The 57,671-nt window shown below is 66.3% G+C and carries 49 protein-coding genes (2 of these 49 running past the window's edge); 21 read left to right on the forward strand and 28 right to left on the reverse strand.

Going from position 1 to position 57,671, the window contains the following annotated elements:
* Positions 1–614, forward strand: partial view of a LysR substrate-binding domain-containing protein gene (locus tag AC1RLU_RS06990; RefSeq protein ID WP_061963444.1) — the 3' portion only. Its footprint begins 265 nt before the window's first position; 614 of the gene's 879 nt are visible here — the last part of the coding sequence; its start codon lies beyond the left edge, outside the window; its stop codon occupies positions 612–614.
* A 64-nt stretch (positions 615–678) separates the two neighbouring features.
* Here the strand turns inward: AC1RLU_RS06990 and AC1RLU_RS06995 are convergent, their stop codons facing one another.
* From AC1RLU_RS06995 to AC1RLU_RS07010, 4 genes are read right to left on the reverse strand one after another with little or no spacing between them, the layout of a single operon-like run.
* On the reverse strand, positions 679–1,326 hold the full coding sequence (locus AC1RLU_RS06995; RefSeq protein ID WP_492794656.1) for a sarcosine oxidase subunit gamma: 648 nt from the start codon (positions 1,324–1,326) through the stop codon (positions 679–681).
* Positions 1,319–4,303, reverse strand: coding sequence for a sarcosine oxidase subunit alpha family protein (locus tag AC1RLU_RS07000; RefSeq protein ID WP_492794658.1), 2,985 nt, complete (start codon positions 4,301–4,303; stop codon positions 1,319–1,321). The genes AC1RLU_RS06995 and AC1RLU_RS07000 overlap by 8 nt, the downstream gene beginning before the upstream one ends.
* On the reverse strand, positions 4,300–4,575 hold the full coding sequence (locus tag AC1RLU_RS07005) for a sarcosine oxidase subunit delta (protein ID WP_492794660.1): 276 nt from the start codon (positions 4,573–4,575) through the stop codon (positions 4,300–4,302). The genes AC1RLU_RS07000 and AC1RLU_RS07005 overlap by 4 nt, the downstream gene beginning before the upstream one ends.
* A 24-nt stretch (positions 4,576–4,599) precedes the next feature.
* Positions 4,600–5,850 carry a sarcosine oxidase subunit beta family protein gene (locus tag AC1RLU_RS07010; protein WP_492794661.1) on the reverse strand — a complete coding sequence of 417 codons (1,251 nt, stop codon included), beginning with the start codon at positions 5,848–5,850 and terminating at the stop codon, positions 4,600–4,602.
* A gap of 70 nt (positions 5,851–5,920) precedes the next feature.
* On the opposite strand from AC1RLU_RS07010, the gene AC1RLU_RS07015 reads away from it, so the two are divergent.
* The 7 genes from AC1RLU_RS07015 (at position 5,921) to AC1RLU_RS07045 (ending at position 13,171) form a co-directional block, all read left to right on the forward strand.
* The gene (locus tag AC1RLU_RS07015; protein WP_244492673.1) at positions 5,921–6,907 is read left to right on the forward strand and encodes a GlxA family transcriptional regulator; all 987 of its coding nucleotides are present in this window, start codon (positions 5,921–5,923) and stop codon (positions 6,905–6,907) included.
* 89 nt (positions 6,908–6,996) lie between these two features.
* A complete protein-coding gene (locus AC1RLU_RS07020) occupies positions 6,997–7,815 on the forward strand; it encodes a transporter substrate-binding domain-containing protein (protein ID WP_113585835.1) in 819 nt (272 codons plus the stop codon).
* A gap of 146 nt (positions 7,816–7,961) precedes the next feature.
* A complete protein-coding gene (locus AC1RLU_RS07025) occupies positions 7,962–8,702 on the forward strand; it encodes an amino acid ABC transporter permease (protein WP_061963457.1) in 741 nt (246 codons plus the stop codon).
* The gene (locus AC1RLU_RS07030; protein WP_492794664.1) at positions 8,699–9,550 is read left to right on the forward strand and encodes an amino acid ABC transporter permease; all 852 of its coding nucleotides are present in this window, start codon (positions 8,699–8,701) and stop codon (positions 9,548–9,550) included. The genes AC1RLU_RS07025 and AC1RLU_RS07030 overlap by 4 nt, the downstream gene beginning before the upstream one ends.
* Positions 9,547–10,305, forward strand: coding sequence for an amino acid ABC transporter ATP-binding protein (locus AC1RLU_RS07035; protein WP_492794666.1), 759 nt, complete (start codon positions 9,547–9,549; stop codon positions 10,303–10,305). Before AC1RLU_RS07030 ends, AC1RLU_RS07035 begins: the two co-directional genes overlap by 4 nt.
* 80 nt (positions 10,306–10,385) lie before the next feature.
* The gene (locus AC1RLU_RS07040; RefSeq protein ID WP_492794667.1) at positions 10,386–11,996 is read left to right on the forward strand and encodes an FAD-dependent oxidoreductase; all 1,611 of its coding nucleotides are present in this window, start codon (positions 10,386–10,388) and stop codon (positions 11,994–11,996) included.
* A gap of 8 nt (positions 11,997–12,004) precedes the next feature.
* Positions 12,005–13,171: an NAD(P)/FAD-dependent oxidoreductase gene (locus AC1RLU_RS07045; protein ID WP_492794669.1), complete on the forward strand. Its 1,167-nt coding sequence runs from the start codon at positions 12,005–12,007 to the stop codon at positions 13,169–13,171.
* A 21-nt stretch (positions 13,172–13,192) separates the two neighbouring features.
* Here AC1RLU_RS07045 and AC1RLU_RS07050 read toward each other — a convergent pair whose 3' ends face one another.
* The 4 genes from AC1RLU_RS07050 to AC1RLU_RS07065 are packed head-to-tail and all read right to left on the reverse strand — an operon-like array spanning position 13,193 to position 17,637.
* Positions 13,193–14,356, reverse strand: a complete 1,164-nt coding sequence (locus tag AC1RLU_RS07050; protein ID WP_492794671.1) for a serine hydrolase domain-containing protein — start codon at positions 14,354–14,356, stop codon at positions 13,193–13,195.
* On the reverse strand, positions 14,353–15,933 hold the full coding sequence (locus tag AC1RLU_RS07055) for an ABC transporter substrate-binding protein (protein ID WP_492794672.1): 1,581 nt from the start codon (positions 15,931–15,933) through the stop codon (positions 14,353–14,355). Before AC1RLU_RS07055 ends, AC1RLU_RS07050 begins: the two co-directional genes overlap by 4 nt.
* Before the next feature lie 29 nt (positions 15,934–15,962).
* Positions 15,963–16,298, reverse strand: coding sequence for an AtuA-related protein (locus AC1RLU_RS07060; protein ID WP_492794674.1), 336 nt, complete (start codon positions 16,296–16,298; stop codon positions 15,963–15,965).
* 4 nt (positions 16,299–16,302) lie between these two features.
* A complete protein-coding gene (locus AC1RLU_RS07065; protein ID WP_492794676.1) occupies positions 16,303–17,637 on the reverse strand; it encodes an acyclic terpene utilization AtuA family protein in 1,335 nt (444 codons plus the stop codon).
* A 71-nt stretch (positions 17,638–17,708) separates the two neighbouring features.
* Between AC1RLU_RS07065 and AC1RLU_RS07070 the strand changes: the two genes are divergently transcribed.
* On the forward strand, positions 17,709–18,599 hold the full coding sequence (locus tag AC1RLU_RS07070) for a LysR family transcriptional regulator (protein ID WP_492794678.1): 891 nt from the start codon (positions 17,709–17,711) through the stop codon (positions 18,597–18,599).
* A gap of 126 nt (positions 18,600–18,725) precedes the next feature.
* Here AC1RLU_RS07070 and AC1RLU_RS07075 read toward each other — a convergent pair whose 3' ends face one another.
* The 7 genes from AC1RLU_RS07075 to AC1RLU_RS07105 are packed head-to-tail and all read right to left on the reverse strand — an operon-like array spanning position 18,726 to position 27,391.
* Complete coding sequence (locus AC1RLU_RS07075; protein WP_492794680.1) at positions 18,726–19,862, reverse strand: M24 family metallopeptidase; 1,137 nt, start codon at positions 19,860–19,862, stop codon at positions 18,726–18,728.
* Complete coding sequence (locus tag AC1RLU_RS07080; protein ID WP_061963480.1) at positions 19,859–21,079, reverse strand: M20 family metallopeptidase; 1,221 nt, start codon at positions 21,077–21,079, stop codon at positions 19,859–19,861. Before AC1RLU_RS07080 ends, AC1RLU_RS07075 begins: the two co-directional genes overlap by 4 nt.
* A 17-nt stretch (positions 21,080–21,096) precedes the next feature.
* Positions 21,097–22,716 carry a dipeptide ABC transporter ATP-binding protein gene (locus AC1RLU_RS07085; RefSeq protein WP_492794682.1) on the reverse strand — a complete coding sequence of 540 codons (1,620 nt, stop codon included), beginning with the start codon at positions 22,714–22,716 and terminating at the stop codon, positions 21,097–21,099.
* A gap of 3 nt (positions 22,717–22,719) precedes the next feature.
* On the reverse strand, positions 22,720–23,544 hold the full coding sequence (locus AC1RLU_RS07090) for an ABC transporter permease (RefSeq protein WP_091855338.1): 825 nt from the start codon (positions 23,542–23,544) through the stop codon (positions 22,720–22,722).
* Positions 23,537–24,484, reverse strand: a complete 948-nt coding sequence (locus AC1RLU_RS07095; protein ID WP_492794684.1) for an ABC transporter permease — start codon at positions 24,482–24,484, stop codon at positions 23,537–23,539. The genes AC1RLU_RS07090 and AC1RLU_RS07095 overlap by 8 nt, the downstream gene beginning before the upstream one ends.
* Before the next feature lie 19 nt (positions 24,485–24,503).
* A complete protein-coding gene (locus tag AC1RLU_RS07100; RefSeq protein WP_142115401.1) occupies positions 24,504–26,057 on the reverse strand; it encodes an ABC transporter substrate-binding protein in 1,554 nt (517 codons plus the stop codon).
* 11 nt (positions 26,058–26,068) lie between these two features.
* Positions 26,069–27,391 carry a M20 family metallopeptidase gene (locus tag AC1RLU_RS07105; protein WP_492794687.1) on the reverse strand — a complete coding sequence of 441 codons (1,323 nt, stop codon included), beginning with the start codon at positions 27,389–27,391 and terminating at the stop codon, positions 26,069–26,071.
* A gap of 135 nt (positions 27,392–27,526) precedes the next feature.
* Here AC1RLU_RS07105 and AC1RLU_RS07110 point away from each other — a divergent pair, with 135 nt between their 5' ends.
* Complete coding sequence (locus AC1RLU_RS07110; protein ID WP_492794689.1) at positions 27,527–28,339, forward strand: GntR family transcriptional regulator; 813 nt, start codon at positions 27,527–27,529, stop codon at positions 28,337–28,339.
* 51 nt (positions 28,340–28,390) lie between these two features.
* On the opposite strand, the gene AC1RLU_RS07115 is transcribed toward AC1RLU_RS07110, so the two are convergent.
* The 7 genes from AC1RLU_RS07115 to dapA all read right to left on the reverse strand — a co-directional run bounded on the left by AC1RLU_RS07115 (position 28,391) and on the right by dapA (position 34,907).
* The gene (locus tag AC1RLU_RS07115; protein WP_492795234.1) at positions 28,391–28,759 is read right to left on the reverse strand and encodes a GNAT family N-acetyltransferase; all 369 of its coding nucleotides are present in this window, start codon (positions 28,757–28,759) and stop codon (positions 28,391–28,393) included.
* 74 nt (positions 28,760–28,833) lie between these two features.
* A complete protein-coding gene (locus AC1RLU_RS07120) occupies positions 28,834–30,003 on the reverse strand; it encodes an alpha-hydroxy acid oxidase (protein WP_492794690.1) in 1,170 nt (389 codons plus the stop codon).
* A 53-nt stretch (positions 30,004–30,056) separates the two neighbouring features.
* Positions 30,057–30,818 carry an amino acid ABC transporter ATP-binding protein gene (locus AC1RLU_RS07125; protein ID WP_492794691.1) on the reverse strand — a complete coding sequence of 254 codons (762 nt, stop codon included), beginning with the start codon at positions 30,816–30,818 and terminating at the stop codon, positions 30,057–30,059.
* A 10-nt stretch (positions 30,819–30,828) separates the two neighbouring features.
* On the reverse strand, positions 30,829–31,494 hold the full coding sequence (locus AC1RLU_RS07130; protein WP_454032689.1) for an amino acid ABC transporter permease: 666 nt from the start codon (positions 31,492–31,494) through the stop codon (positions 30,829–30,831).
* A gap of 102 nt (positions 31,495–31,596) precedes the next feature.
* Positions 31,597–32,445, reverse strand: coding sequence for a transporter substrate-binding domain-containing protein (locus tag AC1RLU_RS07135; protein ID WP_492794693.1), 849 nt, complete (start codon positions 32,443–32,445; stop codon positions 31,597–31,599).
* A gap of 126 nt (positions 32,446–32,571) precedes the next feature.
* Positions 32,572–33,996: an FAD-binding oxidoreductase gene (locus tag AC1RLU_RS07140; RefSeq protein WP_492794694.1), complete on the reverse strand. Its 1,425-nt coding sequence runs from the start codon at positions 33,994–33,996 to the stop codon at positions 32,572–32,574.
* An 11-nt stretch (positions 33,997–34,007) separates the two neighbouring features.
* On the reverse strand, positions 34,008–34,907 hold the full coding sequence (gene dapA, locus AC1RLU_RS07145; RefSeq protein WP_492794696.1) for a 4-hydroxy-tetrahydrodipicolinate synthase: 900 nt from the start codon (positions 34,905–34,907) through the stop codon (positions 34,008–34,010).
* 237 nt (positions 34,908–35,144) lie between these two features.
* On the opposite strand from dapA, the gene AC1RLU_RS07150 reads away from it, so the two are divergent.
* From AC1RLU_RS07150 to AC1RLU_RS07185, 8 genes are all read left to right on the forward strand, one after another.
* On the forward strand, positions 35,145–35,786 hold the full coding sequence (locus tag AC1RLU_RS07150; RefSeq protein WP_492794697.1) for a helix-turn-helix domain-containing protein: 642 nt from the start codon (positions 35,145–35,147) through the stop codon (positions 35,784–35,786).
* A gap of 148 nt (positions 35,787–35,934) precedes the next feature.
* Complete coding sequence (locus AC1RLU_RS07155) at positions 35,935–37,095, forward strand: ABC transporter ATP-binding protein (protein WP_492794698.1); 1,161 nt, start codon at positions 35,935–35,937, stop codon at positions 37,093–37,095.
* The gene (locus AC1RLU_RS07160; protein ID WP_492794700.1) at positions 37,092–37,967 is read left to right on the forward strand and encodes an ABC transporter permease; all 876 of its coding nucleotides are present in this window, start codon (positions 37,092–37,094) and stop codon (positions 37,965–37,967) included. Before AC1RLU_RS07155 ends, AC1RLU_RS07160 begins: the two co-directional genes overlap by 4 nt.
* The gene (locus AC1RLU_RS07165; RefSeq protein WP_492794702.1) at positions 37,964–38,788 is read left to right on the forward strand and encodes an ABC transporter permease; all 825 of its coding nucleotides are present in this window, start codon (positions 37,964–37,966) and stop codon (positions 38,786–38,788) included. Before AC1RLU_RS07160 ends, AC1RLU_RS07165 begins: the two co-directional genes overlap by 4 nt.
* A 44-nt stretch (positions 38,789–38,832) precedes the next feature.
* Positions 38,833–39,870: an extracellular solute-binding protein gene (locus AC1RLU_RS07170; protein WP_492794704.1), complete on the forward strand. Its 1,038-nt coding sequence runs from the start codon at positions 38,833–38,835 to the stop codon at positions 39,868–39,870.
* Between the two features lie 95 nt (positions 39,871–39,965).
* A complete protein-coding gene (locus AC1RLU_RS07175; protein ID WP_492794705.1) occupies positions 39,966–42,014 on the forward strand; it encodes a hydantoinase/oxoprolinase family protein in 2,049 nt (682 codons plus the stop codon).
* Positions 42,011–43,996, forward strand: a complete 1,986-nt coding sequence (locus tag AC1RLU_RS07180; RefSeq protein ID WP_492794707.1) for a hydantoinase B/oxoprolinase family protein — start codon at positions 42,011–42,013, stop codon at positions 43,994–43,996. Before AC1RLU_RS07175 ends, AC1RLU_RS07180 begins: the two co-directional genes overlap by 4 nt.
* A gap of 78 nt (positions 43,997–44,074) precedes the next feature.
* Positions 44,075–44,503 carry a hypothetical protein gene (locus AC1RLU_RS07185; protein WP_492794709.1) on the forward strand — a complete coding sequence of 143 codons (429 nt, stop codon included), beginning with the start codon at positions 44,075–44,077 and terminating at the stop codon, positions 44,501–44,503.
* A 273-nt stretch (positions 44,504–44,776) separates the two neighbouring features.
* Here the strand turns inward: AC1RLU_RS07185 and AC1RLU_RS07190 are convergent, their stop codons facing one another.
* The 6 genes from AC1RLU_RS07190 to AC1RLU_RS07215 form a co-directional block, all read right to left on the reverse strand.
* Entirely contained in the window at positions 44,777–46,087 is a 1,311-nt protein-coding gene (locus tag AC1RLU_RS07190; protein ID WP_244492676.1) for an HlyD family type I secretion periplasmic adaptor subunit, read from the reverse strand.
* A gap of 14 nt (positions 46,088–46,101) precedes the next feature.
* Complete coding sequence (locus tag AC1RLU_RS07195) at positions 46,102–47,853, reverse strand: type I secretion system permease/ATPase (RefSeq protein WP_492794711.1); 1,752 nt, start codon at positions 47,851–47,853, stop codon at positions 46,102–46,104.
* A 397-nt stretch (positions 47,854–48,250) separates the two neighbouring features.
* Positions 48,251–50,071, reverse strand: a complete 1,821-nt coding sequence (locus AC1RLU_RS07200) for a calcium-binding protein (protein WP_492794713.1) — start codon at positions 50,069–50,071, stop codon at positions 48,251–48,253.
* Between the two features lie 486 nt (positions 50,072–50,557).
* Positions 50,558–51,619, reverse strand: a complete 1,062-nt coding sequence (locus AC1RLU_RS07205) for an AraC family transcriptional regulator (RefSeq protein ID WP_492794714.1) — start codon at positions 51,617–51,619, stop codon at positions 50,558–50,560.
* Between the two features lie 286 nt (positions 51,620–51,905).
* Complete coding sequence (locus AC1RLU_RS07210; protein WP_492794716.1) at positions 51,906–52,733, reverse strand: YdcF family protein; 828 nt, start codon at positions 52,731–52,733, stop codon at positions 51,906–51,908.
* A 48-nt stretch (positions 52,734–52,781) separates the two neighbouring features.
* A complete protein-coding gene (locus tag AC1RLU_RS07215; RefSeq protein ID WP_492794718.1) occupies positions 52,782–54,917 on the reverse strand; it encodes a GumC family protein in 2,136 nt (711 codons plus the stop codon).
* A gap of 252 nt (positions 54,918–55,169) precedes the next feature.
* Here AC1RLU_RS07215 and AC1RLU_RS07220 point away from each other — a divergent pair, with 252 nt between their 5' ends.
* The 3 genes from AC1RLU_RS07220 to AC1RLU_RS07230 all read left to right on the forward strand — a co-directional run.
* On the forward strand, positions 55,170–55,886 hold the full coding sequence (locus tag AC1RLU_RS07220) for a nucleotidyltransferase family protein (protein ID WP_061963551.1): 717 nt from the start codon (positions 55,170–55,172) through the stop codon (positions 55,884–55,886).
* Between the two features lie 65 nt (positions 55,887–55,951).
* Complete coding sequence (locus AC1RLU_RS07225) at positions 55,952–57,127, forward strand: DegT/DnrJ/EryC1/StrS family aminotransferase (protein WP_492794720.1); 1,176 nt, start codon at positions 55,952–55,954, stop codon at positions 57,125–57,127.
* Between the two features lie 13 nt (positions 57,128–57,140).
* Positions 57,141–57,671 carry the 5' portion of a sugar transferase gene (locus tag AC1RLU_RS07230; protein WP_492794721.1) on the forward strand. The gene runs 159 nt beyond the window's last position, so only the first 531 of its 690 coding nucleotides appear in the window; the start codon lies at positions 57,141–57,143; its stop codon lies off the right edge, out of view.

Below are 57,671 nucleotides of genomic sequence, written 5' to 3' on the forward strand. Positions count from 1 at the left end.
CATTACAGCGCGGCCATCTGCGGATCGCGGCCGACAGCGCCACCCATGTGATGCCGGCGCTGGCGCGGATGCGCGAACGCTATCCGGGCCTGACCTTCTCCCTCAGCATCGGCAACTCCTCCGAAGTCGTTGACCGGATCATGGATTTCGCCGCCGACGTCGCGATCACCGCGCGCGCCAATTCCGACCCGCGCATTCACAGCGTCAGGCTGCGCTCGGACGATCTGGTCGCCTTCGTCTCCGACCAGCACGAGCTGGCGCGGCACGACCAGATCCCGATCGAGGCTTTCGCCGGCCAGGATATCGTGCTGCGCGAGCGCGGCTCGATCACGCGGGAGGTCTTCGAGAGCCGGCTTTCGCTCGCCGGCATCAAGCCTGCGAACCTGCTGGAGGTGCAATCGCGCGAGGCCGTGCGCGAGGCCGTCGCCTTCGGCTTCGGGATCGGGGTGGTGTTCGCGGCGGAGTTCAAGCCGGAGGCCGGCCTGAAGCGGATCATCATCACCGGGGCCGATTTCGATGTCGGCGAATACATTGTCTGCCGGGCCGAGCGCCAGCGCCTGCCGCTGGTGCGCAGCTTCTTCGAGACGGTTCAGGACGTGATCGGTTCGCGCTGAGAAAGCCTGCGCACGCGCTTGTCCGGAAGCCCGTCGGCGGAGAGCCCTTTGCGGGTTTCAGCCCCTATCGCGGCCTTGCGGCCGGAGCTGCCGTTACCGCGCAACCAAACTCGGCCGCCGATGCGGTGAACCAGGCCCAGAAGCTTCCCGCCATGCTGCGCGGGACCAGGATCTCGAACACGGCACCATCCGGCCCGTCGGCGAGCCGCCAGATCTGCACGCCGACATGGGCGATGCTGGTCAAGGCGACATCGCCCACCGCGAAGGCCGCAGGGTGGAGATCGAGCATCACGCCCTTCGCCAGCACATCGCGGACACACGGCCCCGAGAGCCTGACGGCGGCGCGCGCATCGCTCTGGTCGCTGACGGCGGCATGGGGGGCGAGTTCGGCAAGGAGCCCGGCAAAGCCGTCGCGCGAGGCGGCGCGCAGCAGCCATTGGTCCGGACCAGCCCAGATCGCATCATGAGCTTGGCCCGAGGCGACCCTCGGCGCCTGCGGCAGCGGGATGCCGAGCCGTGCCGCGACGATCCGCGACAGGGCCGGCGCCGCGCCCGGCGCGGCGAGCAGGGTCGCCAGCCCGAAGCCGTCGAGCAGCGCCACGAGGACGCCGGCCCCTCCCGTTGCACCGAAGGAGCCGGGCTGCGCGATGCCGGCCCAGGCACCGCGCGGCGCCCAGGAAACCGCTGTCGACACGGTCGCGATCTCAGCCATGGAGGCGGGCTCCTTCCGGATCGACGAAGACGGGCGAACAGATCTCGACGACGATGTCGCCGTTGCGGACGGGGTCGTAGGCGCGCACGCGCTCGCCGATGCGGGCTGCGCCTCCCTTGATCAGGCCGAGCCCCATCCAGTGGTTCAGATGCGGGGAATAGGCGACGGAGGTCATGTAACCCTCGTCGTTCTCCATGATGTCCGCCTTGCCGATGCCGATGAAATGGGCGCCGGCGCGCAGGCGCTGCGTCGGATCGACCGGCCTGAAGCCGACGAAGGACGGCCTGTCCTTTTCGACGAGAGCCGGGCGGCCCGCCATCAGCCGGCCGAGATAGTCCTTTTTCGCCGACATCATCTTGCCGAGGCCGAGATCGCGCGCCGTGGTCTGGCCGTTGAGTTCGTTGCCGGCGACATGGCCCTTCTCGATGCGCATCACGCCGAGCGCCTCGGTGCCGTAGGGCGTGATGCCGAAGCGCTCGCCCGCCCGCATCAGGGCCCGCATCATCGCGTCACCATGGTCGGCGGCAACGGCGAGCTCATAGGCCAGTTCTCCCGAGAAGGAGATCCGGAAGAGCCGGGCCGGGATGCCGCCACCGACGGTGACCGCGCGCGCCGCCAGATAGGGAAAGGCCTCGTTCGAAATGTCATGCGCGGGATCGACCACGCCACGCAGGGTCTCGCGCGCCTTCGGCCCGGCGACAGCGACCTGCGCCCATTGCTCGGAGACCGAGACCATGCGGATGTCGAGCTCCGGCCAGAGCACCTGATGGCAGAATTCCAGATGCTGCATCACCTTGCCGGCATTGGCCGTCGTGGTCGTCATCAGGAAATGGCTGTCGCCGAGGCGGGAGGTCGTGCCGTCATCCATGACGAAGCCGTCCTCGCGCAGCATCAGGCCGTAGCGCGCCTTGCCGACCGGCAGCGCCTTCCAGCCGTTGATGTAGACGCGCTCCAGGAATTCGGCGGCGTCCGCACCCTGGATGTCGATCTTGCCGAGGGTGGAGACATCGCAGAGGCCGACACCGGCCCGCACGGCCTGGACTTCGCGGTTGACGGTGGTCAGCCAGTCGTTCTCGCCGGGCTTCGGGTAGTATTGCGCCCGCAGCCACTGGCCGGCCTCGACGAAGACGGCGCCCTGCTCCTTCGACCAGTTATGGGTCGGCGCCAACCGTACCGGCCGGAATTCCTTGCCACGGTGATGGCCGGCAAGGGCGCCGATCGCCACCGGCGTATAGGGCGGCCGGAAGGTCGTGGTTCCCGTCTGCGGGATCGTCTTACCCGTCTGCTCGGCCATGATGGCGAGGCCGGAGAGGTTCGAGGTCTTGCCCTGATCGGTCGCCATGCCGAGGGTGGTATAGCGCTTGAGATGCTCGACCGGCCGGAAGCCCTCGCGCGCCGCGAGCTCGACATCCTTGTCGGTGACGTCGTTCTGGTAGTCGACGAAGGCCTTGCCTTTCGCGCCCTTCACCCGCCAGACCGGCTGCAGAGCCGTCGCCTCGGGATCGGTCATCGGCACCGGCCCTGCAGCGGCCGGCTTCAGCCCTGCCTCGGCGGCGGCTTCGCGGCCAAGCCGGGCACCATCCTCCAGCGCCTGCGCCAGGGTGAAATGCCCGGCCGCGCTGCCGGCGACCGCGAGCCCCGCCGGCAGGGTTCCCGGCACGAAGCATTGCAGAGCCTCGTCCCAAACCGCCTTGCCGTTCTGATGCGAAGTCAGGTGCAGCGTCGGGTTCCAGCCGTTCGAGACGGCGAGCAGGTCGCAAGCGAGCGCCGTCGTCGCGCCGGAGGCATCGCGAATGGTGACGCCGTAGAGCTGACGGCCGCCCCGCGTGCCTTCGATCACGCCGCCGGCAAACAGCCGCGCGCCCAGCTTGTCGGCGAGCGCCTTTCGTGCCGGATCGGCTTCACCGCGCGCATCGACGATCGCTGCGACCTTGCCGCCGGCAGCTGCGATGTCACGCGCCGTCGTCCAGCCATCGTCGCCGGCCGTGAACAGTACCGTCTCGCGCCCCGGCAGAACGCCATAGCGATTGACGTAAGTACGCGCCGCGCCGGCCAGCATGACGCCCGGCACATCGTTTCCGGGGAAGACGATCGGCCGCTCCAAGGCGCCCGCTGCGAGGATCGCCCGCCTGGCATGGATGCGCCAGCCGCGCTGACGCGGCTGATGGGGCGCCGGCTCGGGCAGATGATCACCGACGCGCTCGACGGCGCCATAGATGCCGTGATCGTAGAGGCCGAAGACGGTGGTGCGCGGCATGATCCGCACCTCCGGCAGGCTTTCGAGCTCGGCCAGTGTCGCGGCCAGCCATTCGGCGGCCGGCTTGCCATCGATCTCGCGCTTCTCCACCAACAGGCTCCCGCCGAGGCGGAAATCTTCGTCGCAGAGGATGACGCGGGCGCCGCTGCGCCCCGCCGCCAGCGCGGCCGCGAGGCCCGCAGGGCCGCCGCCGATCACGAGCAGGTCACAGAAGGCGAAGGCCTTCTCGTAATGGTCCGGGTCTTCGGCGCCAGCAGCGCGGCCGAGGCCGGCGGCACGGCGGATCAGCGGCTCGTAGAGCTTCTCCCAGAAGGCCGCCGGCCACATGAAGGTCTTGTAGTAGAAGCCCGCGACGAGCGCCGGCGAGACCAACCCGTTGAGCGAGAGCAGATCGAAGGCCAGCGAAGGCCAGCGGTTCTGACTGGCGGCATCGAGCCCGTCGAACAGCTCGGTGACGGTAGCGCGGGTGTTCGGTTCGCGGCGCGCGCCGGAGCGCAGCTCCACCAGCGCGTTCGGCTCCTCCGGTCCGGCCGAGAGCACGCCGCGCGGGCGATGGTATTTGAAGGAGCGCCCAACAAGGCGCACGCCGTTGGCGAGCAAGGCCGAAGCGAGCGTATCGCCGGCAAAGCCCCGATAGGGCTTGCCGTCGAAGCTGAAATTCAACGCCCGATCGCGGTCGACCAGGCCGCCAGAGACGAGCCGGAAGGACTGCCCGCTCATGCCGCCGCTCCGGTCTTGCTCGACTTCGCGGCCTCGACCGCAGCGATCGCATGGGTGCGGGTATCGCGGGTCACGACCAGCCAGGCGTGGCAGCCGGCGCCGTGATACCAGAGCTCGCGATGCGTGCCGGCAGGGTTTTCGCGCTGGTAGACATAATCGGTCATCGCGGCTTCGGTCGCCGCCATGCCGTCGGGCCGCTTGAGATCGGCCGCGCCGAGATAGGTGAATTCCTGGGCGTCGCGCGCGCCGCAATGGGGACAGGTGATGCGCATGGCAAGGTCCTCGGCAGCGCGCGGTCAGTGCAGGTTCGGCTGGGCGCCGGCGCCCTTTTCGTCGATCAGTCGCCCGGTGGCGAAGCGATCGAGCCGATAGGCGGCTGCAACAGGGTGCGGTTTCCCCGTCGCGATCAGATGGGCGAAGCAGAAGCCCGAGGCCGGCGTCGCCTTGAAGCCGCCATAGCACCAGCCGGAATTGAGGTAGAGCCCATCCACCGGCGTCGTGTCGATGATCGGCGAGCCGTCCATCGACATGTCCATGACGCCGCCCCAGTGGCGCAGCATGCGAACCCGGCCGAGGCCCGGCCACAGCGCCATGGCCGATTCCATCACGTCCTCGATCACCGGCAGGTTGCCGCGCTGGGCGTAGGAATTGTAGCCGTCGATATCGCCGCCGAAGACCAGCCCGCCCTTGTCGGACTGGCTGATGTAGAAATGCCCGGCGCCGAAGGTGACGACGGTGTCGATCAGGGGCTTCAATCCCTCCGACACGAAGGCCTGAAGTACGTGAGTCTCGATCGGCAGGCGCAGGCCGGCCATCGCCGCCACCCGCCCCGAGTTGCCGGCGACCGCCATGGCGATTTTCTTCGCCCGGATCGGCCCGCGCGAGGTTTCGACGCCGACCGCCCGTCCACCGACCATGGTGATGCCGGTGACCTCGCAGTTCTGGAGCATGTCGACGCCGCGACTGTCGGCGGCGCGCGCATAGCCCCAGGCCACCGCATCGTGCCGGGCCGAGCCGCCGCGGCGCTGCAATAGCCCGCCCTGCACAGGGAAACGGGCATTGTCGTAATCGAGATAGGGCAGCATCGCCCTCACCTGCTCCTGGCCGAGCAGTTCTGAATCGACGCCAGCAAGCCGCATCGCGTTGCCGCGGCGGGCGAAGGCGTCCCGCTGGGCGTCCGAGTGATAGAGATTGATCACGCCGCGCTGGCTGACCATGGCGTTGTAGTTCAGGTCCTGCTCCAGCCCTTCCCAGAGCTTCATCGACAATTCGTAGAACGGCGTGTTGCCGGGCAGGAGATAGTTCGAGCGGATGATCGTGGTGTTGCGGCCCACATTGCCGGAGCCGAGATAGCCCTTCTCCAGCACCGCGACATTGGTGATGTCGTGCCGGCTGGCGAGGTAATGCGCCGTGGCGAGCCCATGTCCGCCGCCGCCGATGATGATGACGTCGTATTCAGCTTTGGGCTCAGGGTCGCGCCAGGCCGGCGTCCAACCCTTGTGGCCCCGGAAAGCCTGGGCGAGCAGCGAGAAGGCGGAATAGCGCATCGGATGATCCGGTCGATCTTGTCATCGAGAGATTGACCGACATAAGTTCGACGACATGCTTGATAGCGACATGCGATTGTCTGGAAGCGACGACGGCACACCGACCCATGTCGGCTTCCTGCTGATCCCGGATTTCGCGCTGCTGCCCTATGCCTCGTCGATCGAGCCGCTGCGGGCCGCCAACCGGTTGTCGGGGCGCCCGCTCTATCGCTGGAGCCATATCTCGATCGACGGAGCGCCCGCCCCCGCATCGAACGGCGTCGCCATCGCGGCGGATGCTCCCGTCGGGGCCGAGCTCCGGCTCGATTACCTGTTCGTCTGCGCCGGGGGAAACCCCGCGCTCTTCCACCACCAGCCGACCTTTTCCTGGCTGCGGCAGCTGGCAAGGCGGGGCGTCCGGATCGGCGGCGTCTCGGGCGGCCCTTATCTGCTGGCGCGGGCCAACCTGTTGAGCGGCTACCGGTTCACGATCCATTGGGAGCATGCGGCCGCTTTCCTGGAAGAGTACCCTCGCCTCGACCTGCGCCGCTCGCTCTACGAGATCGATCGCGACCGGCTGACATGCAGCGGCGGTACGGCCCCGCTCGACATGCTGCACGCCGTGATCGCCCGCGAGCATGGCAGCGACCTCGCGCTCGCCGTCAGCGAGTGGTTCCTGCAGACCCAGGTCCGGGAGGGCGCAGGGCCCCAGCGCATGCCGCTGCGCGAACGGCTGGGCATCGCGCATGCGCCTCTGCTGCGGGTCATCGCCCGCATGGAACAGACGCTGGAGGACCCGGAGCCGCGCGAAGCCCTCGCCCGCCTGGCCAATGTCTCGCTGCGCCAGCTCGAACGCCTGTTCCGCCAGCATCTCGGCCGGTCGCTGGGCGAGCACTACCTGGCCCTGCGCCTCGACCGGGCGCGCGACCTGCTGCGGCAGACCAGCCTGTCGATCCTGGAAATCGCCCTCGCCTGCGGCTTCGCCAGCGCCAGCCATTTCTCCCGCAGCTATAGCGGGCGCTTCGGCCATCCTCCCCGATCGGAGCGGCTGCCCCACCACCCCATCGCTCGGCGCTAAACGTCAAGAATGCGTCGCATGGGGTCAATTCTGCGTACCGATCCACCTGAAGTCTAAGGCTTCAAATAAAACACAGGGGATCGCGACCGATGAACAAGCTCACCGCTCTCGCGCTGGCGGTCGCCGCCACGCTCGCCGCCGCACCTGCCATGGCGCAGGACACCCTCGCCAAGATCAAGGAGAAGGGCGTCCTCACCGTCGGCGTGAAGAACGACTACAAGCCCTGGGGCTTCCTCGATCCGTCAGGCAAGATCGTCGGCCTCGAGATCGATCTCGCGCAGGAGGTTGCCGCCAAGCTCGGCGTCAAGCTGGAGATGGTGCCGGTCATCGCCGCCAATCGCATCGAGTTCCTGCGCCAGGGCCGCATCGACATGATCGCCGCAACGCTCGGCGACACGGCCGAGCGACGCAAGCAGATCGGCATGATCGAGCCGAACTACTATGCCGGCGCCACCAACGTGCTCGCGCCCAAGAGCGCCGGCCTCAAGAAATGGGAAGACCTGAAGGGCCGCAAGGTCTGCGCCGTGCAGGGGGCCTATTACAACCGCCGCGTCTCGCAGGTCTACTCGCCGGAGCTGGTCGTGTTCCCGTCGGTGCCGGACGGGCTGAACGCGCTGCTCGGCAACAACTGCGTCGCCTTCCTCTTCGACGACACGCTGATCGTCTCGACGCTCTCGGGCGGCGACCCGAAATGGGCAAATTACGAGATGCCGCTCGTCTCGGAAGACCCGCAGCTCTGGGCCATCGCCGTGCGTCTCGACGATCTCGACGGCGCTTTCGGCAAGCTGCTCAAGGAGATGTCGGTCGAGTGGCACAAGAGCGGCAAGCTGCTGGCGCTCGAGACCAAATGGGGCATCAAGCAGAGCCCCTACCTGATCGAGACCAACAAGAAGCTGAAGGGCTCGTAAAACCGCCCGCCGATCCTGCTGCCTCCCTCGTCATTCCGGGCGAGCGAAGCGAGACCCGGAATCCATCGTAGAGCACCGACGCCGATCGATGAATTCCGGCTCCGCGCGGCTTGGCCGGAATGACCCGGAGCCAAACGGAAGAGCTCATGATCGCAGCCTTCTTCGAGCGCCTGAACGATACGCAGGGGCTCAACTTCTCGATCTTCTACGATGCTTTCGATCGCTCCCGCTTCCTCACGGGATTGTGGACCACGACCTATATCTGCGTCGTCTCGATCCTGGCCTCGCTGGCGATCGGGCTCATCGGCGTCTGGGTTGCGGGCAGCGGCTCGCGGCTCGGCCGCCTCGTGGTGCGGATCTATGTCCAGTTCTTCCGCAACACGCCGCCGCTGGTGCAGCTCTCCTTCTTCTATTTCGCTGTCGGCAGCATGCTGCCGACCGTCTCGGACGGCTTCGGCGGGCAGTCCCCGCTGGTCAGCGGCACGGGCTGGGCGATCATCGCCTTCTCGCTCTTCGCCGGGGCGTTCAATGTCGAGATCTTCCGCGCCGGGATCGAGGCCGTGCCCGAGACGATGGTCGAGGCGGCGGAATCGCTCGGCTACACCCGATTCCAGCTCTGGCGCCAGATCGTGCTGCCGCTGGCCTTCCGCATCTGCCTGCCGGCACTCAACAACAACCTCGTCAATCTCGTGAAGACCACCACCCTCGCCTATGCGATCGGCGTGCCCGAATTGCTCTACGCGGCATCGCAGATCTGGTCGGAGATGTTCAACGTCCGCGAGATGATGAACGTGCTGCTCGTCGTCTATGTGCTGCTCGTCGCGGTGCTGGTCTGGGTGATGCATCGCTGGGAGAAGGCCATGCGCATTCCGGGCTACATGCCATGAAGGCGGGCGCCACCGATCTCCCGGTCCTGAAACCGTTCCGCGCCGCGCCGATCGCGCCCAGCGGCCTTGCCGCACCGGCCCTGCTGAGCGCCGGCCTCGTCGCGGGCACGGCAATCGTCTTCGCCGCCTCGCTAGCCGTGGCGCAGGCGACCGGGCCGGCGGCGCGCGACGGCGCCGTGACCATCCTGTGGCGCTGGGCGCCGCTGATCTTCCAGGGCTTCCTGTTCAACCTGCTGATCAGCTTCCTCTCGATGGCGCTGGGCACGGCGGTCGGCGTGCTGTTCGGCATCGGCCAGGTCTCGCCATCCGCGGCGCTGCGCAAGCCGGCCTGGGCCGCAACGCAGTTCTTCCGCAACGCGCCCTGGCTCGTCCTGCTGTTCTACGCGATGTTCCTGCTGCCCTTCGAGATCAGGCTCGGCCCGGTCACCATCGCCTTCCCGGCCTGGATCAAGGCGATCATCGGGCTGGCGCTCCCGGTCGCGGCCAACGTCTCCGAGATCGTGCGCGGCGGCATCCGCTCGATTCCGTCCGGCCAGTGGGAATCGGCCGAGGCGCTCGCCTTCACCCGCCGGCAGACGATGTGGATGATCATCCTGCCGCAGGCCTTCAAGCGGATGATCCCGCCCTGGATGAACCTCTATGCCATCCTGACCATGGCGACGACGCTGATCTCCGTCGTCGGCATCCAGGACGGGCTGACGGTGACGCGCGCCGCGCTCGTCGCCGAGAGCCGGCCGGAGCTGATGCTGCCGATGTACCTGCTGCTGCTCCTGATGTTCTTCGCTTATTGCTACCCGATCGCACGCCTCACCATGGCGCTCGAACGCCGCTTCAACGTGAAGGGATGACCATGGTCGCCAGACACCAACTCGGCGAGCCGGTCGTCGTCATCGAAGGGGTCGAGAAGGCCTTCGGCGCCTTCCCGGTCCTCAGGGATGTCAGCCTCACCATCCGCCGCGGCGAGACCGTCTGCGTCATCGGCCCCTCCGGCTCGGGCAAGTCGACGCTGCTGCGCTGCATCAACGCGCTGGTGCCGATCAACAAGGGCTCGATCACTGTCGCCGGCCGGCAGGTCAACGATCCCGCGCTCGACAAGCTGGCGCTGCGCCGCGACGTCGGCATCGTCTTCCAGCAGTACAATCTGTTCCCGCACAAGAACGCGCTGCAGAACGTGATGATGGCGCCGATCCATGTGCTGAAGCAGGACCGGGCCGAGGTCGAGGAGCGGGCCAGGCGCCTGCTCGCCAAGGTCGGGCTCTCGCACAAGCACGACGCCTATCCGGGCGAGCTCTCGGGCGGGCAGCAGCAGCGCGTCGCGATTGCGCGCTCGCTGGCGATGAACCCCAAGGTGATGCTGTTCGACGAGGTCACCGCCGCGCTCGACCCCGAGACCAAGAAGGAGGTGCTGGTCACCATCCGCGACCTCGCCTCGGAGGGCATGACCTGCATCCTCGTCACCCACGAGATGGGCTTCGCCCGCGAGGTCGCCGACCACGTCTATTTCACCGATGGCGGCGTCATCGTCGAGCATGCGCCGCCGGCAGATTTCTTCGGCGCGCCGCGCGAGCCGCGCACGCGCGCCTTCCTCGAACAGGTGCTCTGACACGCCACGCCGCACCAACCGGGCCGAACCTCAGCCGGTATCGACCCGAGACTGAACAGCGTCATTCGCAAGGGTGATCCATGAACGTCCCGGCCTCAGACCCCAAATCCGTCACCGGCAAGCCCCTGCCGATCGACGAGAAGGTCGACGTGCTCGTCGTCGGCGGCGGACCGGCCGGGCTCGAAGCCGCGATCGGGGCCGCGGCGCGCGGGCTCAGTGTCCTGCTGGTCGACGAGAACCCGGTTCCGTTCACGACGATGGGCGACGATGTGCCCCTGCATTTCGGGCAGGGCATGGCGGCGAATGCCCGCAACCGCAACGCCATGATGGAGGCCTTCATCGCCTCCGAACCGCGGATCGAGGAGGCTTTCGAAGCGGGGGTCGACGTCCGCCTCGGGACGGCCTGCTGGGGGCTCTATGCGAACGGGCCGACGCTCGGCTGGATGCCCGGCCTCGTCGCAGGCCTTGCCGACGCGGAGCGCAGCGTTCTGGTGCAGGCCCGGCACGTCATCCTTGCCTGCGGCCGGCGCGACATGGGCCTCGGCTTTCCCGGCTGGGAGAAGCCGGGGGTGCTGGGCGCCACCGCCGCCCTCAATCTCGCGGCGCGCTACGGCGCCTTCGGCCCGCGCAAGGTGATCGTTCTCGGCTCGAACACGGAAGCGCTGGCCACCGCGATCGCCTTGCGCGAGGCGGGCGTCACGATCGCAGCGATCGTCGAGCAGGCGCCGGAACCTGTGGGCGACGAAGACCTGCTGGCCAGCCTGCGCCAAGGCGGCACGGACATCCTGACCGGCCATGTCGTGCGCGAGGCGACGGGCCGCGACGCGGTCGAGGCGGCGATGGTCGCAAGACTGGACGAAACGGGCCGGCCGGCGGGCAACGAGCGCGCCATCGCCTGCGAGGGCATCGTGCTCGCGGTCGGCACCACGCCGGTCGTGGACCTGCTCGATGCGGCCGGCGGCAAGCTGTCGTTCCAGGCCGGACGTGGCGGCTATGCCCCGGTTCTGGATGCGGATCAGCGCACCAGCCTCCCCCATGTCCATGCGGTCGGCGATTGCGCCGGGATCTGGCCGGCCAAGACCCGCGACCGCACGATCGCCGAGGCAGAGGCCGCGCGCGCCGTGGTGGCGCTGGGTCAGGTTGCGACGGGAACCAAGTCCGAAAACCCGCCGGCACCGGCCTACGACATCGGCGACTACCGCCTGGCCTGGGTTCGGGCGAGCGTGATCGAGGCGCGGGCCGAATTCCATGTCTGCCAATGCGAGGAGGTGACGGCCCGCGAGATCCTCGAGGTTCGCCCGCCGCGCTATCTCGACTGGCGGGACGAGCGCCGCAACGATCGCTCGCTGTCGGCGCTGCTCGGCGAGGGCCCGCCCAATCCAGACCAGGTCAAGCGGCTGACGCGGGCCGGCATGGGCCCCTGCCAGGGGCGCCGCTGCCGCGAGCAGGTCGCAGGCCTGCTGGCGCTGGGTGCCGCACAACCGCTTTCCGCGATCCCGCTCGCCGGCTATCGCGCCCCGGTCAGGCCGATGCCGCTGGCGATGACGGCGCCTATGCCGGAGGCGCCCGGTCAAGCGGAGCATTGGGACACCTGGTTCGGCATGCACGCGCAATGGGTGCCGTTCTGGGAGGTGCCGGAGCGCTACACCGTCGCGAGCAACGACGCGACCGGCCCGGTCGCGAGCGAGTGAGAGCCGCCATGAGCGAGATCAAGGGAGCTTCGGTCGTCATCGTCGGTGGCGGCGTCACCGGCCTCTCCGCCGGCTGGTGGCTGGCGCGGGACGGCGTCGACGTGCTGGTGCTGGAGAAGGGGCTGATCGGCTGGGAGGCCTCCGGCCGCAATGGCGGCGGCTGCTCGCACCACCATTCGCCTCTTTTCGTCGAGGAACAGCGGCTCTGGCCGATCATGGACGAATTGCTCGGGTATCCCACCGAGTTCAGGGGCGAGCGCATCCGCCTCGCCGCCAGCGAACACCAGATGGCGCTCTATGGGCGCGCGCTGCGCAATGCCGAGCGGCAGGGCTTCCAGTCGGCGGTACTCGACGTCAAGCAGGCCAAGGAGATGGTGCCGCTGGCGGGTGACACCGTCGTCGGCGGCTATCACTACAAGTTCGGCGGCCACGCCAATCCACACCGCACGCTACAGGGCTACGCCTGGGCGATGCAGGACCATGGCGGGCGCGTTCTCCAGCACACCACCGTCACCGGGTTCCGCAGCGAGGGCGGGCGCATCACCGCGGTCGAGACCGATCGCGGCCTGATCGGCTGCGACAGCCTCGTGCTCGCGGCCGGCCCGCAGACCGGACGGCTCTCGGCAATGCTCGGACAGGAAGTGCCGGTGCAGTCAGCCCGCTGCGAGATGATCGTGACGGAGCCCCTCCCCCTGATGCCGCTCGGCGGCGTTGACGGTTGCGGCCTCTATGGCCGCCAGACGCTGCGCGGCAACCTCGCCTATGGCGGCGGACCGCATGAATGGCTGGCTCTGGCCCAGGAAGGCACGCCGGCGAAACCAACCACCCCGCTGATGCTGCACATGGGCAAGCGCCTGGCCGAGCTTCTGCCCAAGGCCGCCCATGCCCGCATCATCCGCTCCTGGGCCGGCGTGATCGAGAATACGCCGGATGGCCGCCCGGTGATCGACCGGCTCGATGCGCAAACGAATGTCGTGGTCGCCACGCTGTCGAGCGTCGGCTTCGGCCTGTCGCCGGCGAGCGGTCATGCGATCCGCGATCTCGTGCTCGACGGGGCCTGCAGCTTCGCCGATATCTCTTCCTTCAAGCTGTCGCGCTTCGCCGAACTGGAGCCTAACTGGCGCGAGCTGCAGGGCTGGCAGGCATCAGCCGCGACGGCCATGCTGAGTGCGTGAAACGCCGCTCGACGGCCGTTGTCAGCCGCCCTCCCGGAGACGGTCGAGCACGGCGTCCTTGAAGGCGAACCGTTCAGACCTGATATCGATGTCGTAGCTGGCCGCGAACGGGGGCTGGGGCTGGCACGACAGCGTCACGATGACGACGTTGGCCTTGCGGTTCACATAAAGCGTCTGCCCGGCGAAACCCACGGCGACCATGGCGCCGTCGGGGTCGATCCACCAGCTATAGCCGTAGCCATCGGCACCATAGCTGTTCGTCGACGGATCGAGGGTGAACACGCGCGAACCGGCGTCGTCGAGCCAATTCGGTGGCAGGACGGTCTCGCCGCCGATCACGCCGCCCTGCAGCAGAAAAAGCCCGAACCGGCCGAAGTCCCGCAGCGCCATGCCGGCGCGGCTGCCGCCGATCTCCTGGCCGCCCTCGGACTCAAGCGTGTAGAAGGCATCGAATTCCATGCCGAACCGCGACCAGATCTTGCTGGACATGTAGTCGGCCAGCGTCCGGCCCGTGGCTGCCGAGAGCAACGCACCGAGAACATAGGTATCGCCGGTGTTGTAGAGAAATTGCGTGCCCGGCTTGTGCAGGCCGCGCACGCTTCGCATCAGGGCCAGGACGCCTCCCGGGACCTTGTCGCCTAGCGACTTGCTGTAGCGGTTCACATGGGAATTGCGGTCGGTGTAATCCTCGTTCCAGTCGACGCCCGACGACATGGTGATGAGATTGCGGACGCTGACCGCATCATAGGCGCTGCCGCGCAGCGCCGGCAGATAGAGCGAGACCGCATCGTCGAGGCTCGCGATGGCCCCATCCTGAAGTGCGGCGCCGACCAGCGTCGACGTCAGCGACTTGATCATCGACATGGATGACCATCGCAGATGCTCCTCCAGGCCCAGCGCATAGCGCTCGAGCCGGATGGTATCGCCCTGCAAGACGAGAAGCCCGGCGACATTGGCCCGATAGATATAATCGTCGATGCCCCAGCGCTCGCCGCCCGTTTCGTACTCGACCGCGATTTCGGCAGCCCGCTTGAGCGGAAAGGCCTGCTGGCCTCGCCGAATAGGCCGGGTGGCGAACATGCTGTCGACATTGCGGTAGGCATAGGCCTGCCATGTCGGCGAGAGCAGGAGGAAATCCTCGCCTTGGGGGACGTAACGACGCGGCTCCGCCTTGTCCGCGCTCATGTCCGGCGCACTCCATAGAACAGCGGCAGGCCCTTCTGCACGCCCGTCAGATTGCTGCGATAGGCGGTCTGCTGGTAGTAAAGGCCGGTCGGTGCGTATGGCACCGCCTCGAAGGCGACCTGCTGGATCTCGGCGCAGATCGCGGCCTGGGCCTTTTCGTCCGCGGCCCTGAACCAGTCCATGCGGAGTTCTTCGAGCCGCGGGATGTCGGACCAGCCGAAGATGGCGGAGGTGCCGCTCCCACGCAGGAAGTTGTTGCTCGACGGGTTGAGCAAGCCGACGCCGGCGGTGAACGTCCCGACAATGTGCCATCCACCCTTGTCGGGGGCCTCCCGGTTGTTTGCGCGGGCGAGCACCGTGCCCCAGTCCATCACCTGCATGTCGATGTTGAAGCCGGCCCGCTTGAGCGCGTCGGTCACCACCTCGCCCTGGGCCTTGAGCGTGGCGATATCGCCCGGCACGAGGTAGACGAGAGGCTCTCCCTTGTAGCCGGCTTCCTTCAGCGTGCGCTGCACGAAGTCCCGATCCGGCGGCTCCTTCTGCGCGTCGAGACCGATCGTGCTGGCCATCGGTGTGCCGGGTAGGAAATACCCGACCTTGTCGCGCCAGTATTTGGGGTCCTCGCCGATGACCGCGGTCATCACGTCCTTCTGGCTGATGGCTGCCAATGCGGCCCGCCGGACGCGCACATCGCTCGTCGGCCCCTGCAGGAAGTTGAAGCGGATCACCCCGGCTGAGCCGAACGTGTCGATCAGGTCGAGCTTGACGTTGTCCTTGGAGGCGAGCAGGTCCCAGTAATCGGAGGCGGGCTGCTCCCACCAATCGATTTCCCCGGTCTGAAGCGCCGAGGCGGCGGTCGCGACATCGGGCATGACCACCCACTCGACCCTGTCGAAATAAGCGATCTTGGGGCCGGCCAAGGCGCTGGTCTGGCCACCCTGGCGCGGCACGTAACCCGCGAATTTTTCATAGGCGAGGCGACTGCCCGGCACCCTCTCCCCGGGAACGAAGCGATAGGGACCGCTGCCGACCATCTCCGTCACCTGGACGGTCGCTTCCGTCAGCGCGAGCCGCTCCGGCATGATGACCGCGTTGTTGGTCCCGAACTTGCCGAGAGCGTCCGGCAGCATCGGGAAAGGCGCCTTGAGCCGAAAACGGACCGCCCGATCCGAAACGGCCGAAAGCTCGTCCGTGAGCGCCGCCAGGACCTGGCCGACATTGTCGCGCTTCCACCACCGTTTCAGGCTTGCGACCACGTCGCGGGCGAGAACCGGCGAGCCGTCATGAAAGCGCAGCCCCTCCCGCAAGGTCAGCGTCCACTGCAACCCGTCCTGCTCGACGAGATGGCCCTCGACCATCTGCGGCTGGGCCCGGTTATGCTCGTCGGCTCCATACAGCGTGTCGAAGATCAGCATCGCGTGGTTTCGCGTGACGTAGGACACGCTCATGATCGGATCGAGAATCGCGACATCCGATTGCGGGGCGAATTTGAGGACGGAGGCGCCCTGGGCTCGCACGATGGACGGCATGCTCAGGGCGGATGCCATGCCGGCGAGAAATCCGCGTCTTGTGGCCATTGTCGTTCCCCTCCTGGATGTGTTTGTCGTCATGTCAGCGGGTGCCGCCCGGCGCGCGCCGGTTCCGGCAGGTCGAGATCGAGCAGTGCCGAGCTGAGGCCCTTGCCGTGGGCGTCGAGCGCCAGCGAGCGTGTCACGCCGCCGCCGAGGGCGCCCTTCATGACGAAATTCAGGGCGCCGAGCGCAGGCAGTTCGTAACGCGAGACAGGGCCGCTCGCGACGCCGGCGAAGAGCGCCGCCACGCGCGCTGCCGTGACGTGTTCGGCGATGAAGGGGTAATCGCCTTCATCGAAGGCAATGACGGATAGGGTCGCGACGTTGCCCTTGTCGCCGGTCCGGGAATGCGCGATCTGGCGAAGCTTCATGGCGTCAGGCCTCGAAGAAGCTGAGCTGGGTCGAGACGATGCTCTGGGGCACCAGGGCCGAAGCGATCGCGATGACCGGCCTGACCGATTTCCAGCCCCCGCCGCCGCCGGCCGGGCCGTTGGTGTAGAGCGTCTCGACCTCGTCCCCGATCGCCCTGGCGCTATCTGCGGCATCGGTGCGCGCGGCAACGCGGATGCGGACCTCGTAGGGATCGCCGCCGCGCGACAGCTCAGCGCCGTGCAAGGCGTCGACGCCGATCAGGTCGAACCGGGCTTCCGTCATGGGGGCGCCGCAGAGCGCCAGGCGTTCGCGCACGATCTCGAGCGCCAGGCGGCCACGCTCGACCGCACCAGTGCCCGCATAGGACATCTGCCCCTCACCGACGAACCCGTCGCGATAGCCGATGGAGACCTTGAGCAGGCCGGTGCTGGGCTCTCCGCGCCCGCCTTCGACAGCCACGCGATCGGCTCCTGCCGAATGGACACGCACGCGCGAGAAATCGGCGACGACGTCAGGCTGAAGATAGCGGGCAGGATCTTCGATCTCGTAGAGCAACTGTTCCTTGACCGTGGCGGTCGTCACGGCTCCGCCGGCCGTGTCCAGCTTGGTGACGATCAGGTCGCCGTTTTCGCTGACTTCCCCGATCGGAAAGCCCAGCCGCGCGAGACCGGGAACATCCTTCACGCCCGGATCGGCGAAGTAGCCGCCGGTGATCTGTCCGGCACATTCCAGCAGATGGCCGACCAGCACGCCCTTGCCGAGCTTCTCCCAGTCGTCCGGCTTCCAGCCGAAGGCATGGATGAGAGGCCCCAGGAACAGGGCGGGATCTGCCGCGCGACCGGTAACGACGACATCCGCCCCACGCCCAAGCGCATCGGCGATCGGGCGGGCGCCGATATAGGCGTTGGCCGAGATCACGCGATCACCGAGATCGGCCAGCCTGCCGCCTTCAAGGAGCGCGATGTCGCTGCCGCGAATCTGTTCGAGAACGTCGTCGCCCGTCACGGCCGCAACCTTGAGGCCGGTCAGCCCCTGGCGGCGCGCGACGTCGCGGACGAGTTCGGCAGCCGCCAGCGGATTGGCGGCCCCCATATTGGTGACGATCCGGGTGCCGGCGTCGCGGCATGGCTGAAGCACGGCGAGCATGCGCCGTTCGAGCAGGGGATCGTATCCTTTGGACGGATCCGCGAGCCGCGCCTGCTGGGCCAGCGCGATCGTCCTCTCGGCAAGGCATTCGAAGACGAGATAGTCGAGGCGCCCGTTGCGGGCGAGCTCGATGGCGGGCTCGATCCGATCCCCCGCGAAACCTGCCCCAGCGCCAAGTCTGATCGATCTCATGCCGCACAGGCTGAGGGCTCAGTTACGATTAAACAATTGAAATAATTCAATCTCTACAATAGCTTTTTCCTATGGATGTCAGCTTCCGTCAAATCAAGGCTTTCGTGGCCGTCGCGCGATTGAACAGCTTCACGCGCGCAGCTGCGTTGCTGCATGTCGCCCAGCCGACCTTGACGGTGCAGATCCGGAAGCTCGAGGAGGCGCTGTCGGTCCGGCTGTTCGAGCGGACGTCGCGGTCGGTCACACTGACCCAGACCGGGCGCGACCTGCTGCCGGTTCTGGCGCGTCTGGTCCAGGACCTGGATGGCGTGATCGGCGACGTCCGCAACCAGGGAACCGGCTATCAGGGCCTGGTCAGGATCGCCGCGCTGCCGACCGCCGCCGCAGGCCTGCTGCCCCGAGCCATCAAGTCATTCCGCACGGTCCATCCCGGAGCCGACTTCCGTATCCGGGATGTCATCGCACGCCGCATCCTGTCGCTGGTCGAGGCGGAGGAGGTCGATCTCGGGATCACCGGCGGTCCGGCGAACACAGGTAATGTCGACGTGCTGCTGGCTTTCGAAGACAGCATGCATGTCGTCTTCCCCCACGCCCACCCGCTTGCGGAGGCGCAAGCGGTGACGCCTGACCTGCTCCTGCTCTACCCGCTGATCATGATGGACCCCGATACGAGCGTCCGGGCCGTGGTGGAGACGGGCTTCCACGCCGCCGGCCTGATCCCGACGGCGGCGGGGGAAGCGACCTACATGATGACGGCGGCCGGGATGGTGCAGGCCGGGCTGGGCATCACCTTCCTGCCTTCCTCGGCAAAGGAGATCGATGCATTTCCCAACCTGCGCTCGCGCCCGATAGAGGCCGTCGGCTTCGTCAGGCAGATCAGCCTCGTCAAGAAAAGCGGCAGGCCGCTGCCTTCGCTACCGGCCCTGTTCGCGCGCCATCTGCGCGAGATGATCGGTGCCTGATCGCGAGCGTCGCAAGAGCCGTCATTCCAACGGCACCCGGCCAGTGTCGCAGCGGGCGATCGCTCACCAAGGCAGCTTGGCCGCCTCGGCACGAAGCGCCACGACCCGAGACTGGATCAGCACGACCTACCGCGAGCCGGCCGAAAGCAGCGCGCGCGGCGCCGATGTCAGGCGTCGCCCACCGCCCGCCTCCACGACAACGGTCTCGCTGAAGCCCAGGCCACCTGCCGACACATACATGTGAAAGACCATGCCCTCCTCGAGCTGCCAGCGCGCGTTCGGCAGGAAGACGCGGGAGAAGTCGCTGGTGCGCGGCGTGCGGCCATACAGACCGAGCGCATATCCGGTGACGTTGTCATAGACCGGGCGCAAGCCCTCCGCGAGCACGGCGCCGCGCAGGATCGCATCGACCTCGCAGGCCAGAGCGCCTGGCCGCATCGCCGCAATCTGCCGATCCTGCAAGGCGACGAGACGCGCGGCGAGCGGCGACAACCCGCGCCGGTCCGCCCCGATCAGCACCGGCCGCATCAGCCGCGCACCGTAGTTGCGACGCTTCGGGATCAGCTCGACATGCAGGATGTCGCCTTCGGCCAGCGGCTGGGCCGTCATCACGCCATGAAGAAACTCGTGATCGCCGACGCCCGGCACGATGGGGCCGGTCTCGCCGGTATCGGCTCCGTTCTCCAGGAAACAGGCGGCTGCGACCGCAGCCGCGGCACGCGGCGAGATTCCCGGCAGGGCCTTCGCGGCAATGGCCGCCATCGCCTTGTCGGCGATTGCCGCCGCCTCTGCGATCAGGGCGATCTCGGCCGGCGACTTCACCGCCCGCAACAGATCGCTCGCACGCGGCAGGTCGACGAAGCGCGCATCGGGCAGGAGCGCGGCGAGGCGCTCGCGCGTCGCCGCAGTGAAACCGTAGGAGGCGTGGTCGGCGCCGATCCGAGCCTGCGCGAAACCGCGCCGGCGGATCTCGTCGGTCATGGCCTGATGCGGCTCCGATGTATCCGCGAAGCCGACGATATCCCCGAACCAGCAGGCATCCCGGCACGGGCCGGCGTCGAGGTCGCGCAGCACGAACCAGGGCTCGCCCTCCCTTGGCAGGAAGGCGGCCCGGTACATCGTCTCGGAGACCGTGTAGCCGGTCAGCCATGCCAGGAACTCGGCATGGTCGACGAGCAGCAGTTCGGCACCCGCCTCCGTCATCGCCGCGCGGGCCTTGGCGACCCGCCTTGCGAACTCCTCGGGCGGAAAGAGCAGGCTCACGCGACTTCGCAGATATCGAGGATGGTCAGCAGGTAGATGCGGACCATGTCCAGGAAGTCGCGGATATCGACGCGCTCGTCGGGCATGGTGTTGTAGCGCCCGCCCGGCCCGCAGACGATGCCCTCCATCCCGGCCTCGGCATAGAGATGGCCGGCATCGGTGCCGAAGAAGCCCGGCGGCTTGATCGCGCCCGTCGGCTGCTTCTCGCCGCGCACCGCCTCGTAGGCCGCATTGACGGTCTTGACGATGCGGGCGTCCTTGGCGACCTCGAAGGCCGGCATCGACTGATGTCCTTCCTTCTTCTCCACGCGAATGGAGGTCTTCAATCCCGGGAAGCGCTGCTCCAGCCCGGCGAGTTCGCGCTGCATGTCGGCGAGCGCGCCCTCCTGCGTCTGCCCGGGCGCGAAGCGGCCTGAGCCCTTGAGCTTGCAGTAATCCGCCACCTGCGGCGCGCGCCATTCATGCAATTCCTTGCCGAGCGCGCCGTGAACGACGCCGACATGGACGCGGTTGATCGATTCATGCTCGGCCGACGGCGCGCCCGAGAACGTCATGGCGTTGAGCCGCGGGATCAGGTCGCAGGCTGCCATGATCGCGTCGACCGCCTGCTCGCGCTTGGAGAGATGGCGGGTGTTGCCGGTGAGTTCGATGATGAAGGAGAAGGCGCAGGCGTGCATGGTGACGGCCTGCAGGTCGGTCGGCTCGCTGTTGACGAAGTAGTCGGCGCGGATGCCGTTGCGGATCGCCGCGACCGTGCCGACGCCGCCCTGCAATTCGCCGACGACGAAGGTCAGGATGACATCACCCTTCAGCTTCACGCCGGCGTCGATCAGCGTCTTGACCGCGCAGTAATAGGCCGCGTCGCCCGCCTTCATGTTGGAGACGCCGATGCCGTAGATGAACTCGTCGTCGACCACGCCGCCCCAGGGATCGACGGTCCAGCCCTCGGTCGCCGGATTGGTGTCGAGATGGCCGTTGAACAGCAGGCTCTTGCCGCCGCCCGTGCCCTTCCAGCGGCCGATGGCGTTGGCGCGCCGGCCCTCGTCGAAGGCCTGCGCCTCCGCCTCGATGCCCATCGCCTTCATCTGGCCGACGACATGGTGGACGAGCGCCTTCTCGCCCTCGGTCTCCGAATAGCTCTTGTGCTTCACCCAGTCGGAAAGGAGCGCGAGGCAGGCTTTCTCGTCGAGCGAATGGATCAGGTCGCGGGGATTCATGCGTATGGCCTCGAATGTCAGGCGGCCGTGGCCGGGGCGGGCACGGCTTCGAGCAGGGATTGGGTGTAGGGGTGGAGGGGGCCGGTCGAGAGCGCGGCGATATCGACGAGATCGACGAGGTCGCCGCGATACATCACCGCGATCCGGTGGGCGATCTGGCGCACCAGATTGAGATCGTGGGTGATGAATAGATAGGCCGTGCCGAAGCGCTTCTGCAGATCGACCAGAAGCTCGACGACCGAGGCCTGCACGGAGACGTCGAGCGCCGAGGTGATCTCGTCGCAGATCACGAGCCTGGGCTTGGAGGCGAAGGCGCGCGCAATGGCGACGCGCTGCTTCTCGCCGCCGGACAACTGATGCGGATAGCGCTCGGCGTAAGCCGCCGGCAGCCTGACCTGCTCCAGCAATTCGCCGATCGCAGCCGCGTCCCGGCGAGCGCCCGGCTCGCCATAGAGCGCGAGCGGCCGCGACAGGATCTCCCGGATGCGCTGGCGCGGATTCAGCGAGGAATCTGGGTGCTGGAAGATGATCTGGACATCGCGGCGATAGGCCCGGTCCATATCGCCGAGACCGGTGATCCGGCGGCCGGCGAAGCGGATCTCGCCCTCGAAGCGGTTGAGCCCCGTCATCGCCTTGGCGAGCGTCGACTTGCCCGAGCCGGACTCGCCGACGATGCCCAGGATTTCTCCGGGCATTACCGACAGGCTGACCTCCCGGTTGCCCGTGAACTGTGTGTTGGCGCGACCGAGCAGAGCCCCGAGGAAGGGCTTGCGGCCATAGAGCACGCTGACCTTCTCGACCTCGACCAGGGGCTTCGTTGCTTCGGGCGCGCTCGTCTCGACCAATCGGCGGTCCGGCCGCGGCACGGCAGCGAGCAGCTTGCGGGTATAGGCATCCTGCGGCCGGGCGAAGACGTCACCGAGCGCCCCCTCCTCGACGATCCGGCCGCGATGGATCACCGCGACCTTCGTGGCGATCTGCGAGACCAGCGCGAGATCATGCGAAATGTAGAGCGAGGCGACGCCGGTCTCGGCCTGCAGCTCCTTGAAGAGGTCGAGAATCTGCCTTGCCGTGATCACGTCGAGCGCGGTCGTCGGCTCGTCGAAGATGATGCATTCCGGCTGGCAGGCGAAGGCGGTGGCGATGACCACGCGCTGCTTCTCGCCACCCGATGCCTCATGGGGGTAGCGCCGCATCATCTGCTTCGGGATCTTCAGGCCGACACGGGCGAGCCGTTCCTCGCCCTCGGCCCAGGCCTGTTTCCGGGTCAGGCCACGATGGCGCACCAGCACTTCGGCGAGCTGCTCGCCGAGCGACAGGGTCGGGTTGAGCGAGGTGCTCGGATCCTGGAAGACCATGCCGATGCGCTTGCCGCGGATCGCCTCGATCTCGGCTTCCGAAGCCTTGAGCAGGTCCTGCCCGGTCAGGCGGATGCTGCCTGTCTCGCGGGCAGTCGCCGGCAGATAGCGCATGATCGCCCAGGCGAGTGAGGTCTTGCCGGAGCCGGATTCGCCGACGAGGCCGAGCACCTCGCCCTTGGCGACCTGGAGCGTCACGTCGTCGAGGGCGCGCATGAAGCCGGTCGGCGTCGCGTAGTCGAGACCGTAGCCGGCGATGTCGAGGATCGTTTCGCTCATCGCTCAGGTCCTCGGGTTCAGCGCATCGCGCAGGCCGTCGCCGAGCAGGTTGAAGCCGATCGCGACCAGCGCGATGGCAAGGCTAGGCCACAGGATCATCCAGGCGCTCAGATGCATGAAGCGGCGGGCCTCCGAGACCATCAGCCCCCATTCGGACGCCGGCGGCTGGGCGCCCAGCCCAAGGAAGGAGAGCGTCGCGAACAGCATCACCGCGAAGGCGACGCGGATCGTCATCTCGACGATGATCGGTGCCACCACGTTTGGCAGCATCTCGCGCCCGACGATGAAGGCCGCACTTTCGCCCCGCGCCACCGCGGCATTGACATAATCTTGCTTGCGCACGGACAGCGCGACCGAGCGCGTCACCCGCGCCATGCCCGGCGCGAAGGCGAGCGCGATAGCGAGCAGCGCGTTGAGGCTGCTCTTGCCGAGCAGGTTCACGATCAGGAGCGCCAGCAGCAGGCTCGGGATCGACATGATCGCATCGACCGTGCGCATGATCGCTTCGTCGCTGCGCCCGCCGAGGAAGGCCGAGACGGTGCCGATCACGGCGCCGACCAGTGTGCCCAGCGCCGTCGCCAGCACCGCCATGACGACGGTCGCGCGGGCGCCATGCAGCAGGCGGCTGAGGATGTCGCGGCCATACTGGTCGGTGCCGAGCCAGAACTGGGCGCTCGGCGGCTTGTAGCGCATCAGCGGCGCCATCTTCTCGGGGTCCTGCGGCGCGACCCAGGGTCCGGCGATCACGACGAGCAGGATCAACCCGACGATCACGAGGCCGAGCGCGCCTTGCGGCGAGCGCAGCATGCGCCTGAGGATCTCAATCATACTGGATCCTCCGGTCGAGCCAGGCGTAAGCGATGTCGGCGAGGAAATTGGCGACGGCATATGTCGTCGCCATGATCAGCGCGCCGGCCTGGATCGAGGGCAGGTCGCGCGCCTGGATCGCGACGATGAGCTGCCGGCCGATGCCCGGCAGCGCGAAGATCTCCTCGACCACGATGACGCCGCCGAGCAGATAGCCGACATCGAGCGCGACGATCGTGATCGTCGGCAGCAGTGCGTTGCGCAGGCCATGCTTGAACAGCACCTGCCGCTTCGACAGCCCTTTCAGACGTGCGGCGCGGATATAATCGGAGTGCAGCACGTCGACGAGTTCGGAGCGCACCATGCGCGAGACATGCGCGATCAGGATCATCGAGACCGTCAGCACCGGCAGGACGAGATGCTTCAAGCCGCGCAACGGGTCCTCCGTCAGCGGCACGTAGCCCGTCGCCGGCAGCCATTGCAGCCAGTCGGCTAGGACGAGCACGACCAGCGTCGCCGTGACGAATTCCGGCACCGAAACGCCGACATAGGACAGGAAGCTGACGCCGAGATCGGCCGCCCTGCCCCTTCTCACCGCCGCGACAATGCCGAGCGGGATTGCGACGGCCAGCATCAGCAGGATCGAGAACAGGGCGAGCAGCAGCGAGCGGCCGAGCGCCTCGATCATCGCCGGCGCGACCGGCTGGCCGGTGCGCATCGAGACGCCGAAATCGCCGCGGACGACACCGCCGAGCCAGTGCAGATACTGCATCCAGATGGGGTCGTTCAGCCCCATCTTGGTCCGCAGCGCCGCCAGCGCATCAGGCGTCGCGTTCTCGCCCAGCATCATCACGGCAGCGTCCGCCGGCAAGACCTGGGTGATCGCGAAGACGATCAGCGACACGACGAGCAGCGTGTAGCCGATCAGCAGGATCCGCTTGAGGATATAGGCCGGCGACACGCTGGCTCGCCCCGCTTGCTCAGCTACGCTTCGGCGCGTTGGCGCCGAGCGAGACATGGTCGAGCCGGAACACGGCACCGCGCGGATGTAGCTGATAGCCCTCGACCCATTCGCGCTGGGCGCCGAGCAGGTCGAAGAAGGCCGGGATGATCGAGGGCACCTCGGCATTCATCAGCTTCTGTGCCTCGGCATAGAGCGCACGGCGCTTGGTCTCGTCGACGGTCGCCCGTGCCTCGAAGACGACCTTGTCGAAGGCCGCATTGTTCCAGCGCGTCTCGTTCCAGGCGGCGTTCGAGGTGTAGAGCAGCGAGAAGATGGCGTCGGCCGTCGCCTGCATGTTGTAGAAGCCGACATAGAAGGAGCCCTTCTTCCAGACCTGATCGAGATAGGTCGCATGCGGCATGGTCTCGACCTTGATGTCGAAGCCGGCGGGCTTGGCCATTTCGCGCAGGGCGACGGCGAGCTGGGTGCGCTGGCCCGGCCGGTCGGAGGCGATCAGCGTCGCCTCGAGCCCCTTGGGATAGCCGGCTTCCGCGAGCAGCGCCTTGGCCTTGGCGATGTCGGCCTTCTTGGCCGGCAGGTCGGCATAGAAGCGATAGGCCGGGTTGAGCGGCGTATCGTTGCCGGGCGAGCCGAAGCCCTCGGTGACGAAATCGACCATGGCGGCGCGGTCGACGGTGAGAGCCAGCGCCTGGCGCACGCGCACATCGTTGAAGGGCTTCTGGTCGCAGCCGAAATTGACGTTGCAGAACTGGCCCGACGGCACGCGCAGCGCCTTGACGCCGCTCGCCTTCTGCAGGCGGCCGAATTCGGTCGGCGGGGTCGTGCTGATCAGGTCGGTATCGCCAGCGATGAGCGCGGACGCCTCGGCGCTGACATCCGGGAAGACGAGGATCTCGATCCGATCGAGATAGGGCCGGGCCTTGTCGTAATAGGCGTCGTTGCGGGCGACGACGATCTGCCGCTCCGGCTCGAAGGAGACGAGCTTGAACGGGCCCGTGCCGACGGCTTCGCGGTCGAGCTTCTGGAGGCCACCCTTGATGACCGCGGCCGGCACGATCTTGGCGTTGGTGTAGGCGAGCGTCACCGGCAGGTCGGCGAAGGGAGCCGAGAGGCTGAAGACAACGGTGGCATCGTCCTTCGCCACGACCTTGGCGATCGGGCCGACATTCTGGCGGGCCGGCGAAGCGGTCTTGGCGTCGAGGATGGCCTCGAAGGTCGCAACGACATCGGCCGCCGTGCAAGGCGAGCCGTCATGGAAGCTCAGGCCCTTGCGTAGGGCGAAGGTCCACTCGGTCAGGTCAGCGGAATTCGTCCAGGATTCAGCGAGATCGGGCTCGGCGCTCATGTCGGGCTTGAGCCGGGTCAGGTTGGAGTAGAGCAGTTCGGCGACGAGATATTCCGGGTTCACGCGGGTCACGAGCGGATTGAGCTTGGAAACCGCCTGGTCGACGCTGACGCGCAGCGTGCCGCCCCGGCGCGGCGTCTGCGCGAAGGCCGGAACGCCGGACAGGGCGAGGCCGCTGAGAGCGGCGGAAGCGGCGAGGAAATCGCGACGATGGATGCTCGGCATGGAACGCTCCTTCAGCTCTTGGGGGATAGATCGGGGTTGATGTCGGGCCTGAAATCGGCGGCGAGATAGGACAGTACCGCCTGCGCCAGCGAGACGATGTCCGGCACCGTGGTGTATTCGCCCGGCGAGTGGATGTTGCGGTCGGGCCGGCCGAGCCCGCCGAGCAGCACCTCCTGCCGGCCGGTCGCGCGCTGGACCCAGCCGAAATCGGAGCAGCTCGCCGCGCCCCATTTGCGGAAGTCCTCCGGCGCATAGCCGAAGCCCTGCCCCATCGCGGCCTGCCAGCGCGGCCAATGCGGCCCGGCCGGGTCGGCGGTCGGCATCAGATGCCCGACCAGCGCCGTCTCGACCGAAAGGCCCGGCACGGCGGCGGTGCTGCGGCGGATCACCGCCTCGATCTCGGCCAGAGCCTCCTCGAAGCGCTCCTCCGGGGCATAGCGCCGGTTGAGCGTCAGCTCGACAAGGGCCGGAACCTGCCCGCCGGCCGTGCCGCCCTGGATCGCGGCGAGGTTGAGCTGGGCTGCAAGCGGCGGCTTGCCGGGCGGCGGCGGCAGGGCCGAGACACGGGTTGCGATCTGCGCCTTCAGCTCCGTCAGCGCGTTGAGCAGGGGTAGCGCGCCGTCGATCGCGTTGAGGCCGGAGCCCTTGCGGTTGCCTTCACCGGCATGGACGGCCTGGCCATGGATGCGGACGAGCAGATTGAACAGGCCGAAGCAGCCGGCCCAGACCCGCGCCTCGGCGCTGCCGTTGAAGTTGAGGATGTGCTCGGGAAGGCGGCCCTGCTCGGCGAGATAGCGGATGCCGGGATAGAGGCCGCCCTCCTCGTCGGTGCAGAACAGCAGCATCGGATCGTAGGCGAGTTCGACGCCGCAGGTCCGGGCCGCGCGCAACGCCAGCAGGATCGCGGCGACGCAACCCTTCATGTCGGCTGCGCCCAGGCCGATCAGGCGATCGCCGTCGCGCTCCATGCGCAGCGGATCGGTTTTCCAGCCCGCCGCGGCCGGCACGGTGTCGACATGGAAATAAAGGCCGCAGGCCGGCTTCCCGCCGGCGCGGCTGGCGATCAGGTTCGTGCGCGGGCCTGCCGCCGGTCCATTCGGCACCTTCCACAGGCTCTCGGGCACCGTGACCCGTTCGGCCTCGAAGCCGAGCGGGGCGACGAGTTCCTCCATCAGCCCGGCGAAATCATCATAGCCCAGGCCGGGCGGGAACGAGGTGTCGACCGCGATCATCCGGCCGAGCCCGGCGACCGCATCGTCGGCATTGGCGGCAATCCAGCCGCAGGCCTCCGCCAGCGGCGTCTCGTTTTGTCGGAGGGATACAGGCTCGACCATCGTTCAGCCCAGCGACGCCGCGCTTGTCCGGCGCCCGTACGATCTGCGATGGAGCAATCGAAATGCCGCTTCTGGCAATGCCATTTGCGGTCCCCTCTCTTTCATATAAACTATATAGAAATAGGACTCAGCGGCATGCCCCCTGTCAATGCCAAAAATGCGACGGCCGCTGCGATCGGAACGGGCAGCGATGCCAGAGCCACGGCGCCGACCCTGCCGAATTTCGGCGCCGGCGAAGCCGCGCCGCTCTATGAGCGCGTGAAGCGACACATGTCGGAAGCGATCCTGGTCGGCGAATGGCAGCCGGGGATGGTTCTTCCCAGCGAGACGTCCCTCGCCCAGGGCTTCGGCATCGCGGTCGGCACGGTGCGCCGCGCGATGAGCGATCTGGTGGCGGAGGGGCTGCTGACGCGCCGCCGCAAGACCGGCACGGTCGTGACCGGCCGGACGCCGCATCACAGCCTGCGCTTCTTCTTCCAGTATTTCCGCCTGCACCGGGCCGATGGCAGTCTCGTCCACTCGACCAGCCGGTTCCTGAGCGTCGAGGCCCTGCCCGCCACGCCGGCACAGGCGGAGGCGCTGCAGATCAGGGCCGGAGGCGTGATCAGGATTCGCCGCATTCGCCATGTCGATGGCCGCCCGGTGATGCACGACAGGATGGTCATGGCACAGGAACGGCTGCCGGACTGGCCGTGCGGCACCACCGACCTGCCGCCCCTGCTCTATCTCCACCTGCTGGAACGCTACGGTATCCGGATTTCCGCGGTTCGCGAACAGATCACCGCCGATCTCGCCGATGACGAGGATATCGCGCTACTCGAACTCGGCGGGCGTGAGGCCGTGCTGACGATCGACGAGGTCGCCTACGATCAGGCGGGCGTTCCCACCATCCTCGGATGGCACCGCGCGACGACGGCCGCTCACGCCTATGTCAACGAAGTCAGATAGGCCCGTGCCACATCCGGACGCGGGTTCGGCCCCAGCCTCCGGCTGGCCTCGCTAGCCGAGCGCCTGACTGGCGAGCGCGATGCGGCGCGGACCGCCCGGGATCGACGGCATGTAGGGGGCCCGTCCCAGCCCCATCGATGTGGCGCTGTCGTGGATCTGCATGCCGCTGGCGACGAGGAAGTTCGTGAAGGCGGTATTGCAGGCCGGCGTGTCGGCTCGCAGGAACCTGCCGGCGTGGGCCTCGACATAGGGGCGCGAGACCGCGACCGCGTCAGCCTCGGTCGCAGCGATGACCGGGCCGATGACGTGCCCGCCGATCATCGTCATGGCAAGGCCGCCGCGGGCCTTTTCCTCGTGATAGCGCTGATAGCGTTCGAGCTGCCGGAATGCCGGGAGAACAACCTCACGCTCTCCCAGGATGCAACGCCACTGCGCTTGCTTCGGCGTGCTGGCGCCGCCGGCATCCCGGAGCCCTCTTCAGGACGCGGGCGATCCTATCGAACGGCCGGAACGGCGTCGTGCAGCCCGGCCGGCCGCAATGTGCCCAGGAATCCCATCGTGGTCCTCAGTTCGGCCTCCAGCAGGTCGAGGATTCGCCCTGCCCCGTCGGCACCGCCGATCGCAAGGCCGAAGAGCGGGGCCCTTCCAACCATGACGCCTTTCGCCCCGAGCGCCAGGAAACGGGCAATATCGGCCCCGCGCCGCACGCCGCTATCCGCCAGGATCTCGATGCGATCGCCGACCGCGTCGACGATGCCCGGCAGCACCTCGGTCGGGCCGACGGCGCAATCCAGATTGCGGGCGCCATGGTTCGAGACGACGATGCCGTCGCAGCCGCAGGCAGCCGCCGCCATTGCATCGTCGGCGCGCAAGATGCCCTTGAGCACGAGCTTGCCGCGCCAGTGCCGGCGCAGCAGTTTCACGTCCTCCCAGGTCACGTCGCGGGCGAGCGCCAACTCTTCGGAGATCGCCTCGCGGCCGAGCTTCGTGCGGAAGGCTTCGGGATAATGTGCATAGGTCGGCACTCTGCCGGTCGCCAGGGTGCGCAGCATCACGCCGATGGCCCAGCGCGGATGCAGGACAACGTCGAGCCCGGCACGCCACGATGCCTTCAAGGGAATGCCGAAGCCGTTGCGGGCGTTGTATTCGCGGTTGGGTGCGACGGCGGTGTCGACGGTCAGCACCAGCGTCTCCGCGCCCGCCTCCCAGGCCCGGTCGAGCAGGCCGAGCATGCGCTGCCGGCTCTTCCAGACATAGAGCTGGAACCAGAGCCGCGCGTGGGATTCCGCGGCGATCCGCTCGATCGCGGTGATCGACTGCGTCGCGACGCAGAAGGGAATTCCGGCCCGGGCCGCTGCCCTGGCGAGCGCGATTTCCCCGTCATGCCAGACGAGGCCGGCCACGGCGGTCGGCGCGATGATCAGGGGCAGCGGCTGGTCCTGGCCGAGGATCTGCGCCTGCGTCGAAATATCCGAAACGTCGACCAGAACCTTGGGCGCGAGCCGGATCGCATCGAGCTGCCGTCGGTTCAGCGCGATCGCGGTCTCGTCCTCGCTGCCGCGGTCGACATAGGCGAACAGGCCGCGCGGGAGGCGTCGCGCCGCGGCGCGACGGGCATCGGCGACGTTGCGGATATGGGCAAAGGCAGGTCGCGTCGCGGTCATGGCAAGGGGCGGCTTTTTCCGAAACTCGGACCGGGCATGGCTGAGGCCGGGCCTCAGCCGCGATTGTGGAAATGGCTGAGGAAGGCCCGCGTCGCTTCGTGCTTCGGCTCGCCGATCACGTCGCGCGCCGGCCCCTCTTCGACGATGACGCCGTCGCGCATGAAGACGACGCGGTCGGCCACCTCGCGCGCGAAGCCGATTTCATGCGTCACGATGATCATCGTCATGCCCTCTGCGGCGAGGTCGCGCATGACGCCCAGCACCTCTCCCACGAGCTCGGGGTCGAGCGCCGAGGTCGCTTCGTCGAAGAGCATCACCTCCGGCTCCATGGCAAGCGCACGCGCGATGGCGACGCGCTGCTTTTGCCCGCCCGAGAGCTTGTTCGGGAAAACGTCGACCTTGTCGCTCAGGCCCACCTTGGCGAGCAGCCTGCGCGCCAGCGCCTCGGCGCCCCGCTTCGGCATCGCCTTCACCGAGACCGGGCCTTCCATGACATTCTGGACTACCGTCATGTGCGGAAAGAGATTGAAGTGCTGGAAGACCATGCCGGTGTTGGAGCGGAAGCGCGCCTGCTCACCGGTCGCCGGCAGCTTCGAGCCGTCGCCGAAGGAGAAGCTGTCCCGGCCGATCCGGACGCGCCCGCCATCGGGCATCACCAGCAGGTTGAGACAACGCAGCAGCGTCGACTTGCCGGAGCCGGATGGACCGATCAGCGCGACCACCTGGCCAGGCTCGACCGCGACATTGATATCGCGCAGCACGGTCAGGGCGCCGAAGCTCTTGCGCAGGCCGGAGACCTCGATCTTGTAGCTCATCGGCGCCTCCTCAATTGCTCTGGGCCAGGCGCTTTTCGGCCTGCTTGACGATCGCGGTCATGGGCAGCAGCACGATGACGTAGATCGCGGCGACGACGGTGTAGACCTCGAGCGCGCGATAGGTGTCCATCGCCGCCACCTGCCCCTGATAGAGCAGGTCGGGCACGGCAAGCACCGAGACGAGCGAGGTATTCTTGAACTGGATGATCGACTGGTTCATCAGCGGTGGGATCATCCGCTTGATCGCCTGCGGCAGCACGATGCGACGCATCACCCGCGCCGGCGTCATGCCCAGCGCCATGCCTGCTTCCGTCTGGCCGGGATCGATCGAGACGATGCCGCCGCGGATCACCTCGGCATAGAAGGAGCCGCCATAGAGCGTCAGCGTCACGATCGAGGCGGTCAGCGCGTCGAGTTTGATGCCGGTCACGATCGGCAGGGCGTAGTAGAACCAGAGCAGCAGCACGAGCAGCGGCGTCAGCCTGAACATCTCGATATAGGCCCAGGACAGCCAGCGCAGCACCGGCGAGCGCGAGAGCTGGGCGATGCCCGCGACGAGCCCGACGATGAGGCCGAGCACGATCACCGCGATCGTGATGGCGATCGTGACGCCGGTCCCGCTCAGGAAGATCCAGCGGTAGCTCCAGAGGATGTCGAAATTCCAAGTATAGGGCATGCCGACCCCCTGCAGCCGCCGCAGCGCGGCTGCGCGGGCAAAGCCGTTTGGAAATGAAACGAGGCTTCCCGCGACGGGGCGCGGGAAGCCGATGCGGTTGCGTCAGAGGGTGATGCCAGCCGGAATGTCTTCCGACTTCACGCCGACCTGCTCCAGGCTCTCGACCACCGCGCTGCGGACAAGGCCGAGCCCGCGTGCATAGCCGATCCAGGTGTTGACGAAGAACAGCCAGGTCTTGTCCACCTCGCGCCTGACCGCGGCGTTCGAGGTCGAACCGAAGAAGGGCTGCGGCACGATCACCTTGCCGAGGGCGGCATCGGCCTTCACCGCGCGCACGCCGCCCATCCAGAAGATGCACTGCGCGTCGGTGCGCCCGGTGCGCAGCGCCAGCATCGCCTCGTTGATGGTCTTGAACCGCGTGATCTGCGCCTTGGGGCAGAGCAGCGTGGCGATCTGGTCATGCGCCGAGCCGAGATCAACCGAGATCTTCACCTCCGGCTTGTTCATCTCGGCCCAGCTCTTGGGCTCGAAGCCGGGCCTGGCGACGACGACGAGCGCGCTGTCATAGGCCGGGTTCGAGAAATCGACCGCCATGGCGCGCTTCGGTGTCGGGTTGAGGCCGAACATGATGTCGATCTTGTCGGCCTGCAGATCGAGGACTGCATTGCCCCAGGTGGTCTCGACAAGTTCGAGCTCGACATCCATGTCCTTCGCCAGCGCGGCGCCGATCGTATAGAAGTGGCCGCTCCACTTGCCGCTGGCCGGGTCCTTGACGAACCACGGCGCACTCGACGTGACGGCGCCCAGCCGCAGTTTTTTGCCGGCGATGATGCGATCGAACGTGTTCTGCCCGGCGGCTTGCGCCTTGGCGCCGCCGGAAGCGAGCGTGATGGCGCCGGCGGCGACCGCGCCTGCACCGATGAGGCCTGCCAGATCCCTGCGTGTCGTCATGGTCTTCTCCCGGCTTTGCGAGGACGCGCCTCGTCCTGGTTGGTGAGGCAGGCATCCGCTTCCCCGGCGGATGTCCTTGACCCTGCGCCCCCTCACCGAAGGCCGCAGCGCATCCGTTTCGAGCGCTCACCTCGCCTTTGCGAGAAGGACGCCCGGATTCATCAAATTCTGCGGATCGAACAGCGCCTTGACCTTGCTCATCAGCTCGTAGCGCAGCGGGTCGGCGAGACGCTCCAGTTCTTCGGTGAGCTTGCGGCCGATACCGTGCTCGGCGCTGAAGGTGCCGCCGAACCGTGCCGCGACATCGTGGATCGCCCGCTCGACATCGAGCGCGAAGGCCTCGGCATCGGACAGCGCCGCCCAGAACTCGCGGGTGAACATCAGGATGTAATGCACATTGCCGTCGCCGAGATGGCAGACGACCTCGGTCAGCGCCTGCGGAAACATCTCCGCGGCGACCTTGTCGGCAGCGGCGATGAAGGGGGCGACATCCGACGAGCGCACCGCGACGTCATGCGTGATGCTCACGCCTTCCTTCTTGTTCGCTTCCGAGACCGAGTGGCGGATGTGCCAGAAATCGGCCGCCTGCTGCTCCGAGGTCGCGACGACCGCGTCAAGCACCTCGCCGGTCTCGAGCGCGGCGCCGACGACCTCTTCGAGGATGCCGGAAAGAGCCGTCGTCGCGTCCTCGCTGCCGAGCTCGATCAGCACCGACCAGGCGGGGATTTCCGCGAAGGGGAAGCGCGCCCGCTCCGCGTGCTTGCGGACCAGCTCGAACTGCGATGCCGAGACCAGCTCGAAGGCCTGGATGTAGGAGCCGGCCCGGTCCTGAAGCGCCGCCAGCAGCGCGACCGCAGGCGCCGGGTCAGCGACAGCGACCCAGGCATGGGCGGTGTTCGGGGTCTGCGGATGCAGCCGCAGGGCCGCGCCCGTGACGATGCCGAGCGAGCCTTCCGCGCCAATGAAGAGATGGCGCAGCATGTAGCCGGTATTGTCCTTGCGCAAAGCCGCGAGGTCGCTCAGCACGCGGCCGTCGGCCAGCACGACCTCAAGCCCGGCGACGAGATCGCGCATCGGCCCGTAGCGGACGACGCCGGTGCCGCCGGCATTGGTCGAGATCAACCCGCCGATCTGGGCGCTGCCCTCGCTGCCGAGATGCAGCGGGAACTGGCGGCCTGCCTGTGTCACTGCATCGTGGAGGTCGCCGAGAACCACACCGGCATCGACCGTGGCGATGCCGGTGGCGCGGTCGACGCCCCGGATGCGGTTCATGCGCCGCAGCGAGAGCATGATGCCGGGCTTGTCGGCCCGGCCGCTTTCCGGCACCGCACCAAAGCAGAGGCCGGTATTGCCGCCGACCGGAAAGACCGGCTGCTCCTGCGCGGCGCAAAGCGCGACGACGGCCGAAACCTCGGCCGTGGACGCGGGCTGGACGATGGCGAGCGCATGCCCGCGCCGGCGCTGGCGCCAGTCGACCAGCCACGGCTCCATCTCGGCCGGATCGGTGATCAGCCCCTTGTCGCCGACGATGCCGCGAAGCGCTTCGAGCACGGCCGCTCTCCTCAGGCGAGGCTGATGGCTTTGGCCTGCGCCGCAGCGACCTTGAGCTTGGCCATGGTCTGGTCGCTCGGCCCCTGCAGCGGCAACCGCACGCCACCAACCGGCATGCCGGCCAGCGCCATGTATTGCTTGAGCGGACCCGGATTGGTCTCGACATAGATCGAGTCGACGACCGGATCGATCCTGTCCTGCAGCTTCAACGCCTCCTTGAGCTTGCCCTGGCGGGCGAGCTCGAAGATCTCGATCCAGATCTTCGGATAGATCGTCGCCGAGGCCAGCACGCCGCCGCGCGCGCCGAGCGCGGTATGGGTCGCGAAGAGCGGCTCCTCTCCTGACAGGATCGCGATCTTTTCGCCGGCATATTTCACCGTGCGGATGAAGTCGGGCATGTCGTAGGAGGAATACTTCATGCCGATGATCGAGCCGTCCTCGGCCATCGCCTGGACGGTATCCGCAAAGGCGGAGACCGTCGTGCGGCGCGGAATCTGGTAAAGCATCACCGGCAGATCGAGCGCATCGCGATAACGCCGGAAATAGGCGCGCATGCCGTCCTGCGTTCCCGGCGCGTAATAGGGCGTCACGGTCATGACGGCGGCCGCACCGGCGGCCGCGAAGTCGCGGCCCGCTTCGAGCGCGTCCTCGAAGCCGGTCGAGAGCACGCCCGGAATGACCGGCTTGCCGCCGGCGGCTTCGACGCAGGCCGCGACGATCGTGCGGCGCTCGTCACGCGAGAATGCCGGATACTCGCCCGTGCCGCCGATCGGCACGATGCCGGCGGCGCCGGCCGCGAGCTGGAAGCGAACGAGTTGCTTCAGGCCCTCGACATCGACGGCTCCGTCGCCGGTCAGCGGGGTGACGATGGCCGTGTAGAGGCCGCTCAACTGGTCGTGCGCAAGTGTCATGCGAAGCATCCCTGCCGCCGAGGCGATCGCCACGCCCGACCCCTCGCCGAGCATGCGCGGTTCATTGCCGGCGCATCATTGAAGCGAAGCCTCCTGCACAACAGGAAGGCTGTCAACATAAAAATACATAAATGTCGTATCCGATAAATCCATGAACCAAACTGACCGGCTTGGCTTTTCATCATGCGGCGGGAGGACTAAGACAGAAACAAGCGAACCAGGCAGCGGAGAGGCAGCATGCCGGAACTTTCATGGGCTGAGCAGGGCGACGCGGCCGAGCCGCCCGAGCCCTCACGCGATGCCGAGGAGCCGAAAGGCGTCGATGTCGGCGCCCGCCTGCTGAAGCTGCGCAAGAGCCGCCGCCTGACGCTGCAGGACGTCAGCGCGCTCACCGGCGTCTCGGCTTCGGCCTTCTCGAAGATCGAACGCAACGAGCTTTCACCGACGATCTCGACGATGCAGCGCATCGCCCACGGGCTCGAAGTGGAGCTGGTGACGCTGCTATCCGCCGATCAGGATAGCGCGGCGTTCGGTTTTCCCGGCCGCCGCAGCATCAGCCGGGCCGGCAGCGGCAGCAAGCACGCCACCGGGACCTGCAATAACGTATTGCTGTGCGCCGACCTGAAGAATAAGCGCGCGACGCCGATCTTGACCACGGTGACGGCGCGCTCGCCGGACGAGTACGCGACCTGGGCGAAGTCGGACGCCGAGATCTTCGTGATGGTTCAGGAAGGGACGCTGATGGTTCACAGCCGCCTCTACGAACCGCTCGAACTCAACAAAGGCGATTCGGTCTATTACGACGCGACGACCGAACATACCTGGACATCGAAGGGGCCGACCAACGCCGTCGTGCTCTGGGTTCTCGTGGATCTCTGACGCCAGAAGACCGCAAGCCAGTCCCTGACCGGCCTCGCTTCAGCCGCGCCCGAATTTTGTGTCGTTTACGAAAAATTCTGTCGTTTCGGAATTTTACTCTTGCTACTGGAAAAATTCTTGGTTTAGCCTCTTCGCCAAGAGGGAAGCCATGACGCAAACGACGCCAAAGGCGCAGTCATCCATCACTTCGGGCGAGCCGGGCCTGCGGCTGCGCGATGTGCGCAAATCCTTCGGCAGCGTCGTCGCGCTCCAGCCCTCTTCCTTCGACGTTCCGGCCGGGACGCTTTGCGCCCTGCTCGGCCCCTCCGGCTGCGGCAAGACGACGACGCTTCGGATCGTCGCGGGCTTCGAACTGCCCGATGCGGGCCAGGTGCAGATCCGCGGCGAGGACCGGACCTACGATCCGCCTCAGCGTCGCAAGCTGGGCATGGTCTTCCAGAACTACAGCCTCTTCCCGCATATGACGGTGGCGCAGAACGTCGCCTTCGGGCTGCGCATGGCCCGGGTCAACCGGGCAGAGACCGAGACGCGCACGCGCCGGATGCTGGATATCGTGCACCTGCCGCAGCATGCGGATCGCTATCCGCATCAACTGTCGGGTGGCCAGCAGCAGCGTGTGGCGCTCGCCCGCTCGCTGGTGACCGAGCCCTCCATGCTGCTGCTCGACGAGCCGCTGGGCGCGCTCGACAAGAACCTGCGCGAGCAGATGCAGTTCGAGATCCGCCAGCTCCAGCGCGAGATCGGCATCACCACGCTGCTGGTCACCCATGACCAGGAAGAGGCGCTCACCATGAGCGACATGATCGTGGTGATGGACCGCGGGGCGATCCTGCAGACGGGCTCGCCGACGGAGGTCTACGAGCATCCGCGCACCCGCTTCGTCTCGGAATTCCTCGGCACGTCCAACATCATGGCCTGTACCGTCATGGGCCCGGACGCCGGCGGATTGCGGCTCCGGCTTCCCGGCGACGATGGCGGCCCCGGCTTCGCCGTCGCCGACGCGGCAGGCCGCCCGGCCGGGGCAACGGCCCTCGTCGCCATCCGGCCGGAGCATCTGCGCATCGTGCCGGCGGCGGAGGCGCCTGCGGATGCGCCGCGCGCAACGGTCTCCGGCCATGTCTTCCGCGGCGCCACCCATGTCTTCCAGCTGCAGCGCCCGGGGCTCGACCGGCCGCTGATCGCCTATCGCCAGATCACCGGCCCCGTCGGCGAGACGGCGCTGCCGGTCGGGGCCGAGGTCGCCCTCTCCTGGCAGCCGGGCACGGCGCGCCTGCTCGAGGATGAGCCCCGGCGGGAGGGCGCGGCGTGAGCGCCGCCGCCGCACCGGTCCGGCGCCGTCGTCGCTCGCTTGGCGCCGGCCTCTGGCCCGTACTGCCGGCGGTCCTCTTCCTGCTGCTGTTCTTCCTGCTGCCACTGGTGGAGAACGGCCTCCACAGCCTCTACGTCCCGGACGCCACCGGCAAGCCGGCCCTGTCGCTCGGCTACTACGTGAAGCTCTTCACCGACGGCTATTATCTCGGCGTGCTCGCCCGCACGATCTGGGTGAGCCTGCTCGCCACGGTGATCTGCGTCCTGATCGGCTATCCCGTCGCCTATTTCATGGTCCGCCATGCCGGGCGCTGGAATGGCGTGATGATCTTTCTTCTGGTCGCGCCGCTGCTGACCTCGATCATCATGCGCACCTTCGGCTGGAACGTGATCCTCGCCCGCAACGGCGTGCTCAACAACACGCTGCAGTCGCTCGGATTGATCGAGCGCCCGCTGCGGCTGCTCCAGGACCCCTCCGCGGTCACGATCGGGCTTGTCCATGTCCTGGTGCCGTTCATGGTGATCTCGATCGCCGCGGTGCTGAAGGGCATCGATACGAGGCTGGAAGAGGCGGCGGAGCTGCTCGGCGCCAGCCGCTGGCGCACCTTCCGCGAGATCACCCTGCCACTCAGCATCGATGGTATCGCGACCGGCGCCATCGTCGTCTTCATGCTGGCCAATGGCAGTTTTCTGACGATGCTGCTGCTCGGCGGCGGCAGCGTCGTGACCCTGCCGCTGCTGATCTACCAGCAGTTCCTGCTCGTCCAGAATCTCGGCTTCGCCGCAGCGATGGGCAATGTGCTGCTGGTGCTCGCGGTGATCTCGCTGTTCCTGCAACTGCGCCTGATCCGGCGGGACGGAGGTGCGCCATGACCGCGATCGCCCAGTGGCGCCGGTTCGAACGGCGCCTGCCGGCACTGCTGCTGCTGGCCTTCGTCCTGCTCTTCTTCGCCTTCCTGCTGGCGCCGATCGTCTTCGTCGTGCTGGTTTCCTTCGCGGATTCCGAGATCGTCGCCTTTCCGATCACGTCCTATTCGCTGCGCTGGTACCACCGGCTGCTCGAATACCGGCCGCTGCTCGACTCGCTCTGGTTCAGCCTGAAGCTCGCCGGCGCCTCCGCCGCCCTCGCCGCGCTCTTCGGCGTGCCGGCCGCGCTCGCCCTGGCGCGCAGCCGCTCGGGCCTCGCCGACCTGGTCTCGACCTTCCTGCTGGCGCCGCTCTCGATCCCGATGATCCTGCTGGGCATCGCGCTGCTCTACAAGCTGTCGGCGATCGGGCTCGGCATCTCCTTCGCCTCGCTGCTGATCGCGCACACGGTCGTCTCGATCCCCTATGTCGTGCGGACGGTCGTCGCCGTCTATCGCGGCATCGGCCGCAATTACGAGGAGGCGGCCGCGATCCTCGGCGCGTCGCGCCGCCAGATCTTCACCTATGTGACGCTGCCGCTGATCGGCTCCGGCATCTTCAGCGGCATGCTCTTCGCCGTGCTGATCTCGCTCGACAACCTGTCGCTCTCGCTCTTCTTCGGCAGCGCCCAGACCAGCACCCTGCCCGTGGTGATGCTGAGCTATCTGCAGAACCAGTTCGACCCCGCCATCGCCGCGATCGGAACGGTGCAGATGGCGATCGCGCTCGTCGTTCTGCTGCTGATCGAGCGCACCATCGGCCTGAAATTCATGAGTTCGCCGTCGTGACGAAGAGCCTCGCCGCGCAACATTCATAAAAGGGGAGAATGACGATGAAGACGCTCACATCCTTCCAGCCGCTGCTGGCCATGGCCGGGCTCGTGCTGACGCTTGGCGCGCCGGCCCGGGCCGCAGACCTCACCGTTACCGCCTTCGGCGGCGTCTGGGAGAAGTCGCTGCGGACCTGCTATGTCGAGCCTTTCCAGAAGAAGACCGGCAAGACGGTCGACGTCGTGCTCGGCACCCCCGCGCAATGGGTCAACCAGGTCGCCGCCAATCCGGGCAAGCCGCCGATCGATGTCTTCCTGACGCTCATGGACGGAGCCGAGGACGCCAGGGTCCGCGGGCTGGTCGAGCCGATCGATCCGGCCAAGGTCCCCAATCTCGCCGATGTGCCGGACGTGCTGAAGCGCGTGGTCGGCGGCGACGCCGTGGTGCTGCATTTCGGCGCGGCCGGGCTCGCCTATAACGAGGCGAAGATCAAGAATCCGCCCAAGACCTGGGCGGAATTCATCGAACGCACGCTCAAGGGCGAGTGGCAGGCGGCCCTGCCCGGCATCAACGTCGCCAGCACGACGCCCACGGCGCTGATCTGGAACTTCAACGACGTCCTCGGCGGCAAGGGCACCGATATCTCCCCGGCGATCGCCAAGATGAAGGCGCTGCGCGACAGCGGCAACGTGATCTTCTGGAACGACGTCAACCAGTTCCTGACCCAGATGCAATCCGGCGAGGCCGATATCGGCATCTACTGGGACGGGCGCGCCTGGGCGGCACGCGATGGCGGCTTCAAGACGTTGAACTTCTATTATCCCGAACCCGGCGGGGTCGTCAGCCCGACGGTCGTCCAGAAGGTCAAGAACGGCTCGCCGCTGGCATGGGAGTTCATCGATTTCGCCTTCTCGCCCGGGCCACAATCCTGCTGGGCGGCGGCGATCCAGTACCCGGTCGCGAACGTGAAGGCGGAATACAATCCGCAGCAGGCCGCGCGGATGCCGAAAGTCGATACCGTGCGCTGGCCGCCCTTTGCCGAGATCCCCGGTGCCATGCCGAAATGGGTCGAGATCTGGAACAAGGAAATCGGCCGCTGAGCGCGCCACGGGGCCGCCGTTCAGGCGGCCCGACCTGATCCGCGAGCGTGGCGCCGGAGCGCACGCTCGCACCCCGAGACCATCTGGAGGATTCCATGGGTTACCGCGTGGGCGTCGATATCGGCGGCTCGTTCACCGACTTCGCGCTGTTCGACGAGGAGACGCAGAGCCTCAAAACGCTGAAGACATTCTCGCGGCCCGACGAACCGGGCGCGGAGGTGATGGAAGGCCTCAGGCTGATCGGCGAGCGCTACGGCATCGCGCCCTCCGACATCTCCTATTTCACCCATGGGACGACGGTCGGCATCAACACGGTGATCCAGCGCAAGGGGCTGAAGCTCGCGCTGTTCACCACCGAGGGCTTTCGCGACGTGCTGGAAGTCGCGCGCCTCAAGATACCCGACATGTACAACCTGCTCTCGAAGCGCCCGGCCCCGCTGATCCCGCGCAGCCGTGTCTTCGGCATCGGCGGCCGCCTGCGCGCCGACGGCACGCAGGACCGTCCGCTCGACGAGGACAGCGTCGCGCGTGCCGTCGAGGCCACCAGGGCCGCCGGCTGCGAGGGCATCGTCGTCTCACTGCTGCATGCCTACCGCAATCCGGCGCATGAGGAAGCGGTCAAGGCGATCGCGCAGCGCCTGGCGCCGGACATCCCGGTCTTCGCCTCCAGCGAAACCTGGCCGATCATCCGCGAATACGAGCGCACCATCACCGCGACGATCGGCGCCTATGTGCAGCCGCGCGTCTCGCATTATCTCGGCTCGCTGCAGGCGGCGCTGAAGACGGCCGGCGTCGCGCCCGAGCCGCGCCTGACCAAGTCCAATGGCGGCGTGATGACCGCCGAGCAGGGCAAGAGCGAGTGCGTGCAGATGATCCTGTCGGGCACCGCATCGGGCGTCATCGGCGCCGCCTATGTCGCCGAGGTCTCAGGCATCAAACACTGCATGAGCCTCGACATCGGCGGAACCTCGGCCGACGTCGCCGTCATCGTCGATGGCCAGCCGCAATACGGCGTCGGCGAGCTGATCGGCGAGTTCCAGATCTATATCCCCTCGGTATCGGTCTCCTCGATCGGTGAAGGCGGCGGCTCGATCGCCTGGGTCGATGGCCAGGGCGTACTCAAGGTCGGCCCCGAAAGCGCCGGCTCGCGCCCGGGCCCGGCCTGCTACAGCCGCGGCGGGGAGCGCGCGACCATCACCGACGCCTTCGCGGCACTCGGTCTCGTCGGCCTCTCGGAGATCGGCTATTCCGCGGTCACCATCGACCGCGCCAAGGCGCGCGCCGTGGTCGGCGAGCTGGCGACCACGCTCGGCCGCAGCATCGAGGAGACCGCCGAGGCGATCATCCGCATCGCCGTCTCCGGGATGTATACCGATGTCAGCGCGCTGGTGTCCCGCTTCGGCATCGACCCGCGCGACTTCTCCTGCCTCGCCTTCGGCGGTGCCGGCCCGATGATGGCCTGCTTCCTGGCGCGCGAGCTCAACATGCGGGAGACGGTGGTGCCGCCGACGCCCGGCGTCCTCTCCGCGCTGGGCGGGTTGATCGCCGACATCAAGAACGACTTCATCAAGACGCTCTACAGCGATCTCCTGCCCGCGACCGGCGCGACCATCCGCGACGAATTCGCCGCGTTGGAAAGCAAGGCGCGGATCTGGCTGCATAACGACCAGGGCTATGCCGGCGAGAGCCGCCTCCTCTACTCCGCCGAGATGCGCTATCGCGGCCAGTCCTTCGAGCTCGACACTCCGCTCGATCCGGCTGCCGTCGCAGCCGGCGACACTGCCGCGATGGCGCAGGCCTTCCATGCCGAGCATGAGCGGGTCTATGGCCACAGCGACCCGACGGCGGCCGTTCAGATCATCTCGCTGCGCCTCGTCATCAGCGGGCGCACTGCCCGGCCAGAGTTCAAGCGCCATGCGCTGGTCTCGGAAGCCGCCGCACCGCGACGCCATGCCGAGGTCTGGCTCGACGGCGCACTGCGCAGCGTCGCGGTCTTCGCCCGCGTCGACCTGAAACCCGGCCAGAGCTTCGCCGGCCCCGCCGTCGTCACCCAGGACGACTGCACCACGGTGGTGCCACCGAACATGACCGTGAGCGTCGACGCATACGCCAACCTTCGCATCGTTCCGGAGACCCAGCCGTGAAACTCGACAAGACCACGCTGCAGGTCCTGGCCAATTACTGCGCCGCGGCCGCCGAGAGCATGGGCTGGACGCTGATGCGCACCGCCTACTCGACCTTCGTCAAGGAGACGGAGGACTTCTCCTGCCAGGTGCTCACCCGCGACGGCCTGACCGTCGCCTCGCCCAAGACCTTCGGCGCGACCTGGTACACCGGGCTCGACTATGGCGACGTGATCAGGCGCTTCGACTACGAAGAGGGCGATATCTGCATCACCAGCGACCCCTATGCCGGCCATGTCGCGACCCATACGCCAGACATCCACATGTGGAAGCCGGTCTTCCGCGACGGCGAGATCGTCTGCTTCGTCGGCAATCATATCCACAACACCGATGTCGGCGGCGCCGTGCCGGCGACCCTGTCGCGCACCCTGACGGAGATCCAGCAGGAGGGCCTGCGCATCCCGCCGATGCGGCTCATGCGCGGCGGCGTGCTCAACAAGGACCTGCTCGACATCATCGCCCACAACGTGCGCCTGCCGGAACAGAACTGGGGCGACCTCAACGCCCAGATCGCCTGCGCCAATGTCGGCGAGCGCAAGGTCCACGAAATCCTCGACCGCTTCGGCAAGGAGAATTTCGTCGCCGGCCTCGACCAGCTGCTCGACTATGCGGACAGCCAGGCCCGCGCCGTGATCAGCGCGATTCCGGACGGCGAATATTTCTTCGCCGACTATGCCGACGAGGACCAGGCCGGCGGCTATCCGGTGCGCGTCGCCGTCACGCTGAAGGTCCATGGCGATACGCTGACGGTGGACTTCACCGGCTCCGACCCGCAGCTCGCCTCCTCGCTCAACATGCCGACCGGCGGCAAGGAGCGCCACGCACTGGTGACGGTCGGCACCGTCTACGCGCTCTATTGCCTCGACCCGACGATGATGCTGAACGCCGGGCTGATGCGCCCGACACGGGCGATCCTGCCGGAGGGCACCGTCGTCAACGCGGTGGCGCCGGCCGCCGTCGGCATGCGCAGCCTGCTTTGCAATCTCGCCCAGACCGTAACGATCGGCGCCTTCTGCCGGGCCCTCCCGGACCGCATGCCGGCTTCGCCCGGCAGCGCAGTGACGCTGATGAACGTCAAGACCAGCACGCGAGCCGGCCAGCCGATCATGGCCTCGATCGGCCCGGTCGGCGGCGGCGCCGGCGGCAGCGCGATCGGCGACGGGGCGGACGGCAGCGGCGCCAATCTGTCCTTCCTGAAGAATACTCCGGTGGAGATCAGCGAGGCCGAGATCCCGGTTCAAATCCGCCGTTACGGCCTCGTCCCCGATTCCGGCGGACCGGGCGAATACCGCGGCGGGACCGGCCTGGAAATGGAGTTCCAGCTCGACCAGCCGCAATCGATGGTGACGGCGCGCAACCGCGACCGCTCGGTATTCTCCGCCTGGGGCCTGCGCGGCGGTCGAGCCGGCGCCGTATCGCGCTTCATCAAGAACCCCGGCACGCCTCAGGCGATCGATCTGGGCTCGCAGGATGTGGTGAAATGCGACCCGGGCGACATCATCCTGATCCAGGGGCCGGGTGCCGGGGGCTACGGCTCACCGCTCGACCGCCCGGCCGGGAAGGTCCTTGCCGATATCCGCAGCGGGCTGGTTTCGTCCGAACGGGCCCGCAGCGACTATGGCGTGGTCGTCACCGGACAAGGCACGCTCGACGATACCGCCACGGCTTCGCTTCGTCAGAGCCTGCGCAGCGACGCCGATACGGCCGAGTTCGGCCATGGCGCTGGTCGGAAAGCCTTCGAGGCCGTCTGGACACCGCAGCGCTACGCAGCTCTGACGCGCATCTTGGCCGAGGTTCCGGTAACGTGGCGCTATTTCGTCAAACACGAAATCTTCCGCCGCCTGCCACACCCCCCGGCCACGGGCAGCGATGGCGCGGCAGACGTCGTTCAGGCTTATGCCGAAGTGGCTGATCGCTTCTCAGACCTTCCCAGGGTGGCCTGAAGACATTCTCGATCCAGCCCGATCGGCGATGCTTTTCGGGCTGGTTCAACCTCGAGACGATCCCGCGCGAGCCTGCCGATGCGGAGGCGCCGCGGTGCGCAGGCGATCTCGACGTGGCTTCAGCAGACCGGCACCCCGGTCGACGTCGCCACCATGCGCGATGTCGATGCCCATCGCGGCGAGAGCCGCGCCGAGGCAGAAAGAACGATGTGCGATCGCCGTCTTCCATCCCGGAAAGCGCAATGGAATCAGCAACAAGAGCACCGTCTGCAGTCATGCATCTCGGAAATCGTCGTCCTAAGAATCCAAACCAACCTGAAAGTGATGGTTGTTGCCGTTCATCCGACGTGGTTCTGCGGAGATGATTTGGTCTACCTCCTGCTTGAACTCTCCCCAGCGACCGTAATCGCGACCGCAGCCGCTGCACCGTACAAGAGCCGAGTCGATGAGCTCCGTAGGAAGAATGACGGAGATGCTGCCACAATCATCGCACGCGAACTTCGATAGGGTTGTCACACCTAGCATGTGCGTCTCCCAGTATGTCCCGAGGAAATTTCAGCATCCATTGCGACCAAGTCCGTAGTCGAGCCGATCTCAAGAAAAAATTCTTGATCGTTGGCAAGAACACGGATGACCGGTGCGATCGTGAACCGGCCTGCCTTCGACGCCGGGTCGATGGCTGATGTGGGGTCGAGGACCCGGCAGGGGACGTTGGGGCGGAGTCTGCGAAGCAACTCCCCGCCGATCAGAACAGCGCGTTCGCCTCTGAGGGATCGGCGCCTATCTCTCCCGGAATGCTCGCGCGATCTGGTCCGCAAGCGGCTTGGCGAAATACGAGAAAACCGTCCTCTGCTGCGTGCGCACAAAAACCTCGACGGGCATGCCCGGCCCGACCTTGGCCCCCTGGAGCCGTGCGAGTTCGCCGTCCAGGATGGCGACGCGAAGGGTGTAGAAGTCTTGCCCAGTCCGCTGATCGACGGTGAGATCGGGAGATACGCGGGACACTTCGCCCTCGATCTCGGGCGTGGTCCGCTGGTTGAGGGCCGAGAAACGCAACCCGGCGCGCTGCCCGGAGTATACCTGCTCGATATCCTGAGGTCGCACCCTCGCCTGCACCGTCAGGCGATCAGAGGCGGGCACGATCAGCATCAAGGTTTCGCCCGGAGAGGCGACGCCGCCAATTGTGTGAACCGCCATCTGGTGCACAGTGCCGGATTGGGGAGCCCGGATATCCACGCGCTTGAGCTGGTCCTCCGCTGTGACTTTCCGTTCAACCAGCTCGGAAATCTTGCCACGAAGATCGGCGAGCGTCTTGCCGACTTCGGTACGAAGATCCTCATCGATCTGAAGGATCTGTAGCTCGGTCTCAGTGATCCTGCCTTTGGCCTGAGCCACTGATGAGACCAGGGTGCCTTTCTCGCCGGTGATACGTGCAGCATCCCGCTCCAGGGCGTTCAATCGGGTGATCGAAACGAGCTTCTTGCTATGAAGGTCGCGCACACCTTCGAGCTCCTGCGCGATGAGGCTGGCTTCGCGGTCCTTCGCGACGATCTGCTCCGAAAAGGCCCGGATCTGATCCCGCATCTGGCCGATGCGTTCGAGGTGCTGGGCCTTCAAGCCCGATCGCGCTGTCCCTCGCAGCTCGAAGAGCCTGCGCTCTCCGCTTAAGAGCGCTGCGACATCCGGCGATCTTTCTGCTGCTGTCGACAGCTCGCGGGGAAAGGCGACTTCGGTAGCTCCGTCGCGCTCGGCTTCCAGTCGCGCTTGTTGCGCGAGGGCCTCGTTGAGAGCCTTGCTCACGACGGCGAGGTTGGCCTGCGTCACGGTTTCGTCGAGGCGGATAATGACGTCGCCTGCTTTGACGCGGTCACCGTCCCGGACGCGCAACTCGCTGATGACCCCGCCAGTGGGGTGCTGCACCTTCTTCACTTCCGACTCGACAACGAGCGAACCATGCGCGACCACCGCGCCTGAAAACTCGGTTGTCGCAGCCCATCCGCCCACGCCGATCAGCAGGGTTCCAAGGCTGATTCCGACCGCCAGAACATGGCGCTGGATCGAAAGCCGCGTGGGGTGAGAGACGTCGTCCAATATTCTAAGCTCCATCAGGTTCTGCTCGCTGCGCGATCGAAAATGCCAGCGGATTTCGGCACCGCCTTCAAACTGGTGGAAAGCACCTCGTCCTTGGGACCGAAGGCCTGGACTCGTCCTTCCGCCATCACGAGGACCTGATCCAACGCTGTCAGGGCGCTCGGCCGGTGGGCGATGACCACCACGACGCCGCCCCTTCGGCGAACGTGGAAGATGGCGTCGGTCAGGGCCTGCTCGCCTTCGGCATCAAGGTTCGAGTTCGGCTCGTCGAGCACAACCAGAAAGGGATTCCCGTAGAGAGCTCGCGCAAGGGCGATGCGTTGCCGCTGCCCCGCCGAAAGAGCCGTTCCGCGCTCGCCGATCTGGGTCTGATAGCCTTCCGGCAGGCGCTGGATAAGCTCATGGACGCCCGACGCCTTGGCGGCTTCAATGATGCGCTCGGCCGTCGCGTCGCTGCGGAAACGTGCGATGTTGGCGGCAACGGTACCTGAAAAGAGCTCGACCTCTTGAGGGAGATAACCGACATGATGCCCAAGCTCCTCCGGCTGCCAATGACGCAGAGAAGAGCCATCCATGCGGACGGTGCCGGTCAGGGGCTGCCATACACCAACGAGCATGCGGGCAAGCGAGGATTTCCCGGACGCGCTATGCCCGATGACGCCGAGCCCCTGCCCCGCCCGAAGCGCGAAGCTGACATTGGCTGCGGTCAGGCGCTGCCCGCCGGGCGGAGAGACGGACGCAGCCTCGACGGTGATCAGTTCCGTCGGAGCAGGCAACGCGAGCGCAGGCGCCTGAGACGGCTGGGCTTCGAACATCTCCTTCAGCCGGCCCCACCCTTGGCGCGCCCTGACAAATCCCTTCCAGTTGCCGATGGCAAGATCGACGGGAGCGAGCGCGCGCGAGGTCAGGATCGAGCTCGCCACGATGATGCCAGCCGTCGCTTCCTGCTGAATGACGAGGTAGGCACCGACGCCCAGCACGATCGATTGCAACAGCATGCGCAGCACTCGGGACGTTGAGGCAAAGCCCCCTGCAACTTCGGCGGCGCGCTGGTGTTGACGCCGATGCTCGTCGCTGACCACCTTCCAGAGCGCGCCCATCTCGCCGCCCATGCCCATCGCATGGACGGCCTCGGCGTTGCGCCGCCCGACTTCTGCGATGGAAATCCGGTGGGCGGCAGCCCCGCTCGCCGCCGTCGACGGCTTTTGTGTGAGCCGCTCCGTAAGGACCGTTAGCGCGACCAGAACGATGGTGCCGATGAGCGCCGTAGCGCCAATCCAGAAGTGGAATAGAAAGCACAGGCCCAGGTAAAGCGGGATCCAGGGAAGATCGAACAGCGCTCCCGGCCCGCTGCCTGACAGGAAGCCGCGAACCTGGTCAAGGTCGCGCATCGGCTGCAGGCCCTCGCCAGCATTCTTGGCCTGGAGCGGCCCCGAGAGGATCGCCTGGAAGACCTTCCCATTCAGCCCTTCGTCAAGAGCGCAGCCGATCCGCAACAGAAGGCGACCGCGCAGGATGTCAAAGAGCGCGTAGAACACGTACAGCATGACGATCAGCAGCGTGAGGCCCACGAGCGTCGGAATGCTGCGGCTCGGCAGGACCCGGTCGTAAATCTCCAGCATGTAAAGCGAGCTGGCGAGCGTCAGCAGGTTCAGGGCCCCACTCAGGACCGCGATCGCCACAAATGCTCCGCGCCATTGGGAGATAGCCGCGGTAAGCGGAGACCGCGCGAGCGTCTCTCCTAGACGAATGCCGAAAGCAACCATCTTCTCTCGTCCTGCGTGCGCACGCGTCACGCCCTGGGCGGGAGGCGAAAGGCTGGCAAGGCGCCTGAAAAGCGCACGTCCGTATGCCCTCAGCGCGACGGCGCCCTGAACGAGAAAAGTTGAAGCGGTCTGCTGGAGATTGCGGGCCGGGAGGAGATGAAGCAATGGAGCCTCGTCGGTTCAAAGGAAAAGGTGCGCCGCTCAAGATCGGCGACTCCACCGAGCAAGATTCTTGGCGGTGGCACTCCGCACCAGCCATTCAGGCGCTTGGACGCTCCGGCTCGAGGCGGCGCGTCATCCTGGTCGTTTTCGCTATCCCGAGCCTGGAAGCCACGGGAGGCCGTTTTTGACCGGCTCGCGCGGGCGCGAGCCGGGATAATGGTGATGATCAATCCTGTCAGAGAATGAAGTGATCTCGGCTGAGGTTGATTGCCTGGTTGAGTTCGATCTGGAAATCGGCGTGCCCGTCCCCATCCACATCGCCCTGGATGATGGTATGGTGGCCGCTATGGAAGTAGGACACCGAGTTTGCCTCAACCACGCTCGTCTTGCCGGCGAAGTGGAAGACCTGATCTCCCCGGACGGCAGTGTTGGCGTCGATCAGGCTGAGGTCGAGCTTGTCCGCGCCGCGCTCGAACCACTGGATCACGTCCCGGTTGCCGGCACCCGGAAGGCTCTCTGATACCGACCGGAAAATGAACGTGTCGCGCCCGGCGCCTCCCGACATCGTATCGGCTCCCAGGCCGCCGATCAGTTTGTCGGCTCCGCTGCCGCCGAGAAGCGTATCGTTTCCTGCACCGCCGTCGATGACGTCCGCACCGGCATTCCCGTGGATCCAGTCATTCCCGCTCGTGCCGACCATCTTGTCGGCCTTGTCGGTTCCGAAAACCTTGGCTGTCTCGACAGGATTGTCCGGCTTGGTTGCAGGATTGTCCGGCTGGGTTACGGGGGTGTCAGGCTTGGTTACAGGGGTGTCGGGCTGGGTTCCCGTACCAGGATTATCGGGTAGGGGCTTGGAACCCGTCGCCATGCCGCTCTCGAAGCTCCCGAGGTCCGGAGCCTTCCCGGCATAGGAGAGCCCGACATCCTTGCCCTTGTCGACCAGCGCGCTGCCGGATGAGAGGTGAAGGAAGTCCGTCGTGGGAAGCGAGCCGTCGGCAGCACGCGCGCCACGCGCACCCGCATCGTTGAGGGAGACGAAGTCGTTGCTCGTCGGGGCGGTATAGTTCCAGGAGTTGTTCGATGCGCTTCCGGCACCTGAGACCGCGATCTTGCCGCTGCCCGCCGAGAGGTTGTTGACGAAGCTGTTGTGGCCAGACCAGTAGGCGTAGTTATACGCCCCGTTATTGTAGGCCGAATTATTCTGGAGAACGCTGTCGATGGTGGCATCGTTCTGGTCGAAGCCGTTCGCCAGATTGCCCCAGGAGACGTTGTTGATCACGGTGTGACCACCGGATTCGGCGCCGCCCCCCGGCCTCTGGCCACCGAGCTTGAAGCCGTTGCCATCGCCCTGAGCGTTGCCCGAGGCGTCGTAGCCGTTGTGGAAAGCCCAGTTGCCCTCGATGAGCACACCGGCGCCCTTCGTGCCATTCTGGATGTTGAAGAAATCGAAGCCGTCGTCGGAGTTGTTCCAGGCGCGGTTGCCGCGCAAGACGTTACCGGCGCCGCTCACGCTGATCTGGAAACCGTCAGCGTTGTCGCCGTGCAGGTCGTGATTGTCGTGGGAATCGATATTCTGGAGGACATTGTTCGAGGCAGCCCCGAAGAGCGAGACGCCCTTGCCTTCCCACTGGGACAGCCGGCCGTTGTCGTGCACGTCGAGCCGCTCGATGATGTTGTTGTGGGACTCGTCACGGATCACGATGCCGCCCATCGGCCCGCCGCGAACCTCCAGCCCGGAAATGTTGTTCCAGGAAATGCTCGACCCATCGAGCACCCAGCCGCCGGCGCCAGAGCGCCCGTAGTACTCGCTCGACGTCATGTGCGAGCCGTCCAGGATCGGCTTCTCGCCGGGGTAGTTCGTGACCGTGATCGGCCGGCCGCTTTCCCCGTCATTCGTGAGCTGGATGCCATCTTTCAGGCTATAGACGCCACCCCGCAGATAGATGGTGTCGCCCGGCTTTGCCAGATCGTGGGCATATTGCAGGGAGGCAAAAGGCCGGTCGAGAGTGCCGGCCTGGCTATCGGAGCCAGTGGGTGAAACGTAGAAGATAGTCATAGCGCCCTTTCTCAACAGAGGAACATCCGGCGCCACGTCGCTTCGACGTGCCTCCGGCCCCTGATCAGTAAAAAGCTCGCCACCCCCGCAGATGCAGGGCCAGTGAGCCGCGTTATGGGATTGACTCCCGCTTAAGCGGACGAGGAGACATCGGGTGATTAACGCTGCCCGACACCGAACATCAGCAAACTCACAAGCCATGCTTGCTGATTGTTGAATGCTGACGAGTCAGGCATGCGCCACGACGTCAAGCATCCCTCGCATGGCGAAATAGCAGCCGCATCGTCGCGACTACGATTCCATTTATTGGGTAGCCATCGGCATGGGTTGCCCTGGGCGTTTTCCAGGGAGCGGAGTTATGGCTGCCTCGATCTCCGGCAGCCGAATCAAACATAGGATATGAATGCGCGGCCGTCTTGGCCTGACCCGCCATATCCGTTGAGTTTCAAGCCAAGTGCGATTCGGGACAATGCGCCGCATCGCCACTCATCGGCCGGCGCCGCGCTTCAACTCCCGTCGAAACGCCGTCGGCGTCTTGCCAGTCCATCGCTTGAAGGCCCGCACGGAAGCACTCGGCTCGCGGTATCCGAGTAGCCAGGTCACCTGCGAAACCGTCGACGTTCCGTCGCGGAGATATTGCACCGCGAGTTGGTAGCGCAGTTCGTCGAGGACCTCACTGAAGCTGATGCCCAAATCAGCCAGTCGACGCGTCAGGGTGCGGGCGCTCGTACCGAGGTCTCGGGCGATTGCCTCGACCTTTGGCGTCCCATGTCGTAGCCGCGGCATGATCGCATTCTCGACCCGGGTGCGCAGGGAGCCGGCTTCCCCAGCAGAATACGGAAACGCCTTCCGATGCAGCCCTGCCAGGAGCTCCTTCAAAAAGTGATCACCGGTCGTCAGAGGCAGTTCTTTGGTGTCCCGAGCGAAGGCCAGAAGGTCCAGCTCCGCGCCGAAGTCGATCTGAAGGCCAAAGTAGCGTTCCATCTCGGCGACCCGGCCCGGGCGTGAATGAACCATCGACGCCGAGGTCGGCACGAGTTCGCGGCCAGTGAACAAGCGGCATTGTCGCAACGTGGTCGTCAGCCAGAATTCGGCCTGGTGGCGATCGAGGTGCCGCTCAACCCCGACATAGCTAAGCTCAAGGGATACCCCTTCCCCGCTGCCTTCGCGGATCTTCAAGGCCTCGTTCGCGAACACCCCATACAGCTCCTGATAAGCCAGAGCCTCCGCGAGGGTTTCGGCCGAGGCCATGATGTAGTGAACGAAGCCGAGCGCCCGCAGATCAAAGCTCTGCGCGAGGTGAAAGCCGAGGAGATCATCGCCCAGTTCGTCGGCCGCGATATTGAGGAACGCGATTTGCCGACGCACGGGAACGCGCTCGTCGGGATTGTCCAAGAGCGAAGGAGATAGCCCGGCCTCGATCATCCGCGGCTCGGGATCGATGCCCTGAGCGGAGAGCTGAGCGGCTGCCAGTCTGGTGAGCACCGCGACGGCGGTCGGCGCCTGCTCACGCCCGCGCTCTGTCGAAGATCGGGGCGACGGAAACATGACTTTCTCGGTACAGGCGAATGACCGACATCCGGCTTTGCGAATCTCGGACCGAGCCTGAGTTAACGGGAACGACCTTGTGGAGCACTTGACCGGCATCAAGTCGCGTGGGCACCGGGGACGAAATCTTCGCCGAACAGAATGACGCCTTGGGATTCTTGCCACGTCCGTTTCACACGGAATTTCCCCCCGGCCTCGATTTTGCGCCAAGTGGGAGGCGGGGTCAGGTTCCCGTCCGGATCGTCTCGCGCCGGGCGACCGCCGGCTGTCGATGAGACCCGTTTCATCAATTCGTTAGTGGGAGTTTCGCTTCGCCGGACTTCGGTTCGGCACGAGGCCCCGGGAACAAGGCGCCAGTCCGGCCACTCAGACGATATCCGATCAGACCTAACCATTCCCGCGCGGCGAGATCCAGACGCTGAAGGCCCTGACCGACGACGGTGAAAGGCTGCCGAAGATCCCAGGCTCCATTCGTCTGAAAGTCGACTGGATAAGGGATCACGGGAAAACCTGCCTGCTCGAAGCTGCCCATTGCCCGCGGCATATGCCAGGCGGACGTCACGAGCAGCCAACGCTCGCCTGGGCCAGGCCGCACGAGATTCCGAGTTTCGCGCGCATTCTCCCAGGTGTTATGGGACCGAGGCTCGATGGTCAGACGGTCCCCGGGCAGCCCGATTGTCTTCAGGTACTCGGTTGCCGTCCATGCTTCCGGCGGCAACCGCGATCGGATCCTGGAATTGCCACCGGAGTAGACCAGCCGCGCACCTGGATAACGCCGCGCGAGATCCATAAAGGCGAAAAGGCGCCCCGCAGCGCCGTTGACCGCGAACTCGTGCCGCGCCGCGGACCTCGTCAACTCCAGCGCGCCCGACAGCACGATAATGCCGGTAATGGGGCGACCGTCGTCGACGAAAGCAGGGAAACGTTGCTCCAGCGGAAAGATCGCCCAGTTGCCGAGGGGCAGGAGCCCAGCCGCCAGGATCCCGCAAATACCGCCCCCCGCCAGCGCCAGCCCCACGCGTCGCCAAGGGGTCGCCACCATGACGATCAGGCCGAGAAACCCCAGCATCGCGATTGCGTTTGAGGGTGCCAGCAGCTCGCCAATCTGGGACATGACATGAAACATGCGTTCACCAAGGCCGGCACATCACGAAGACCTCACTTATGAGACGTGCAGGCCGGCGCCGCCGGAGCGCTGCGGGCGTTTCCCGAGGAACTCTCCTGTGTCGCCCCGACGGTAGCCGGCATGAGCCTTCAGGTTCACACGCGTGAGTACAGCGAAGATTTTAGGCCTTGGTCCACCGCTCAGCAGCGCGGGCTTCATCAGCAGTTCGATTGCGTTTGCAGCAACATCGCGGCGGGTGCTACCCCAACGGACGGCAAAGAGAACGCCGTCCACCCGTGCCGCGAGAATGCGGATACCGGCGGATTCAAAAACGCCCGGCGCGGCGATGATCATGTAGTCGTAGCGGTCACGCAGTTTGTCGAGGCTGTTTGCGAGCTGACTGCCGACAAGCGAAGCCGTGTTGGCATCTCCGATCTCATCGAGGGCGAGGCAGTCGAACCCGAGAGCGGAGTCGCGACGGATTTCCAACGAAGCGCGTTGGGCCGAGACGTCGCTATCCAGGTTCGTTTCGCTGCTGAGGCCGGTCAGTTTCACGTCCTGGCGCGGAGCGTCGGCACATATCAGCAGCACCCGTCGTTGAAAGCGGGCAGCGTACGCCGCGATACCGACCGCCAACGCCGTTTTTCCCTCGCCCGGTCCGCTGGATGTGACTGCCAGGATCTTTCCATCGCCCCGATGCTGAATGACCTCGAGCGCCACCGCAGCGACAGCCTCGATCGCCTGGTCATAGGGCGGAGACGGACATTCGGGCAGCCGCCAGCGGCCATTGTACCGCCCCTCTTCGGGCTCCGGGACCAGGCCGATGCACCCGATTCCCAGGGTGGTCGCGAGCTCACGCTCGCTTCGTAAGCTGCGATCCATGCGCTCCAGAACGGAAGCAGCCCCCCCTCCGAGCGCCGCGAACGCGATCATCGCGGCCGAGATGTAGAGGTAAGGGCTGAGCGAACTCGGGCGCTGCGGTACCGAAGCTTGAGCCAGGATCTGAACTCCCGTCGAGCTCGGATCTTTCAGCTGCTGTTGCTGACGTTGGAGATCCCGGACGACATCGGCAGCCGTCGCAGCACGCCTTTCGAGAGTCTGCCGCTCGCGACGCTGAGCGAGGTCGGCGCCGGATGCGGCCTGCAGCGAAGCAATGCGCTCAGCGAGGGAGTGCTCCTGCAAGCGGAAGACGTCGACATCGTGCTCCAGACGTTGCACGCGCTGCTCGGAGTCCGCGCCAGACACTGTGGGCTTGGCTGCTATCGTTCCGGAGTTCACATCGGCTTGGCTTTCGGGCGCCGTGATCGGCGCGACGGCGCGCGCGAATTGAGTGCCAACCAGAGGTTCACGCAGAAGCGCATCGATCTTTTCCGGCGGTGCCCCCGAAAGCTGCAGCTTTCGAACCTGCTCGAGTCGCTCCTGCCGGCGCAACAGCTCGGATCGCGCCAACTCCAGCTGACGGGACGTCTCAGCGGTCAGCTCACCCGCTGCTGCGTCCGCGCTTGGCGTTCCGTGCGCCGAGACGTGCGCCCGGAGCGCCTCGTCCGCGGCTTCGAGTTCGGCCTGCGATTGGATCAGGCGATTGTCCAGCCCTGTTCGAAGCGCGTCCGCCTGCTGCTGCATCCTATCCGTCAAGCGATCGACATGCGTCTGTACGACCTGATTGACGATGATCGCTGCTCTTTCGGGGTCGACGTCCCTGTAGCTGATCGAGATCACGTTGGAGCGCCGTTCCTGCCGGACAAGAAGGGAGTTCTTCATGGCGTCCAGGCTTGGCAGCCCGTTGGCAGCCTGCAAGGCCTCCGGAGGATTTGGACTCGGAAGAACGACGTTCTTGAGGCCTTTCCCGATTGCGACAAGCGAGCCCCGCAGCCGATCCCCCAGCGTCGGGTTTGCCATCTGGGACACGGCACGCGCCGACACCGCCTTGTACTGCGGCAGGTCAGGCAATGCCTTCAGCACGTCGCGCAGGCGGGCGTCCGACGTGAGCGTCGCGATGTGCGTGTCCACGACGGTCTCAAGCAGGCCGGCCGCCATCTGAGCTTGGGTGGGCTCAAACATGAACTGCGCGGTGGCCGTATAAGCGGGGGGAACAACGAAGGCAGCGACGCCGGTCAGAAGCGTGCCGGCCAAAACAACGTTCGCGATGAAAAGCCTGCGTCGACGAACGAGATTGATGATCTCGTAGAACATCTGCTCTGGCGGCAGGGACGGCTGCGTGTCGGCCCCGAGGGCTGCGCGACTGGACAACCTCCCGATCGGGATGAACTCGCCTGGGTTCTGACTCATGCTGATCGACTCTGCTTTCGTTCATCGAACTGGCGTCGCAAAGCGGGCTAGCTGTCGAGCGAATGCTATTGCGGCGCAGTCAGCTGCAAGTTGACCGAAATCAAGACGAGTTGTGGCAGCGCGCCTAGCCTTCATGCTCCATTGAAGGAGGCTGGCATGAAGGCAGTCATTCAAGCAGGCGGCAAGGGCACGCGCTTGATGCCCTACACATCCGTTCTTCCGAAGCCGCTCATGCCGATAGGGGCGCGGCCAGTTCTCGAGCTCCTGCTTCGATGGCTTCGCCGCAACAACATCGAGGACGTCTACATCACGACGGGCTACCTCGGTCACCTGATCCGCAGCTTCTGTGGCGACGGTCAGCAGTGGGGCCTCAAGATCACTTACTCACAAGAGGTCGAGCCGCTGGGCACCGTTGGGTCGCTGACGCTGCTGCGGGAGCATCTGGACGGCACCTTTCTGATGTTGAACGGTGACGTGCTGACCGACCTCAACCTTCCAGCCTTCGGGTTGGCGCACCGCAAGCATGGCGGCCCGCTGACGATCGCCACGACGGTCCGATCCACCCGTATGGATTTCGGTATCATCGAAGATCTGGAAAACCGCATCACGAGTTTCACGGAGAAGCCCACGCTGTCCAACAGCGTGAGCATGGGCGTCTATTGCATGGAGCCCGATGTCATCAAGTACATCCCCGCGGGCATCCCCTTTGGTCTCGATGACCTGGCGCTTTGCTTGCTCGAGAAAGACGTTCCCATCCACGTCTTCAAGCATCAGGGGCTTTGGCTCGACATCGGACGCGTCGAGGACTTCCACAACGCGCAGGACATCAAGTGGGAAGAGCGCGCGCCTTCGCTGCTCGCAGTGGCCAGCTAACGCCACAACTCCGTAGGACGCCCGAAACACTCGTCAGGAAAGCAGAGTACATGAAAGCAGAGCCCATGCTTCTCGTCTCGGAGCCCATCCTCGGATCGCAAGAAAAGGCCGCTCTCGCCGATGTCATCGACAGCGGCTGGATTACAATGGGCGAGCGGGTGAGCAGTTTCGAGCGCGCTTTCGCCGAGGCGCACGCAGCCGACGACGCTGTTTCGGTGAGTTCCTGCACAGCCGGGCTGCATCTCATCCTGCATGCTCTTGGGATCGGCCCGGGCGACGAGGTTCTCGTGCCCGCCCTCACCTTCGTGGCGACGGCGAATTGCGTCCTCTATGTCGGCGGCACGCCGATCTTCGTGGACATCGAGTCTTCGGCGCAGCCGCTGATGTCCATCCAGGACGCTGCCGCCAAATGCACGCCCCGGACGAAAGCCGTCATCCTCGTTCATTTCGCAGGATACATGGTCGATCCCGAGCCATGGCAGGCCTTCGCGCGCGAGCGGGGCCTGATGCTGATCGAGGACGCCGCTCACGCCTCCGGGCTTCCGGGCGCCGGTGCAATCGGCGACGCCGCGGCGTTCAGCTTCTACGGAAACAAGAACATGACGACGGCGGAAGGCGGGGTGGTCCTCGCCCGCGATGCCTCCCTGCTCGACACCATCCGGCGTGCGCGAGGGCATGGGCTGACGAGCGGCACCTTCCAGCGGCGCTCCAGCCGGACGCCGATCTACGATGTGACGATGCTCGGTTTCAACTACCGGCTCGACGAGTTGAGGGCCGCCATCGGCCTCGTCCAGCTCGGCCACCTTAAAGAGTGGAATGCGAAACGGAAGATCCTGGCGGAGTCCTATCGGCGGCGCATTGGTGAGAATTGCCCCAGCGTCGCCATCCCTTTCGAAGCGCGGCAACCTTCCGTCCATCACATCATGCCGGTGGTGCTGCCGGCTTCTTCCGACCGTCAGGATGTGATCGATCACTTACGTGCGAAGGGCATCCAGACCACGATCCACTATCCGGCAATCCATCGTCTTTCCTTCTATCGCGGCCTCTATCCAGACGTGAATCTTCCCCGGACCGAGGCCTTCACCGATCATGAGCTTACGCTGCCGTTGCATCCGCGCATGGGGCTCGATGATGTCGAAAGAGTTACATCGGCACTTGCGGACGCGCTTGGCGAGCGCGTTCCGCCGGCTGCGTTCGTAATGCGAGACAAAAGCAAGCACGCCAACGTCGCAAGTGGCTGAGGAGTTCCTTCAGATGAACGGACAAGGCTTCTTGGGACTGCCGGTCGCCGAAACGGCGCAAACATGGCTCAGGCGAGCCGCCGATATTCTGCTAGCCGGCGCTGCGTTGTTTTTGCTGGCGCCGCTCATGCTGCTCATAACGATCGCCATATGGCTGGAATCCGGGCAGCCAACGCTCTTCTGTCAAACTCGGCTTGGACAGGGCGGCCGGCGTTTTCGTATGTACAAGTTCAGGAAGTTCCATGCAGACGCCGGCCAGGCAGGCTGCCCGCTGACGCTCGAGCAGGACCCTCGGATGACCCAGGTCGGGCGCCTGCTTATGAAGACGAAGCTCGACGAGTTGCCGCAGTTCTGGAACGTGATCAAGGGCGACATGGCGATCGTCGGACCACGGCCGGAGAGCCTTGCTTTCGCGGATTGCTTCGATAACGGCTGGGAAGAGTTGCTCAGATACAAGCCCGGCCTCGTCGGCCCGTGCCAGATCATATTCCGGAACGAGGCCGCCGCCTTCCCGAAAGGCGCCGACGTCAACGAGTTCTATCGC

It is taken from the genome of Allobosea sp. GW822-FHT05A11 (assembly GCF_058800455.1).

Bases quoted from the DNA above. Each gene is read 5' to 3' on its own strand.
- AC1RLU_RS06995 (WP_492794656.1), bottom strand. From the start codon at position 1,326: ATGGCTGAGATCGCGACCGTGTCGACAGCGGTTTCCTGGGCGCCGCGC.
- AC1RLU_RS07000 (WP_492794658.1), bottom strand. From the start codon at position 4,303: ATGAGCGGGCAGTCCTTCCGGCTCGTCTCTGGCGGCCTGGTCGACCGC.
- AC1RLU_RS07005 (WP_492794660.1), bottom strand. From the start codon at position 4,575: ATGCGCATCACCTGTCCCCATTGCGGCGCGCGCGACGCCCAGGAATTC.
- AC1RLU_RS07010 (WP_492794661.1), bottom strand. From the start codon at position 5,850: ATGCGCTATTCCGCCTTCTCGCTGCTCGCCCAGGCTTTCCGGGGCCAC.
- AC1RLU_RS07015 (WP_244492673.1), top strand. From the start codon at position 5,921: ATGCGATTGTCTGGAAGCGACGACGGCACACCGACCCATGTCGGCTTC.
- AC1RLU_RS07020 (WP_113585835.1), top strand. From the start codon at position 6,997: ATGAACAAGCTCACCGCTCTCGCGCTGGCGGTCGCCGCCACGCTCGCC.
- AC1RLU_RS07025 (WP_061963457.1), top strand. From the start codon at position 7,962: ATGATCGCAGCCTTCTTCGAGCGCCTGAACGATACGCAGGGGCTCAAC.
- AC1RLU_RS07030 (WP_492794664.1), top strand. From the start codon at position 8,699: ATGAAGGCGGGCGCCACCGATCTCCCGGTCCTGAAACCGTTCCGCGCC.
- AC1RLU_RS07035 (WP_492794666.1), top strand. From the start codon at position 9,547: ATGACCATGGTCGCCAGACACCAACTCGGCGAGCCGGTCGTCGTCATC.
- AC1RLU_RS07040 (WP_492794667.1), top strand. From the start codon at position 10,386: ATGAACGTCCCGGCCTCAGACCCCAAATCCGTCACCGGCAAGCCCCTG.
- AC1RLU_RS07045 (WP_492794669.1), top strand. From the start codon at position 12,005: ATGAGCGAGATCAAGGGAGCTTCGGTCGTCATCGTCGGTGGCGGCGTC.
- AC1RLU_RS07050 (WP_492794671.1), bottom strand. From the start codon at position 14,356: ATGAGCGCGGACAAGGCGGAGCCGCGTCGTTACGTCCCCCAAGGCGAG.
- AC1RLU_RS07055 (WP_492794672.1), bottom strand. From the start codon at position 15,933: ATGGCCACAAGACGCGGATTTCTCGCCGGCATGGCATCCGCCCTGAGC.
- AC1RLU_RS07060 (WP_492794674.1), bottom strand. From the start codon at position 16,298: ATGAAGCTTCGCCAGATCGCGCATTCCCGGACCGGCGACAAGGGCAAC.
- AC1RLU_RS07065 (WP_492794676.1), bottom strand. From the start codon at position 17,637: ATGAGATCGATCAGACTTGGCGCTGGGGCAGGTTTCGCGGGGGATCGG.
- AC1RLU_RS07070 (WP_492794678.1), top strand. From the start codon at position 17,709: ATGGATGTCAGCTTCCGTCAAATCAAGGCTTTCGTGGCCGTCGCGCGA.
- AC1RLU_RS07080 (WP_061963480.1), bottom strand. From the start codon at position 21,079: ATGAATCCCCGCGACCTGATCCATTCGCTCGACGAGAAAGCCTGCCTC.
- AC1RLU_RS07085 (WP_492794682.1), bottom strand. From the start codon at position 22,716: ATGAGCGAAACGATCCTCGACATCGCCGGCTACGGTCTCGACTACGCG.
- AC1RLU_RS07090 (WP_091855338.1), bottom strand. From the start codon at position 23,544: ATGATTGAGATCCTCAGGCGCATGCTGCGCTCGCCGCAAGGCGCGCTC.
- AC1RLU_RS07100 (WP_142115401.1), bottom strand. From the start codon at position 26,057: ATGCCGAGCATCCATCGTCGCGATTTCCTCGCCGCTTCCGCCGCTCTC.
- AC1RLU_RS07105 (WP_492794687.1), bottom strand. From the start codon at position 27,391: ATGGTCGAGCCTGTATCCCTCCGACAAAACGAGACGCCGCTGGCGGAG.
- AC1RLU_RS07110 (WP_492794689.1), top strand. From the start codon at position 27,527: ATGCCCCCTGTCAATGCCAAAAATGCGACGGCCGCTGCGATCGGAACG.
- AC1RLU_RS07120 (WP_492794690.1), bottom strand. From the start codon at position 30,003: ATGACCGCGACGCGACCTGCCTTTGCCCATATCCGCAACGTCGCCGAT.
- AC1RLU_RS07125 (WP_492794691.1), bottom strand. From the start codon at position 30,818: ATGAGCTACAAGATCGAGGTCTCCGGCCTGCGCAAGAGCTTCGGCGCC.
- AC1RLU_RS07130 (WP_454032689.1), bottom strand. From the start codon at position 31,494: ATGCCCTATACTTGGAATTTCGACATCCTCTGGAGCTACCGCTGGATC.
- AC1RLU_RS07135 (WP_492794693.1), bottom strand. From the start codon at position 32,445: ATGACGACACGCAGGGATCTGGCAGGCCTCATCGGTGCAGGCGCGGTC.
- dapA (WP_492794696.1), bottom strand. From the start codon at position 34,907: ATGACACTTGCGCACGACCAGTTGAGCGGCCTCTACACGGCCATCGTC.
- AC1RLU_RS07150 (WP_492794697.1), top strand. From the start codon at position 35,145: ATGCCGGAACTTTCATGGGCTGAGCAGGGCGACGCGGCCGAGCCGCCC.
- AC1RLU_RS07155 (WP_492794698.1), top strand. From the start codon at position 35,935: ATGACGCAAACGACGCCAAAGGCGCAGTCATCCATCACTTCGGGCGAG.
- AC1RLU_RS07165 (WP_492794702.1), top strand. From the start codon at position 37,964: ATGACCGCGATCGCCCAGTGGCGCCGGTTCGAACGGCGCCTGCCGGCA.
- AC1RLU_RS07170 (WP_492794704.1), top strand. From the start codon at position 38,833: ATGAAGACGCTCACATCCTTCCAGCCGCTGCTGGCCATGGCCGGGCTC.
- AC1RLU_RS07175 (WP_492794705.1), top strand. From the start codon at position 39,966: ATGGGTTACCGCGTGGGCGTCGATATCGGCGGCTCGTTCACCGACTTC.
- AC1RLU_RS07185 (WP_492794709.1), top strand. From the start codon at position 44,075: ATGCGGAGGCGCCGCGGTGCGCAGGCGATCTCGACGTGGCTTCAGCAG.
- AC1RLU_RS07195 (WP_492794711.1), bottom strand. From the start codon at position 47,853: ATGGTTGCTTTCGGCATTCGTCTAGGAGAGACGCTCGCGCGGTCTCCG.
- AC1RLU_RS07200 (WP_492794713.1), bottom strand. From the start codon at position 50,071: ATGACTATCTTCTACGTTTCACCCACTGGCTCCGATAGCCAGGCCGGC.
- AC1RLU_RS07205 (WP_492794714.1), bottom strand. From the start codon at position 51,619: ATGTTTCCGTCGCCCCGATCTTCGACAGAGCGCGGGCGTGAGCAGGCG.
- AC1RLU_RS07210 (WP_492794716.1), bottom strand. From the start codon at position 52,733: ATGTCCCAGATTGGCGAGCTGCTGGCACCCTCAAACGCAATCGCGATG.
- AC1RLU_RS07215 (WP_492794718.1), bottom strand. From the start codon at position 54,917: ATGTTCTACGAGATCATCAATCTCGTTCGTCGACGCAGGCTTTTCATC.
- AC1RLU_RS07220 (WP_061963551.1), top strand. From the start codon at position 55,170: ATGAAGGCAGTCATTCAAGCAGGCGGCAAGGGCACGCGCTTGATGCCC.
- AC1RLU_RS07225 (WP_492794720.1), top strand. From the start codon at position 55,952: ATGCTTCTCGTCTCGGAGCCCATCCTCGGATCGCAAGAAAAGGCCGCT.